This window comes from Streptomyces sp. NPDC096079 (assembly GCF_040303145.1).
Classification (GTDB): domain Bacteria; phylum Actinomycetota; class Actinomycetes; order Streptomycetales; family Streptomycetaceae; genus Streptomyces.
In genome coordinates this window covers 30,138-72,303 of sequence record NZ_JBEOST010000027.1, presented here as the reverse complement: position 1 = coordinate 72,303, position 42,166 = coordinate 30,138, and the positions used below count along the sequence as shown (strand labels likewise).

Genomic DNA, 42,166 nt, shown 5'->3' with positions numbered 1-42,166 from the left:
CAGGCCCGCCAACGGGCGGAGGCCGCCGCAGAGTCGGCACGGGCGGCGGTCGAGGAGGCACGCGCCGAGGCGGACTCGGCACGGCGTCAGGCCGAGGGCGGGCATGCCGTCGCGGTGCAGCTCGCCGAGCAGGCACAGCACGCTGCCGAGGAGGCACGCGCCGAGGCCGCCGCCTTGCGTGGGCAGCTCGTGGAGGTTCGGCGGCAGCTGGACGACGAGCACCAGGCCCGCCAACGGGCGGAGGCCGCCGCAGAGTCGGCACGGGCGGCGGTCGAGGAGGCACGCGCCGAGGCGGACTCGGCACGGCGTCAGGCCGAGGCCGAGCAAGTGGCACAGGGCGGGGCAGATTCGGCACGGGCGGCAGTCTCACAGTCGGACGATTCCACGGTAGCGGCCACCAGCACCCCTCGGCCGCGAGTCCAGCCCAAGCGGAGGAGCCGTCGAGCTCGCTAGCTAGCTCGCTAGTTCTCTTTCTAGCGTGCGCCCTCGATCGCCCATGGAGAAGGTACGCGGTACGACTGGAGCGGCTCCGTCGACGGCTCACCTAAAACGCTGAGGGCCCCGACCTTCGAGGTCGGGGCCCTCGCTTGTTGCGATCGCCTACAGCGTGCCGTTGCTCACCGCGGCCAGCACCTGGTCGAAGGCGGCGCGGGAAACGATCACCGTCGGCCCGTCCTCGCGCTTGGAGTCGCGCAGGCAGGTCCACGTGCGGAGGTCGGCCAGCTCCACGCACTCGTTACCACCCCCGCCGGAGTACGACGACTTCCGGAAGTCGGCCCCCGCGAGCTCCTCGGCGGAGGGCTTCAGTGTGCTCATGCGTCGTACTCCTTGCGGTATGCGCTCAAGATCTTCAGGGAAGCGTCGGTGTCCGCCGCCTGGCTGCGAAGGTAGTCCATTGCAGTGGTGTACCGCCTCACCTGGTCGGCGGTATCCATGTAGAGCCCGCCGCCGAGGAGTTCGGCGTAAGCCGAGGTGATGCCGCCGCTGGTGATGGTGACGAAGTGTCCGACGCCGGCGGCGGCGTGTGCTCCCGTGGCGAGTGGCAAGACCTGAATGTTGATGTGCCGCCGCTGTGTCTGCTCGATGAGGTGGTCGAGCTGGGCGGCCATTACCGCCGTGTTGCCGACCTGGCGTTTGAGCACGCCTTCGTCGAGGACGGCCCAGAGGTGAAGAGGTGCGGGCCGGTTCAGGACCTCCTGGCGCTTTATGCGGGAGTCCACCTGCCGGGTGACGCCGTCGAGCGGCTCGCGGACCTCCTGGCCCAGGTGGACGGCCATTGCGTATTCGCGGGTCTGGAGCAGGCCGGGGATGACCGAGGGTGCGAAGGCTGTCTCTTCCTCCGCTTCTTGTTCGAGGCTGACGAGCGGGTGGAGCCATTCGGGTACGGCCCCGCCCACGGCCCACCAGCCGTCGGTCAGGCTCTCCGCGAGCTTGGTGAGCGCGGCGACTTCCTCAGGCGTCCCGCCAGCGGCCTCGGCGATCAGCCGCACGGTACGGGCCTTGGGCTTGGCTTTGGCTGTCCAGTCCTCATAGCGCTGGACCGTCGATTTCCCGTAACCCGCAGCCTTGGCGACATCTTCGAGCGTGAGGCCCGAGCGGGTCCGGAGCTCTGCCAGTCCCTTAGCGATCTGTAGCCGGCGCGGCCCCTGCGCTGTCATGTGCGGCCCTCCCTTTGAGTCGTCGTCAGTCTGGCCAGCAGCGACGGCCGGGGCAAGGTCAGTGAGTGCGGTCATGGCGTGCATATGCCACCTCCACGGGAATCCCGTTATGGGATTCCCATAGCGGGTTTCCCAGTGCCACACTGCCAGAAGCCGCTACGGACAGGTAGACGAAATTCACCCAGGGTGATCGCGGTCCGGTCGGCGCGTACAGATCGGAGTACGGCATGCGGGCTCACGCGCAGCAGGACATCCGGGCTGACGACGTGGATTTGCAGGCCCTGACGAGCGAGCAACGCGCGCGGCTGCACGGTCTCCGGTGCGCCCGCTGCGGCGCAGGAAGCCCCCACATCCCCGCCGGATACGCCTACAGCAGGACCAGCGGAGGGGGACGGCTCGGGTGGCCCGTGAAGGTATGCGCCAATTGCCCATCCAACGCAGGGGGTTGAGGACATGAGACGAGATGTGCCGGACGCCGGAGCCCTGTGGCTCGCGGAGTCTTCCCGAGGGAACAAGTCGTGGGCGGTCTGGCCCCAATGGGCCCACCGGACCTACGCGGTTCTTCCCACCGGTGTGGGATGGGACGTGATCGCCATGCCACAGCACCGGCTGACCGGGGCGGCCGAGCACCGGCGGGAGGCCTGGGCGGACGTCCCGATCCTCGCCGACCTCGGCGCCGGGTACGTCTACGTGTGGGTCCCCGCCGGCACCGCCCGAAGGTGGGCCGTGCCTGGCACGACCGCCCTCGGGCCGCTGTGGTGGATCGCGGTTCCCCGCCCGGGCGGCCCGCAGGTTCCCGCACGCCAGTGGATCGCAGCCCCGGGTCGGACCCCGCGTCTGATGGACCCCGAGGCGCTGCGCGAGGCCCTGCTCGCCGCAGCGGCGCCCGGCATCCGAGGGGAGCGGTGAGTATGAGCGCGATCATCCCCCACCTGTTCCGGGTGCGGGTACCGGGCCCCGAGGACGGCCCCGACTTCCGCGAGGTCCGCACCTTACCGGCCGAGGCGGCCGACACCCCCGAAACGGCCGCTCTGCGGGCGGGGGTGATGTACGGCCTGCTGTGCCTGCCCGCTGCGGAGGTCGAGCGGCTGGCCCGCCTCGCCGGCGAGCTCGCCCGGCACGTGGCCGAGCGTGTCCTCAGTGACACCCTCCTGCTCGTCACGGACTACCACCGCGGACTGGTCACGATCAGCGTGATCGCGCCCGCCGGAGAGGTCTGGAAGCAGCTGGACCCCCGCTCGCTCACGCACGTCGAGCCGGCAGACCAGACCGGCGTCATCCAGCACGACATGGGCCCCAGCGCCTACATCCAGGTCCAGGCGGTGCGGTCATGATCCACTGTGAGACCTGGGCCGGACTGCCCGGCGAGCCCTACCTCTGGCTCCTCGCGCGTGACAACGCCCCGACACCATGGGCCGCCGTGCGACGGCTGACGGGGGCGGCCGAGCACCTCGCCGGTCGGCTCGACGCCGACCCCGACGACTCCCGTCCGTTCCCCGGCGCCACCCTGCGCCTGTGGCTCGACGACCGCATCGGATGCGAGGACGTGGCGCACCGGCTCAGCACCGGCGCGTACGTCCCGGAGGTGGTCACCATGACCGGCCCCGGTCACGTCGTCTACACGCTCGCCGCGATGCCCGCCGACGGGTGCGTCTGCCACCGGCCCCGGCCCCTCACCGCCTCCGAGGCGTCCATGGGCGCGCTGGCCGCCGTGACGGGCGGGGGGTCGGCATGATGCCCCCCACCGCGCACGACGTGCTCGCGATGGCGGGCGAGCAGGTCCTCACCGCGGCGCGGCTGCGGTGGCCGGGCGCCGAGGTGGTGCCGGGCCCGGTGATGCCGAGCGTCACCAGCTACGTGCAGCTCCTCGACGTCGACGGCCGCCTTCTCTACGCCAAGGTCTCGGTGTGCGGGGTGTCGCTGGTGTCCGTACTGCGCGGGGCGTGCGGCGACCTGGCCACCGTCCGGGCGAGGCAGGCGGCGTATCTGGTCTCGCCCGGCTCGCTCATGGCGCGCGAGGCCGCGCAGCTGCGGACCCTGGCCGGTCCCGCCGCCCTCGCCACCGTCCCGCTCCCCGAGTACAGCCGCGGCGTCCTGTTCACCGAGCCGGTGCCCGGGCCGACGCTCGCGGACCTGATGGCGGCCGAGCCCGGCCGGACCGGCGAGCTCCTCGCCCTGGTCGTGCGCGACGTCGCCGAGGGCCTGGCCCGCGACGGCGTCACGGCCGCCGTCGACCGGGGCCAGATCCGCGAGCGCGGCATCGCCGACACCTTCGCCCGCAAGTTCAACGGGATCTCCGGCCTGCTGTATCTGCGGGAGACGGGCTACGGCGACGTCCTGGACGGCGTGGTCATCCGCCTGCGCAAGGCCCGCCGGACGCGCCCGCTGCCGGGCGTGCGCGGCATCGTCTACGGCGACCTCAAGCCCGAGCACGCCGTCTTCCCCGACGGCGGCGCCGGGCGGCCGGTGTACCTGGATCCGGGGCTGATGCGCGGTCACGCGGTCGCGGACACCGCCAAACTCACCTCCCGCACGGTGCTGGGACTGATCGGCCTCCCGGCCGCCCCCGACGCCGTCCCCATGATCCTGGCCGGGCTCGACTCCTTCGTCCGGGCCACGGCCCGGCGCCTGCCCGCCGCCGAGCGGGAGGCGTGGCTGCGCGAGCTCGTGCTCCTGGCCCTCATGGACACCACCAACATCCTCACCACCTACCTCACGGCGCCGGCGGACCTGCCGCTGTCCGCCCACGCCGCCGGTGTCCGCACCCGCGCCCGCCAGGTGACCGCACTCCTGGACCACGCCACCGCGCCGCTCCTGGCGGACGCCGACGGGCCGGCGCTGTGGCGGCTGTACCTGACCTGCGCACGAAAGGCGGTATCCGCATGAAGGTCGGACTGGTCGGAGCGGGCGCGGTCGGGCAGAGCGTCGGCGCCCTCCTCGTCGGCTCCGGATGGTGCCAGGAGGTCCTCGTCGCCTCCGGCTCCGAGGTCAGCGCCCACGGGCTCGTCACCGATCTGGAGGACCTGACCCAGGTCACCGGCTCACCGGTCCGGGTGGCCGTCGCCGCCCCGCAGACCATGGGTGACTGCGACGCGGTCGTCCTCTCCCCGCGCGCCAAGTTCACCAACACCGCGGCGTCGGACGTGCGCATGGCCGGACTGGCGGCGAACGCCCCGGTCGTTGCCGCGCTCGCCCGGCACCTCACCGGCTACCCCGGTGTGGCGGTGATGGTCACCAACCCCGTCGACATCCTGGCGCGTCTGTTCGCCGAGGTGTCCGGCTGCCCGCGCGTGCTGGGAGTCGGCTCCGCCACCGACACCGCCCGCTACCGCCTCACCCTGGCCCGTCTACTGCGCGTGCCCACCGACGCCGTGCGCGGGCACGTGATCGGCGAGCACGGCGACACCGCCGTCATCTGCGCCTCCACCACCACCGTCCACGGCCGCCCCGCCCCGGTGCCCATGCAGCGGGTGCGCGACGAGCTCGCTGCCCGGCCCCGCCGGATCAGCGCCGGGATCGGCCGCACCCGCTCCGGCCCCGCCGGCGCCGTCCTGACCGCCCTGACCCACGCCCTCGGCCTCACCGACGGCGTGACCGAGGTGTCGATGCGTCAGGACGGCGGCGTCTGGCTCGGCATGCCGGTGCGCTACACCCGCGGAACAGCGGCCCTGTGCCCGCCGCCTCTCGACCCCTCCGAGGCCGCCCAGCTCGCGGCGTCCACGGAGAAGCTCCACACCGCCTACACCCAGCTCGACAAGGAGATCTGACCCGTGAGCGCTGTACGTATCGCCACCGCCGACGGCCCGGCCGTCACCGTGACCAGCACCGGTGAGGCCGTCCCGGCATGGGCCGCCCGTTACTTCGGTGCCTGGTGGACCGCGACGCCGGTCACGGACCTGGCCGGGCCCGTGGTCTCCGGCGACGTCGACGAGGAGGAGCTGCGCGCCCTGACGGCCGTGGTCGACGGCTCCTCGCCTGAGCGGATCGAGTACGCCGGCGCCGAGATGCTCTGTGTCCGCGAGGGTGCCATGGTCACGGCCGTCCAGCCGGGCGAAGGCCTGGCTTACCGGTGGGACGCGGAATGGAAGCTGCTGCGGATCGTCGGCACCGACGAGACCGCCGTGGCCACCGCCGCCGCCCGCCTGGCCCGCGAGGTCGTCCGGGCTCAGCTCCTGGCCGACGGGTGGGCGATCCTGCACGCTTCCGCCGTCACCGGCCCGGACGGGGCCACGATCCTTACCCTCGGCGACAAGGGCGCGGGCAAGACCACCACCGCCTTCACCCTCGCCCGCGCCGGATGGGCGATGCTCGCCAACGACCGGGTTTTCGCCCGCGTCGACGACACCGGCACCGTGCGGGTGCTGCCCTGGCCGTCCGCCGCCGCGATCGGCTTCGGGCTCCTGGAGGCGCTCGACCTGTTCGAGACCACCCGCGAACGTCTCGCCTCCGGCGAGCAGATGCACCCCACCCAGCACCAGAAGGTGACCGACGCCCTCCTCGCCGGCGACCGCACGCCCCTGTGGAAGAAGAACGGCAAGGGTGAGCTGAAGCCCCAGTACTTCCCCGACCAGCTCACGACCTGGCTGTCCATCCCGCTCGCCACCCAGGGCCACGCGGCCGGGATCCTCTACCCGCAGATCACCGCCGATGCCGCCCACCGGCTGATCGAGTACTCGCGCGGCGTCCAGGACGGCGACTTCTTCGACGAAACCACCGAGGACCGCTACCCCGACGCCTTCGGACTCCTGCCCCCGCCCGTCGACCACACCGCCCTGCGCGCCGCCTTGGAGGAACTGCCCCGCCAGGGCCTCGTGATGGGACACGACCCCAGCGCCAACGCCACCCTCCTGAAGGACGCCGTGGCCCGTCTGAGCGTCTGACCCCGAGACCGCCGGTCCGTACCCCCATAACGGACCGGCCTCCACCCGGTGCCCCTCCTCGCCCCAGCCGCGCGAGGAGGGGCATTCGGCCGCCCGGGAGTGGTTGAGACGCTGGTGTCAGAATCTCCGCCACCGGGCACCGTCTAGCCGCCCCACCGCACACCGATGCGACCGTTACGCGAGGACCTGACCGAGATGGTCCCGGGGGCGTCCCGTGAGCTGGCGGTGCAGGGCCTCGGCCCGTGAACGGATCAGCCCCTCGCGGTAGGGGCCGGGGAGCCGGTCGAGTACGCCGGCGGCCATCTCTGCCGCCGCCGTGGGATCGCCGTCCACATGCAGGCACGCGGCGGTGTCCATGGCCAGCAGCGCGCGGGTCATCACGGACGGGGAGAGGGTGAGGTCGAGCGCGTCCTCCTGCGCGGCGTACGCGGCCGACGTGTCGCCGAGGAGGGTGTACGCCTGCGACAGGTGCACGGCATGCTTCTGCCCCGGGTAGCCGAACCACGTGTCGGCGCTCTCCTGGCCGTCGAGCCGGTCGGCGAGATCCCGGGCGTCACGCACCGCGAGCCCGGCGCCGCCAGTGTCGCCGAGTGCGGCGAGCGCCCGGGCGGTGACCGCCGCGGACAGTGCGGCGGCGGCCGTGGGCGCGGTGCCGGCCTCGCGGCGGGCGAGCGCGGCGAGACGGGCGGCCTGTTCGGGGGCGCCGTAATTGAGCGGCACCATGGCGTGCCGGGCGAGGACCCAGGCGGTCATCCGCCGGTCCCCGGACTCGCGCGCGGCCCGCTCGGCGGTGGCGAACCAGCGGTGTGCGTCGCGCTGGTCGCCGCGGTCGTGCTGAACGATCGCGACGAGCCCGGCGATCCCGGCGGCGGTCCGCGCGAGCTCGGCCCGGTCCCTTGCGGGGTGAGCCCGGTTGAGGACCTGGCCCAGCAGGTCGAGGTCGTCGCGCATCTCGGCGAGCACCACGTGCGGGGAGCGGCCCCGGTAGCCGCCCCGGTGCCGCTCGAACGCCGAGGCCAGATAGGCCAGGTCACCGGCTCCGGAGCCGGTCAGCCCCCCGTCGATGCCCTCCCGGGCCTGCGCGATGCCGGGCAGCGCGGAGATCCCCGCCGCTGCCGCTGCCGCTCCGATGAACCGCCGCCTGTTCACGTCCGCCTTCTTTCTGCCCTGGTGCCGCCGGTACTCCCGGGATGTGGCCACGGCCCGCCGCACCTCTGCGGCCGTGAGCCCGTACGCGGCGGCGATCTGCTCGTGCCAGATGGCCACCGGCAGCCGCCGCTCCGTCTCCCACCGCTTGAGGTTCTCCGGGTCGAACCACCGGCCGCCCTGGGCGGCCTCCACCAGCCGGGCCTGCTGCTCGCGCGTGCGGCCTGCCTCCTCACGGACGCTGCGGAGTAACGCGCCGATCCCGTCCGGGCACATCATGAGCCGCCCCCTGCCGTGCGTCGGTGTAATCGCATCCTTGGCCCCCCGCTCTGGCCCCCCGCAGGGCGAAACGCACCCCCGCGCGGCCCCTCTGTGAGGGTGTGCCCGCCCCGTTCAATGGACGAACGCCCGCCGGGCACCCGGCCTCTCCCCGATGCTCCCGCCGCAGGAGAGGCCTCCCGGGGGCGCCACTCGAACGTCGATCGAGAGGAGCACGACCATGACCCTGACGGCCCCCGAACAGACCGCCAAGCCGGCGCCGCACGCCGAGTACCGCGACCCCCGCGCCTACGTGAAGCCCGAGGTCTGGGACCGCGAGATCGCCCTCATGATGCGCGACTACCCGTTCGACGAGGTGATGGCCACCCGCCTGCTGCACGCCGCCGTCTCCTACCTGATCACCGCGATGGAGAAGTGGGGCCAGGGCCTGGAGATGTGCTGTGGCCGGATCGTCGACATCGCCGTCCACACGTTCATCCTCGACACCGTGAACTACCGCGAGTTCTGCGCCGCCAACTTCGACGGCCGGTTCCTGGAGCACATCCCGGAGATCGCGTTCAAGTACGACGGCTCCGTCGAGCGCACGGCCCAGATCATCGCCGACAACGGGTTCGAGGTGGACTGGAAGCTGTGGGAAGCGGACTACGCCAAGTGCGGCCCGTGCTCCCCGGGGTCCAACTGCCACTGACCTGCGGGCCGTAAGGCCGGCGGTACCCCGTGCCCGGGGGCGCGTCCGCGCTCCCGGGCACGGCCACGGCCCCCCTCCTTCGGGCGACCTACACCGCATTGCCCTCCGCGCGGCGGGAGGCCACCGGTAGGTTGACGGTCCTCGCCGTCCGGCCCGCGTACCCCGGAGGACCCGTTCATGACCAGCGCCGCCCCCACCACCCCGGCCGAGTACTGGGACAAGTACAAGCCCTATCGCGGAGACGGAGAGCAGCCCCGGCCCCTGGCCGGGGCTTTCGACTGGACCGGGCTCGCCGACGGCGGGCCCGGCGCCGAGGTCCTGGGCACCCCGGCGACCGCCCTGGACCTCGGGCCGGCGGAGGGCGAGAACGCCGCCGTCCTCGCCCGCGCGGGAGTGGAGGTCACCGCGGTGGATTTCTCGGCCGTGCAGGTCGACCGCGCCCGACGCCTCTGGGACGGCGAGCCCCGGCTCACGTTCGTGCACGCTGAGGCGTGCGCCTTCCTCGACCAGGAGCCCCGCCGGTTTGATGCGATCTACTCGACGTGGGGAGCGGTCTGGTTCACCGACCCCGAGGAGCTGTTCCCGCGCGTCGCCGCACGGCTCACGCCGGGCGGGATCTTCGGGTTCTCGCACCGTGAGCCCGTCGTCGGGCAGTACGGCGCGCAGGAGATGGGCGGGAAGTGGCTGGAGGGCCGCGAAACCGAGCTGACCGTGTGGCGCTGGCAGTACGGGCCCGAGCAGTGGGCCGACATCCTCAAGCGCCACGGCTTCACCGCCGTCGACGCGAAGGTGCTGCCAAACCCGGACCCGGCCGCCCTCGGCACGCTCCTGATCACCGCCACGACCGCGCCCTGACTCCCCGGCCCACGACTGGGCGACAGTGAGGCCCCGGCGCTCGCCGGGGCCTCACTGTTGTGACAGGCGCCTGCCACAGGCGGCCCCGTCAGGGGGAAGGGCACGTGATGAGTAGGTCAGCCCCACTCGGGGTCGGCCATCAGGCCCCAACCGGGGTTGCCGCCGCGGAAGTCCCAGTTCGGATCGGCAGCCACCCCCCACCCGCTGTCGAGCAGGCCCCATCCGATGTCGAAACGCATGCCTCATCCCCTCCCGGTACGCGGGCCCATGGTTCGGACCCGGACCGGTGACGCTACCCCTGACCAAGGGAAACAGGTAGATCGATCGGCTGCTGTCGTCAGGTGCTGGACCGGCGCTCGCGCATGATCGTCCAGCGGCCCGGCCGCCGACGGCGGCCCGGCTTCCACTGCACCCAAAGCCCGGTTCGGCCCGCGCGCTGCCGGTCGAGCTCGCGCGACAGTTCATCGGCGGGCAGCGACAGGGACCGGGTCCCGATAGTGCGGCGCAGTACGACCCGCAGCAGCGAGCGCAGCTCTGCCGGGTCCTCCATGAGCGGCTCGACGAGCTCGTCGGGCGCGTGCCACGCGCCGTGGCTGAACGGGGCACCGGTCCCGGTCGCCCCGGCGGCCCTCGCCATCAGCGAGCGCGCGGTGTCGACGAACCGTGCCGCCAGAGGCGCGGTCAGCAGATCCATGATCTGCGAGTCGCTGGCGCCCTCAGGCACCTCGCCGCGCTCCACCAGGAGGTCCCGCAACCAGTCGCGGGAAGTCGGCGAGGAGTGACCGAGGAAGTTCCGCCACTTGGTCAGCTCCGTGAAGAACGCGTTCTCCGACTCGCTCCACGCGAACGCCTCGGCCCTGGGGTTGAGGATCGCCGCCGACGCGGTGACCTCCTTGGCCCGCTTCATGAACCTCATGCTGTCCACGGTGTTCGCGGCCCGGATGTGCGCCCAGTTGATGAACGCCTCCACGGAGGCCTGGACGAGGACCACGGTGGATATCACCGCATCGCGCTCCCGGGCCCGGCGCTCCAGACCGCTGAGGCCGCCGGCGCGTTCCTGCTCGGCCTGCTCGGCGTACATGGCAGCGCGACGGCTCTCGACGTCGGCCCTGCGGAACATCACCTGGGCCAGGTCGACGTCGTGGCGGGGGTCCGGTGCCGGCTCGGCGGCAGGCAGCGCAGTGTTGCTGATGGTCATGCCCCGATGCTGGCAGCGCGCGGCACGCCTCCGCACGAGATTTCCCGGGGCACCCGAGACCCTCGGTGTCAGGACGCTCGGCGGTAGGCGCCCGCCGGCCGCACGACCGTGTGCCCCCACTTCTGGTTGAGCCGGTCGAGCACCGGCTCGATGCGCAGCCGTGCCTCCCGCTCGGGATCGAGCGACAGCTGAGTGCCGGGCCCGTCCTCGGCGGCCGTCAGCTCCTCGGCGGTGACCGTGACCCGTCGGACGCGGGCCCGCTGGAACGCGAGCCCGTCCCACGACTGCCACACGGCTGTGCGGAGGTCCTCGGTGTGCGCGGACGGGGCCCGGAGCTTGCGTGTCCGCGCGACGGTCGAGCCGTCCGCGAGCCGTACGGACAGGGTGAGGGCGCGCGCGATTTGCCCGCGACCGCGCAGCCGCCCGGCGAGCTCGGCGACCAGGTCGAGCAGCGCGGCCCGGACGAGGACCGGGTCGAGCATGTCCCGGTCGAAGTCGTGCCGGGCCGAGGTCGACTCCGGCCGGCGCAGCGGCACCACCGCACGAGGATCGATCCCGCGAGCCCTCTGCCGCAGCGTCCGCCCGGCCTTCCCGCCGACGACGCGGCACACGACCTCCTCGGGCATGGCCGCAACTGCGCCGATCGTGTGCAGCCCGTACCGGCGCAGCGTCGCCGCCTGCGCGGCGCCGACCCCGTACAGGGCATCGACCGGCAGCGGCGCCAGGAAGTCGGACACGGCCCGCTCGTCGGGCAGGCACAGCACACCGCCCGGCCCGGTCCGGGCCGAGGCGGTCGCGGCCGTCGCGACGGTGTCCGCGACGCCGATACGGACGTCGACCCCGTGCAGCAGGGCCCGCACCCGCACCCGCCGGGCGAGCTCGCCCGGCTCCGTGCCGTGGAGCCGGAGCACGCCGCCGACCTGGCCGAGGGCCGCCGAGGGCGGCAGGGGCTGGACGAGCGGGGTGACGTCCCCGAGGACGTCCAGGACGCGCCGGTACTCCTCGGGCCCGATGTCCGGACGGCACCGCACGTGCATGATCACGCTCGCGCTCATGCCCCGCTCACCCCGTCCCCGCGTCCGGCGTGGACGAGCTCGCGCAGCGCGACCCGCGCCGCCGGCCCGCCCGCGGCCGTCGCCCAGAAGGGGTGCCACCACAGCCGCACGGACAGCCGCAGCAGCCGCCGCCGCAGCACCGTCGTGCTGCCGGTGCCCACGCTCGCGAGCTCGGCGTAGGCGTCCGTCCACGCCGTCTGCGTGCGGATGAGATCGGGAGGGTAGGCGTTGCGGTCCACCCCTCTAGTGAAACATGTGTTCGAATTCCGGGGCCAGGGGGCGGGCGCGATCTCGACCGCCGCCCGCGGGATCGGGGTCCGGGGCCCGGAGAAGCTCCTCGACAACCTGTCCCGGACACGGAAGATCGTGTCCCGGCCGTAGGCACGCCCCGGGCCCTCGCCGAGTCGATCCGGCGAGGGCCCGGGAGGCGGCGTGCGGTCTGGGACTAGTCGATCTGGGTGCAGACGGACGGCGTGAGGTACCGCTCGGAGACCCACCCGACCGTCCCGGCCCGGATGCCGGAGCGCGAGCGCTCCGAGAGGGTCACCCGGTACCAGCCGCCCGTCTTACGGTCGACGTCGACCAGGTCCCCACGGGACAGATGCCCCAGCGAGGCGTGACTGGTGCCCGGGCCCGACCTCAAGTTCACGTTCGAGCCGGCCACGTCGTACCCGCAGGAGTTGAGCCCTGCCGTCGTCCGGGCCGCGGCGGTGTCGACCGTGGCGAGCGCGGGCGCGGTGCCCGCCAGGAGCGCGGCCACAGCCGCGCCGCAGATCATGAGTCGTCGCATGGACGGACCAACACCCGCGCCCCGGTGAGGTGTCACGGCCGCACGCCCACGACCACCCCGACGAGCGATGGGCCCGGAAGTGCTCCGGGCCCATCGTGCTCACCGGAACGGCGCCGCCGAGGCCGACGGCACGTCCCGGTCGGACCGCGCGCTCTCCTCGACGCTGCCCACCGGGCTCGCGCCGAAGAAGATCACGAGCACTCCGGCGACGGCGGCGCCCACCGTGGCGGTCGCGACGAGGTCGCCCTGACCGTTCGTCCGTTCCGTCCGCTTGAAGGTGATGTACGCGGACAGGACGACCAGGACCAGGAGGAAGGCGTGGTCAGGGTTGATTACCAGCAGGGTCACCAAGACTCCGAGGTTCGGGGAGCCGTACGTACGGCTCCGCGTCAGCAGGGGAGCCCTCCGGTTGCAGGCGAAACGGCCCCTGAACTGGGGCAATGGCGGATGTCCTGCATTCCATGGTGTGACGGGGGTCACAGTGGGAGGGCTTTTTTTTGAGGGGCGGGACGCTTGGTCCCCGTGCTGCCCCTGCCGTCTGCTGCGTGATGTGACGACACGTCGAAGGACGCGGTCGGTGCTCGGCTGTCCCCCAGTGTACCGGGGAGCCTCACCGCGGCTCGAAGACTCGGAGAGCCTCTGGCCCAGGGCAAGGTGACGGGCCGTCGCCCCGCGTCCTCCACATGGCCGAGCGCGCCGAGCCGCCCCGCCCCGGCACGCCGATCCTGGCCGGGTGGAGTTCCCCGTACCCCTGGCCCTCGCCCAGGCCGTGCCCGTTCTTCCGCACGCCCGCCCGGGGGTCTGGTGGTACGAGCCGAAGTTCGACGGCCACCGCATCGCCCTCTTCCGCACCGCGGAGACGGTGCGGCTCCAGGCCCGCTCCGGCCGGGACGTCACGTCGCCGTGGATGGATATCGCGGTCGCCGGCATGGTCCTGCAGCCCGGGACGGTGCTCGACGGCGAGGCCGTCATCTGGCACGACGGAAGACTCGACTTCGCCGCCGTGCAGGCCCGTGCCGCGAGCAGCATCGACCGCTCCCGCGTCCTCGCCGCCCGCCTCCCCGCGTCCTACGCCGTCTGGGACGTCCTCGAACACCCCGACCACGGAGACGTACGCGGCCGCCGCTACACCGAACGCCGCCGTCTCCTCCTCGAACTCCTCGCCGACATCGGCCCCCCGATCCAGCCCGTCCCCGCCACCGACGACTACGACACCGCCCGCGTCTGGTACGAGACCCTGCGCGCCCAGGACATCGAGGGCATCGTCTGCAAGCGGGCCACGAGCACCTACAAGCCCGGCCGGATCTGGCAGAAGGTGAGGCACGCGGACACCACCGAGGCCGTCGTCGTCGGCTACACCGGCGCCGCCGCACGCCCCCGCGCGCTCGCAGTCCGCCTCGCCGACGGCCGCACCGTCCTCACCCAGCGGCTGTCCGCCGCGCTCGCCCGGGACGCCGCCGCGTACCTCACGACGGCCACCCCCGGCCCGCCGGCCACCACCGCCGCCGGGGACACTTTCACCACGACCGCCGTCGAGCTGGTGGTGGAGGTCCTGGAGGGCACCACCCGGCACCAGGTTGTCACCGCCACCCGCGTCCGCTGACCAGGAGCCCCGCCGTGCCGTACATCGTCACGCTGAAGTTCAAGTCCGGCGGGCCGCGCGTCACCGGCACATGGGACGACGAGGACCCTGCCGACCGCCGGTTCAGGTCCTGGGTCGGGCTCTACGGCAGCGACACCACCACCGTCATTACGCTCACCGAGCAGACCCCGGACGGCGGCGAACGGCTCATCAGGCGCTGGCCCGAGCAGGAGGCATGACCCCATCGAGCGAGGTGACCGCCCACCCGCCCTCGCGTTGATCCCCTCATGAACAAGATCATCACGACACTCGTCGCCGCCGGACTCCTCACCGCCGCGATCGCCCCCGCCGCGATCGCCGCCGTCCCCATCGACCCCGCGACCCGCGACGCACACATCACGCTCACCGTCGCCCGCACCCAGGGCGAGACCGAGAGCCTCGGAATCGTCTACCTCGACTGCCCCGGAACGCCCGGACAGAACCACCCCTACACCGCCCAGGCCTGCACGGACCTGCACACCGCCGGAGGGGACTTCGACCGCCTCCCCGGCACGGACAGGGCCATCTGCTCGAACGACTCCGCCCCCGTCACCGTGACCGCGCACGGCACCTACCGCAGCCGCACAGTCCACTGGGAGCACACGTACGAAAACGACTGCGAGCGCCAGCTCGCGACCGGGCTCCTCTTCGAATTCTGACCCCCTGACACACTGTCGGGCCCGCACCGAGACCGGACCCCACTACCCTCGCTGACAGGCGGGCCGAGCCGACTGGTCGTCGTTACGCTCCCCTGGCCCGCCTCCCCGCTCGTGCCCTCGTCCCCCCAGACGAGGGCACGGCCACATCAGCCGGAGCCGGCCCCCCGAACCGTCAGCACCAGTCCGACCGCGTCGATCCTCGGAGCCGGTCACTCGTCACGGTGGACCCGGGCCGCGCCGCCCCCAGACCCCGCACGAGATCCGGCAGCGTGATCACATGCACCCCCGCCGTACCGTGATCCTCGCCCTGGCCGTGCTCGTCACGAGCGGCTGCGTGGCCGTCCCCTCAACTCCGGGCCCCCGTCCGTCGGCCGCCCGGCCCGGCGGCCTTGCCGCAGCCGCCGACCGGCCGCCCGCCCCGATCCCCACATGGCCCGAGCCCACCCAGGCCGCACCCCGCGAAGACCTCTCCACCACCGACCCCCGCCCCGCCCCCACGCCGCCGGCGACCACCCCCGCGCCCGCAGCTCCGGCAGCCCAGCACCCGCACACCGACCAGCCGAGCCGCCGTTCGACGCCGGGGAAGGCCGCCAAGACCAAGGCGCACAAGAAGGGTTCGAAGGGGTCGACATCCGCGACCAGGAAGAACCGAAAGACCCCGCCTCCGCAGAAGCGCCAGACGGCCCCGCGGCGACAGCAGGCCGCCCACGGGCAGGCACCGGAGATGCGCCGGCTCTGCGCTCAGGCCCGGCAGATCGGCGCCCCCATGGGCGCCGCCGATCTCTGCCGCAGCATGTACGGCCGTTGACCCGGCCGGGCCGCGCGGCCGGGGGTCACTCCCCCGCGTAGGCGACGGCCAGGACCGTCAGCGTGCTGGTGGCGGCACCGACCATGATCACCGCCGTGACGTGGCCGCGGGCGACGGTACGGATGATGCCGTCGTCCTCGCCGTACGGCTCGGAGTGCCCGAGAGGATCCTCCTGCGCGTCGACGAGACAGACCGCGAGGTCCCGGCGTGCGCGATCGGGGAGCTGCTTGTACGTGTCGAAGACATCGCCGGGGAACGAGAGCCGGTAGGTCACGCAGCGCCCCGGCCCGGCTCGCGGTCACCGCGGTGACCGGCGTCGCGCAGGACATCGGCCGTGCGATCGGCGGCCGTGCCCTCCACGGCCACGGACTGCTGGGCCCGCGCGGCGGCGATCCGCCCGGCAGCGTTCTGCAGCGTCTCGGCGGCGGCCGCCCACCGGTCGAGGACCGCCGGCAGCTCGTCGACCGGGGTCAGGTGGACGTCGGCGAGGAGCTGTTGCCGGGAGGCCGAGTGGGGCAGGGCATGGTGCAGCCGGTCCACCGTCCATGTCTCACGTGCCGTCACTGCAACCTCCCCGAGCGGCCGTTCCTGTCGCCGCCAGCGTACGCGGCCCCGCACCGGCAAGGCAGCCCCTTCCCCTCTCTCCGCCATCGGTCACCCCCGCCAGGCCCCAGCGAGGCCCCCAGGATCCGTAATCCCCGCTGACCAACCCCCGGCGACTGCGGACCGTCCGGGCAAGGGAAGACGGCAGCAGCAGGAGGAGGAGAAGGGGCGGCCGGGCCTCGCAACGGCTCCCGCCCCCGCCCACGGGGCCCGGACCGTACCCCCGCCGCCACGGATACGGACCGTAAGGCGCCCACACCGCCGCCCAGGGCCGAGCTTCGGGCGCCGGAGTGCTCTGAAACCCCGCCACGGCCCTGCTCAGCTGCTTAGGGTGGGCCCATGATTCCTGATTTTGTATCAGATCTACGGAATGCGGTTGGTCCGGATTGTCTGCTGTGGCTGCCGGGAGTCGTCGCGGTGGTCCGCGACGAGCACAAGCAGGTGCTCCTGCAGCGTCGGTCTGCCGCCGGCCTGTGGACGCCGCTGAGCGGGATCGTGGAGCCGGGCGAGGACCCGGCCGCCGCCGTGGCGCGCGAGGTGGAGGAGGAGACCGGAGTACGGGTGGTGGTGGAACGGCTCGCGGCCGTCACGCACTCCCCGCCGGTCAGGCACAGCAACGGGCACCGCGCGCAGTACCTGGAAATCGTCTTCGCGTGCCGTCCGGCAGACCCGCGTCAGGTGCCCCGGGTCTGCGATGACGAGTCGGCCGCGGTCGGCTGGTTCCCGCTCGATGCCCTGCCGCCGATGAGTGAGCGGATGCGGGAGCTCATCGCGGTGGTGGAGAAGGACGAGCAGCGGGCCTGGTTCGCGCCGGCTCCGTGAGAGCGGATCACGACCAGCCCGTGGGCGACGGGTGGGGCCGTGCCGTTCAGGCGGGCACGGCCCCTGTGCGTACGGCGAATTCCCGCAGGCCGGGCAGGCGCGTAGGGCCGTAGAGCAGGTTCGACGTCAGCGCCCGCAGCGCAGGACGGCGGACCTCCTGCGCGGCTTCCTGCTCGACGTGACGCAGAGCGGCGAACGCCTCCTCGCCGTCGCCGAGCGCGTGCCACATGCGTGCCATGTCGGTCCAGGCGCGAGCCCGGCGTTCTGCGGTCGGCATGAGGCCGACGTCCAGGCCCCGCGCGACGTTCACCCCCTCGTCGGGGGTGCCGAGGGCATTGTGGACGCCGATGCGGTAGACGTCGACCTGAGCGCGTGTGGCCTCGACGGTGAAGAGCCCACCCGGGGCGTCAGGGCGCCGCTCGACGTCCTCCTCGGCAGCATCCAGCAGGGAGAGCGCCGTTGCGCGATCGCGTCCCGCCGCGGCCGAGTACGCCGCAGTGAGCAGCAGCGTGGTCCGTACGGCCCCGGTGCGTGCTTCGGAGGGGTCGAGACAGGCGGCTTCCTGGGTGAGGAGGCGGACGGCGGCGGAGGACCGGCCGGAGCGGCGCATGGTGATGGCGAGCACGCGGGAGGCCTCGCCGATGGGGACCGGCATTCCGCTGGTCCGCGCGGCGGCCAGAGCGCGGTCGGCCGCGACCCACGCGGCGTCGGAGTGGTCTTTCGCGGCCAGTTCGGCGGCCAGGACGTAGGCGCGGGCGAGGATGGCGGAGGCCTGTTGCCGGGCCCGGCCGGTGGCGGCGTCTCTGGTCGCCTCGGCGGTGGAGAGCAGGCCGGGCAGCGCGGCACCGAGCCGGTTGTAGCGGGCGGCGGTGAACGCCTCGCGCGCCGCGGTCGCCCGGGTCGCCAAGGCCTGGAGCGGCGCGGGCTCGCCGCCCGGCAGATGAAACAGCACGTCTTCCAGGCGCGCGGCCGGCACCGCAGCCGCCGTCCCCGTGCCGACGACGGCCGCCGTCCCGGCGGCGAGAGCCCCGGTCAGCACAGTCCTGCGACGCATCGCGTCCTCCTCGTCCGGCACCGGTACGCCCGCCACGGTATCGATCACCGGGCCCGCGGGGGCAGGGAACCCACTCACCCGCTCAGGGGAGATGCCCAGCGCCTGCGCCAAACGCAGCCGCGTATCGACGTCCACACGCATCCGGTTGCTCTCGATCCGCGAGATCGCCGACGCCGAGTATCCGACGAGTCGGCCGACCTGATTCTGCGTCATCCTCAGCTCGCAGCGGGCGCTGCGGAACACCGCGCCTAAGTCGCTCACGCGCTTGTTCGCGCCCATGGGCACCTCCTGCGCACCGACGGGACGCACGACAGTAATACCCGTCCCCACAAGCCGACAGGGGCGTGCGGAAGCACATCGTGTGCCGGTCCCGCACACCGTGTGCGAGTGCGCCCCAGCCGCCCCCGCACGGGCACACCAGGGCGCGAGGGTGGCGGCAGCAGACGGACGGCAGACCAAGCCGCCTCGCTGCTCGCACCTCTGCGGAGGCACCCCATGAACATCCTGATCACCGGTGGCGCCGGCTTCATCGGCTTGGCCCTCACGGACGCCCTGCGCGTCGCCGGGCACACGGTCACCCCGCTGGACAACCTGTCCGTCACCTCCCGGCGCCCGAGCCCGAAGGGCCTGGTGGTCCGCGAGGTCCGGGCACTGACCCCCCGGGACCTGGACGGCGTCGACACGGTCATCCACCTGGCCGCACTCAAGTCCGTCCCCGACAGCTTCGAGACCGGCAACCTGGAGCACAACGTCGCCGTCGACCGCCACATCCTCCACACCTTCGTCGTCTCGACCGCCCGCCGCCTGCTGATGGCTTCCTCCTGCGAGGTCTACGGCGAGCAGACCGGCCCGCTCGCCGAGAACGCGCCGTACGCGGCCCGCTCCCCGTACGCGGTGGGCAAGGTCGCCTCCGAGCAGCTGGCCGGCATCTACCGGCCCCTCCTGGGTGACGGCCGCCAGCTCGGCATCGTCCGGTTCTTCAACACTTTCGGCCCCCAGGAGGGAGCGGACGCCGTCGTGCCCGCCTTTCTCTCCGCCGTCACGGGGGACCGCCCGCTGACCATCCAGGGAGACGGCACCCAGGCCCGGGACCTGACGTACATCGACGACGCGATCGCCATGCTCACCCGCGTGCTCGACGGGCCCGAGCTGCTGCCCGTCGTCAACCTCGGCTCGGGCCGCGCAGTGCCCGTCCGCGACGTCGCGGACGCCGTCATCCGCGCCGCCGGCCGCGGCACGATCACCCACGCCGCCCCCCGCATCAACGAGATCAGCTCGTTCACCGCCGACCTGTCCCTGTTCACCCGCACCTACGGGACGGTCGACCGCACGCCCCTGGACGCCGCCCTCGCCCTCAGCCTCCAGAGCTTCGGGCGCCCCCTGACGGCAGCGGGCCCCCGCCGCTAGACCCGCCCAGTCGGGCCTTGCCCGGTCCCGGCGCCCGCGCGCCGGGCCCGGGCCCCTCCTCCTCCCCCCCCGTGCCGCCATCAGCACGCTCACACCACCCGAGAAGGTCCCCCCGCCGGGACCTTCTTTCCTGTCAGGAGCCAGCATTGGCAACCACGAACGCCAGCACCCAGCCCATCCACGTCACGGGCGGCCACCGCCTCCAAGGCGCCGCCGCAGTCCAGGGCTCGAAGAACATCGCTCTCCACCTGTACGCCGCCGCCCAGCTCGCAGACGAGCCGCTCACCCTGACCGGCATCCCGGCCATCCTGGACACCCGGGTCTGCGCGGAGATCCTCACCCTCACCGGCACCCCGACCACGATCGTCGGAGATCGCATCGAGACCACCCCGGCCGTCGCCTGGCACCCCGTCATCCCGCACCAGCTCGGCGGGCGCATCCGCACCACCGTCGTCATGGCCGCCGGGCTCCTTGCCCGGGCCGGACAGGCCCGCTTCCCCCTGCCCGGGGGCGACGCCTTCTGCCACCGCCTCATCGACCGCCACCTCGCCGCCATGGAGGCCGCCGGCGCCACGCTGGCCGTCACCGAAACCCACGTCGAGGCCCGCCTGAACGGCCCGGCCCCGGCGCCGTTCACCACCGACGCCACGACCCAGAAGTGGGGCCCGAGCCTGGGGGCGACGGTCACCGCGATGCTGCTTGCTGCCCGCGCCCACGGCACCTCCACCATCCGCAACCCCAACACGGAGCCGGAAGTGATGGTGACCGCCTCGCTCCTGGCGTCCAGCGGGGTCGGCATCACGTGGGAGGGCACCGCAGCCCTCCACATCACCGGCACCGACCGCATCACCGGCGGTACCTTCCCCGTCCCGCCGGACCGGCTGGAAGCCGCCACGCTCGCCATGGCCGCCGCCATCACCGGCGGGACCGTTCACCTCACCAACGTCCCCGCCTCCTCGTTTCCCGCCGCGCTCGCCGCCCTGCTCGGCGACGCCGGAATCGAACTGATCCCGACGCAGGGCGGCACCCTCGCACGCTGCCCCGACGGACCCCAGCCCGTGCAGACGGCCACCACCTCCGCCACCTGCACCGACGTCCAGCCCCAGCTGACCGCCCTCCTCACCCAGGCCCCCGGCACCTCCCGCATCGAGGAGCGGATCTACCCCTCAAGGGCCACCCACGTCAGCCCGCTGCGGAGCCTCGGCGCCGCCGTCACCGCCGACGGACCGACCATCACCGTGCACGGCCCGTCCCCCCTCACCGCAGCCCCCGTGACCGGTCACGACATCCGGGCCGCCGCCGCCCTCGTCATCGCAGCCCTCGCGGCCGAAGGCACCACCACCATCCACGGCACCTACCACCTGCACCGCGGCTACGGCAGCCTCCTGCCCAAGCTCACGACGCTGGGCGCCAACCTGACCGTCGCGCAGGCATAGCGCCCGCGCCGCCGCGCCGGAGCTCGCGGCGTCAACCAGCACGGGATCCCGGTGATCGTTTGCGGTGAACCTGCACGCCCCCACGGGTGACATCCCACGGATCCAGGGCACCCTCCCCCTCCGAGCCGCTACCTGTACCGACCGTGATCACCTACCTGACCCGTGCCGCAGCAGCGGCCACGCTCACCCTCGCCTCCCTCTCCGTCACCGCTCCCGCGCACGCCGGCGGCGACGCACCCGTCGACCTGCTGACGCTGCCCGCCGCCGTCGCTACCCTCCCGGTCGCCGAGGAAGCCCAGAACGACACGTACGACCGCGCTCGATTCCGTCACTGGAACAGGGGGCTGAACCTCACCGACTCATGTAATACCCGCTCCGAGGTCCTGGTCTCCGAGGCCGTCGAGGCCCCAGAGATCGGCGCGAACTGCTCGCTGACCGGAGGCGCGTGGTGGAGCTACTACGACGAGACCGAGGTCCGCTCAGCCCCCGGTCTCGACATCGACCATCTCGTCCCGCTCAAGGAGGCCTGGGGGTCCGGGGCCTGGGAATGGACGGCCGAGCGCCGGGAGGCGTACGCGAACGACCAGGGTTCGCCGGTCTCGCTGATCGCGGTCACCGCCCGCTCGAACCGGGCCAAGGCCGACAAGGACCCGGCCCAGTGGATGCCGCCGGCGGCCAGCGCCCAGTGCCGGTACGCCACGGAGTGGACCGCGACGAAGCTGCGCTGGGGCCTGAGCGTGGACCCGGCGGAGGCCGACACGCTCCAGGCGCTCGCTGCTGAGTGCCCGGGCGCGATCGTGGACTTCGAGCCTGCCGAGTAGTCCCTCCTGCCCCTCAGCATCCTGCCCCGGGCCCTCGCCATCCCCGGCGAGGGCCCGGCCCGTCCACTCGTCACGATGGAGCCGGGCCGCGCCACCCGCAGCATGTACGGCCGCTGAAACGGATCTGCCCGTCGAGAGTGCTCCACTCCGTGTCGGCGAGGACTGACGAGGTCGCGGCGGCCCTGTGCATACACAGGGCCGCCGCGACCTCTCTTGGCCCTCGCGTCGCGCCACTCCCCGCGGGCCGAGGGTTCAGCAGCGTCAGAGCAGGCTCTGAGCCACCCAGTTGATGCCGAACGTGACGACACCGGCGCCGACCGCGTACGCGGCGCCGAGGGCGGCGCGCCAGAGTAGGGTCTTGACCCTGCCGTGGGCAGGCTCTCGGCCGTCCACCCCGGAAGTTGTACTCTCGGACATGTCGCTCCTTCTGTGAGGGGAATGACGAGACGAAAGAGAGCCACCGCCCGACCTCGAAGGTGTCCAGCCGCTGAGGTCCGGCGGTGGCTTTCTGTGTTCAACGTACCTTAGATTTGCGGGGTGTTGAGCCCGGATGCAGTGAGGCCTCGCCCGATACAGGCTCATCAAGCCTTCGATTCGAAGGTTCCCTCTGGGGGTTGTCGACGGAGGGTTACATCCATTCGAAGGTTGCCTTAGAGGTATGGGCCGAGAGTGCGTCATTGCGTGTGATTGTGTGAGTGGACCTCAAGCCGTGTGGTCTACGTCACTTTTAGGGCTGCGTTGGGTCAACCACCCGCTCGCGCAGGTCGTGACCGCGCCCCTTCCGACGTCGGTCGACTACCGCGCTGTACGACGGAATCGGGCTGGAAGGGTCGGGTTCTCGTCCCACGCCACGATGTCGTCCAGGTAGCGCGCGAGCGCCTTGGAGCCGGGCACGTACCTGTTCTGCCGCTCGATGACGTGCCGCGGGACTTTGCTCCGCTGGTCGTCGCGCACCTTGCCCCGACGCATGGAGTGCCCCGAGTACCGGGGCCGCGACCGACGCAGCGCTCGCCGCGCGAGCCGTCGGCGGACCTTGAGCTCCTCCCGCCCGGCGTCGGTGAGGACCAGAGCGGTGAGCTCGCCCCGCTCGGCGGCCGTCGACATGACCGCCCGCTCCTCGGCGTCGAGCGGCCGGGTGAGTTCGGCCGCGAGCGCCGCGGCCGCGATCAGGTTCCGGATTGTCCGGTCTCCGATCCCACCCGCGCGCGTGGGGTCCTTCGGGGGTCGGCCCGCCGTCGTCAGCGCCCCGTTCTTCACCCGCCGCAGCAGCGGACCGGACGTCACCCCTGCCTCAGCGAGCACCGCCGCCCACGCCCGGTACGAGGCCACCGGACACGTGCTGTCGTCCTGCGCTGCGATGCGGATCGTGTCCACAGCCTTGCCGTACGCGTTCGTCTTCGACAGACGGAGCGTGATCACCAGCGCGGCCAGTTCGACGAGCTCGCCGGTCGCCGGGTCCTCAAGCCGGATCGATTCCTCGGCGACGTCGCGCAGGTTCAGGCTCGCCGGCTCCGAGGCCCGGCCCGCCATGTACCAGTCCAGGGACAGCACGAAGGCGTCCCGGATGCCCTCCACCGTGGTGCGGTCGAGGGTGGCCAGCATCGCGGCGAGGTCCTCGCGGGTGCACTCGGTCGCCTGGAGCGCATCGCCCTGGCCGCCGTCGTCCCGGGCCTCCTCCTGTGCCCGATGGGAGACGATCGCCCGGATCAGCGATCGCTCGGACTCCGGCACCGCGGCGCCGACGGCGGCGAGCCGGTCCGCGATGGTCGAGGTGTAGACGGCGATGGTCTCGGCCGGGTGCCGCCGACCGGCGAGCGTGGCGGCGTAGTCGGCCAGTGTGCCCGGGTCGGTGTGCAGCCGGCCACGCTCCCGGCACCACGCGACGTACGTCGCCGTCCGCGAGTCCCGCGCCCGGTGGCTGTTGGCGGGGGTGGAGGCGAGCGCCCGCCGCAGGGTGTCCGCGTCGACCGCGTAGCCGTCCGGGGTGAGGATCCGGCCGTCGGGCAGCGGGACATAGGTCCCGCCGCCCGACAGTCCGGCCGTGCCGGTCACGAGCTCCGGCATCACCGAACCCCCGCAGTCGAGTCGGCGTAGAAGCGCAACAGCCAGACGCGGGCCGTGTCCAGCTCGGCGCCCGCCACCGCCGGGACGCACTGCCCGTCGGCTCCCGCCACCCGGGCGTCAAGCCGGGCCCGTTCCTCCGCCGCGACCCGCTCGGCCGCCCGCAGCACGTCCACCGTGTGCTCCAGCCGGTTGACCAGCACAACCGGCGCCGCCGGATCGGCGGGCAGCACGCGGGGCACCGTCACCAGCGGCATGCCGCCGAGGGATTCCCCGACCCGGGCGCGCACGCTCCCGGCGGTCGTGGCCATGTGGCCGCCGGCCGCCATCACCTCATGCAGCAGACGTACCGGATCGTCGGCGGCCGCGCCCCGGGCCGACTCCCGCCGACCTCCGAGCGCGTGACGGCTCCGCAGTTCCGCGCAGGCCAGCGCGAGCCGCCGCGCCCACCGCGGATCGCGGTGGCCGTCCGCGACCGCCACGGCGTACCGGATGATCTGGTCGACCAGTTCGACCAGTTCGACCGTGTCGACCAGGCGCAGGGTACGGGCCCGCATCAGCCACGGCAGACCCTCGTCGGTCAGGTCCCCGGCCGCGTCCAGCGGGCCCAGCTCCCACCCGGTCCGCCAGCTCACCGACACGTGGTCCCGCGGGACGCCCGCGTTGGAGACGTCCACGTTCGCGTCCGCCACCGCCCAGGCCTCACCGCCCCACTCCACTCGGGCCAGGCACAGATCACCCGCCGGCAGACGGACGCCGGGGGCGGCCCAGCCGGTCAGGTAGGTGTATCCCTGGCCCGCGTTTGTGTGCCGCTCGACGCCTTCGAGCAGGACCGGCGGCATGCCGCCGACGAACACCAGCCGGGCCGTGGCGTCCGTCATCCCCGCCGAGCTCATGAGTCGCCCTCCTCGTCAGTAGACCCGCCCACCGTAGCGACGGGCGGCACGGGTTCCGCGCGTTCTTCCAGCCGTCGCAGAGCGCTGACCAGGTCGAATGGCGGGTAGACGGGGGTGAACGGCTCAGCAGCCTCCCCGTCCTGCAGGCACCACGCCGTCATCGCTCCTCCTCCGGTGCGTGCTCGGTGATGCTCAGGCCGCCGGTTTCGATGACGTACTCCCCCTCGCCGCGCCCGTTGTAGGCGCCCAACAACGCCTCGGGCGGGGCGACCGTGCGGTACAGGCGGCCGACCTTGCGCCGGAAGCCACCCGCCGCGTACTCCTCGGCCACCTTCCGGTCGGTCGTCCACGACCAGTCGCCGCGGCGCTCGGGCACGCTGCCGCGCCACAGCTCCACCGGGGCCGCGGGCCGAGCGGCCGGACGCCCGTCACGCGTGAACCCGGCTGCCCGCCACAGCTCGCGCCACCGGTCGTGACCAAGCGCGGCGTCCGGGAACTCGGTCCGGCTCCAGACCGGCCCGACATGGGCCGCCAGGGCGACCCCGTCGACCAGGCCGCCGTCATGGGCCTCCCACAGCAGGTACGGCCCGGCGATCCGGCCAGCCCAGCCCAGCACCGTGCCCAACTGCTCGGCGTCCCAGCTGTCTCCGGCCAGGAGCGCATCGGCCACCACGCCGAAGGCGTGTGCGTCCAGGTCGACCGGGCCGTCCCCGTCGGGCAGCCTCAGGAGGACGGTGTTCATCCCGCCCCCCCGTCCTCGACGTCGGCCGCGCGGACCCAACCCGCCTCCGCCAGCGCGTACAGCTCCGGGTCGTCGCACAGGCCCGCTTGCAGCTGACGGCCGACCGACTCGACGACCGGCCCCATCACCGTCTCCTCGATCCCCGGGTACGTGATGGCGAGCTGAAGGGCCATCATCACCGTCCAGGTGTCCTGTCGGCCGGCGGTCGCCGAGACCGGGGGCATGGTCTGCCACCGGGTGTAGGCGTCCATCATCAGCCGCACCGTGGCCGGGTCGCTCTCGGCACTGTTCCCCGCCGCGTCCGGGGCTCCGGGCTCTGGGCGGGCCCACCCCAGCTCGGCGACCGCGTAGACCTCGGCGTCGTCGCAGACGCCTTCCTGGAGCTGCCGCCCGAAGGCCTCCACGGCGGCGCCCATCCCGGAACCTCCCGCGAAGGCCGGATGGTTCATGACGGCCTGGAGCGCGAGCAGCACCGTCCAGGAGTGGCCCCGGTCCAGGCCCACCGTCACCGGCCCCATGCCCGCCCACCGGGCGTAGGCGTCCGTCATCAGCCGCACTCCGGCCGCCTCCCGCGCCGCCGCGGTGTCGTCGTACGCGGTCATCGGCCCTCCCCCGGCACGACGTACGGGCCAGCCGGGTACTCCCGATCGCCGGGCTTGTAGAACTCCCGCAGCGCGTCGAACTTCGCCCGCAGCGGGTCCTCGGGCAGTCCGCCCGGCACCACCGACCCGTACGGCAGTCCCTCGCGGTCGGTGTAGACGACGGCCCGGTACTCCCGCCCGCCAGGCGCGTGCGAGGAGGCCATCGTGAAGCCGATCAGCCGGTCCCCGGCGAACACCTGGAACTGGGTGCCGTCCCGGTCGATCACGCCGCCGTAGTGCACGGTCAGCCCGAGTGCGGGCCAGCCGACGGCCTCCGGCCCGAGCACGGTGCCCAGATCGATGGCGAGCACCGGGCCGCGGTTGTGCTTTGGCTGGTCCCGCCGTTCGGTGCGGACCGTCATCGGGGCACCGCGAGGGCCGGGCCGTACCTGTACCGCCGGCTGGACGGGGATGGAGCCGACGAGCGAGCCGGAGCCGGCCGGGATGGTCGGGCCGTCCGTGTTCCACTCCCGCCAGGTCCAGGTGCTCTCGGTCGGGACGACGCCGAGTTGGGCAAGCGCGTCCTGCCGGGCGGTCAAGCTCGGGACGATCCCGGGCGCCGTGGCGGCGAACAGGTCGCTGCGGACGAGCGGGGCGCCCTCAGCGGCGCCGGGCGACACCCACAGCCCCCACGATCCGTCGGAGTGTTGGGTCAGATAGGCAGGAACAGGATTCGTCATACCGCAACCGCACTTCCCGGACCGTCACATCATGTGCGCGGCCCATGACTTGGGGTGTTTACCGATTTGGGGAGCGTATCGGTAAACAGCAGTCCGGCGCGGGTGAACCGGATTCCTTGCATTCACGCCAACAACTCTCTTAGGGTTGGCGTAAACGCAAGACGACCGATTGGATATTGCGAAGATGCGTACGTTCTGCTTCACCATGCAGTTCAGCCGAGACCAGGGCGCTACTTGGCGACCGTCCGTGCTGCATAACACCGCCGGCAAGGAGTTCCTCCGGCCAGGCGCCGACGAACTCGACGCCGCCGAACTCGCCGCCGATGTCCTGGACACGGCCTATCGCGCGCACCTGGAGCACGACGACGGCACCGAGCCCATCCCGCTCATCCAGGTCATGGTCTGGGAGGGCACCGAGCCCCACGGCGTTCCCGTCGCCACGTCCGCCATCGGAACGGACAGGCAGTGGCAGGCCACCGGCGACCTCATCGAGGAGATCGCCAACGACATCCGGCACTTCGAGGAGGAGAAGAAGCGGCACGAGGCCGAGGCCGCCAGCGCCCAGACCGCCATCACCAACGCCAAGGCCCGGCTCGCCCGCGTCGTGAACAGCGCCGCCCGCATGCAGATGCCTCAGGTCACCATCGCCCACCGAGCCGGCCGCAGCCGCGAGTGGGTCCGTCAGACCGTCGGCTGACCACTGAACGCCACAGGGGAAAGCGCCCGCCCTCAAGCCCGAGGGACGGGCGCTTCCTACGAGGGAGCCTTGCTAGATCGAGGGTTCGTCGAGAATACCGCCCACGAGGGCGCTGCCCTGAGTGGCGCTGGTCTCGACCTGCTCGCCGAGAGACATGAGGGTGCGGGCGCTCGCGTCCAGGGTGGCGACGGCGGCACGGAGCGCGTTGAGACGCTTTGCGCGCTTGAGATCCCCGGCGGCGACGATTTCGCCGAATGTGTCGTCAAGCAGCTGGTCGACGTCATTGAGCCGGAACCCCTGGGTGTTCAGCTGCTCAGGGAAAAGGGTCTCGGCGATCGCCTGCCGGTACGTCATCAGCAGAATGGTCGTCACCGTTCCGAGCTCCTCGGTGGAGCGGCCAAGCCCAGCTTCGGTGTGGCGGCCGCGGATGCGGTCGAGGGCCATCTCGATGCTGCTGGTGGACACGGCCGGGACGACGTCAGTCATGGGTTCCCCCTGAGATGCGAGTGAACGGCCGTCAACGGTACCGGTGCAGCGGGCGGTTCGGGAAACGCGACCCGTTCAGCTGAACAGGCCTCGGAGGCAGCGGACCGGGACCTCAGCTACGGCTGGGCCGGCGTGCGACGGGCTCGACGGCAGCGCCGTCCTGGGCTCGCGGCCGACGAGTCCGGGCGAACGGGATCGCGGACCAGCCCTGCTCCAGGATCGCGTTGTGTTCCAGGAACTCGTACTGGGGGAACAGCTGGCGCAGGTCTGCGGCGTTGGCGTCGACGGCCGCGCAGAGGAGATTGGCCAGGCTGGTGCCGGTGATGGTGACTGCATGCTCCAGGTCGGCGATGGAAGTGACCATCACCGGGATGCTGGTCTCGGGCAGGTCCTTGCGGTGCGCGAGGGTGTTGATCTGGTGGAACGGCTCTGCGGTCACCACCATCCCGATCATCCTGCGATCGGTCGGGATGTCTGCAAGCTCCGGGTGTTTGCCGGCGCGGAGAAAGTCCACCGACCGGTTGATCTGCTTGAACCCCTTCTTGATCGGCGTGCGAGAGAGGAGGGTGGTGAAGTCCGGCCCGCCGAGCCGCAGCTGCTCGCTCGGGCGGGTCGACTTCACCTCGATCAGCAGGACCAGGTCGGGGAAGACGACGAAGAAGTCGACCGTCTTTTTGTTCTCCTTCTTGGAGATCTTGACCGAAATCTCCGGGTGAACCTCGGCGTCGGGCAACAGGTCGAGGTGGCGGCCGACGTAGCGCTCGAAGAGCCTGCCGACGTCGGTGGTGAACGACTGTCCCCACTCCGACCTGTTATCTCCCCCGGTGTAGTAGAGGCCGAGAGGGGTCGCCTTTCCCAGCACGGCGGCCGGCACCGGGACGAGGTAGCCGCCCGAGACGCCGCCGACCAGTGGGGCGGACCGGAGCGGGTTGTGGGTGTAGCGGCGCCGGAGCGGGTCGTGGTTGGCGGGGAACGCTGCGCGGAGCTTGTTCTTGGTGGTGACGAAGTGCCGGTTCAGCACCTTCTTGATCTGTGCCGGAGATCGGAGTCCGTCGAACTGGTCGTAGTCCGTGGCGGGGTACCAGTCCACGGCGAACCGGCCGCGGCGGCGCCGGTTCGGATGGGAGGTGGCGCAGCCCCAGATGAGGTTGACGATGCCGAGGTAGTCCGCCAGCGAGCAGCCGAGCAGTACGTCGTCCCAGCCCGGGACGATCACCTCCAGGGGGTCGTCGGAGTCGTCCGGGTAGGGGGTCTGAGACAGCAGGGCGATGGAGCGGCTCAGCTGCGAGTAGGCGTCTTCCTGCCACGGGCCCTGGTGGTGGATGGTCCGCTGGAGAAACCCCTCCCAGCGCTCCATGCCTTCCGGTTCCTGGGTGACCGGGTCGTCGAGAGCGAAGTACAGGTCGAGGATCTCCCCGAGGTCCCGGTTGGTCGCGTCGGGGCGGCCGTCCCAGCCCCGGGCCAGAGAGACCCAGGCCACGTCCAGCATGGCCCACGGCGCGTACTGGCCGAGGCCCTGGACGGCCAAGTCCCGGACAGGCGGGAGGCCGGCGCTGGCGGCCCCGATCAACTGGGTCAGCGAATTCGGGGCATGACGCAGGACCCGCTCGAAGTACTCGGTCTCCGAAACGGGGTAAGAGGAGAGGGATCGCCGCATACCTCAGATGTTCCACCTATCGAGCGGGTACACGATGGGTTTTCCGCACAAGCCCCTGCCCTGCCCGCCTCCGTCTACCGAGCCGGCCTTCTCTTGCCGTGCGGGTGGGCCGCTGTCAGTGCGGTCCGGGAACATTCGGGGATGGACTACGAGCAGCCGGCTGCGGTGTACCGGCTCCACGACGCGGACGGGGCCCTGCTGTACATCGGCATGACCCGCAACGAGGCGTCCCGGTGGAAGGACCACCGCAAGGAGATGCTGTGGTGGCCAGAGGTCGCCGACAAGCACCTCACCTGGTACGACACCCGGTGGCAGGCATGGGACGCCGAACGGCACGCGATCCGGACGGAGGGGCCCCGGTACAACAAGAGCTCGTGGCCGGACATGGCTCCGCAGCTGCCGCCCGGTGTGCCGCCGCAGCCGCACGGAGCGCGCATCGCCTACCAGCACCGCGAGACCCGCGTCGGCTACCGCATCCAGTGGTACCAGTGGCGGCTCACCCTTCAGGACGCGCTGGAGACGATCCGGGAACAGGAGGCGGGTGCTCGAGGAACGCCGGCCCGGTAGCCGGGCGGCCGACGGCCCGGAGGTCCGGCCGACGCTCCTCGTGCACCCTCGCGCCCGGTGGGCCCGAAAGACGGCGCCGTTCCCGCTGAGGGGGCCGTGTCCCTGTGTCCCGTTCCGTGTCCCGGCGTGTGTCCCCGCTCGTGCATATGTGATCCCGCAGGTCAACGGGCCTTTCGTGGCGAACGGGTGACGGCAGCGCAGCCCAGGGACCCGGAGTGCCCGCTCGCGTCCTCCGCCCGGTCCGCCTTCCTACGAGGCGCACGGCGCCGGTCTGGCGCCGTGCGTGCGCGTCTGCACGTCGGTGCGGAGCCGCCGTGTCCCTGCCGCAGGCCCCGGCCCGGCCCTACGCTCAGCGCCATGACTCGTGCGTCACATCGCCGGGGCGGGCGAAAGGGCGAGAGCCACGTCGCCACACCCGACCTGCCCTCCTACTCCGTCCCGCCGGCCTCCGAGGTGACCATCACCCGCCCTGACGGGACCGTGCTGACCAAACCCGCGAAGAAGGCGCAGCCCACCGTCCCCGCCCGGCGTCGCAAGGGCCCGCCGATCTGCGGCATGTGCGGCGGCCCGATCGAGGAGGACAAGCTCCTGTTCAGCTGGGAGCGCGGCCCCGCGCGGGGCAAGCCGGTGCACCGCCGATGCGACCCCAAGGCCCGTCCCCAGCGGCCCGACCGCAACAGCTCGAAGAGCGCCTCGAAGAACAAGAACGCCACCCCGCCGCCCAAGGCGCCCCGCCGCCGTACACCGGTCGGCACGTGTCCCAAGTGCGGCGCTGGCCCCGGCCAGCGGTGCACCGTCCAGTACGCCGACGGCACCACCGGCGAGGTCAAGATCGGACACTTCCAGCGCCGCACCACCCCGGCCTAGAAGCGAAACGCCGCGATCCCCCCGCCCGTACGATGAGCCGCGTGACTGCACGCCGCCGCACCCTGGGCCCCGGTCCGGACACTCCCGCCCGCATCGTCGCCGCCGAGGCCGACCTCCACGAGGCGATCCCCGGGAACCGCTTCCCCGCCCTCGACGAACTACGCGGCCGCGGCGTGTTCAGCCCCCGCCCCGCACCCGTCCCAGGCCCGCGCCGCACCCTCGGCCCCGGGACCGACGCGACCAGCGGGACCGACGACACCGACTGACCAGCGGGCCCAGCGTGAGGCGGGGAGCAGAGTCGGAGGGGTGGCTACTACCTGATCCCCCGCAGCCATGGGTACCGCTTCTCAAGACACAGCATTGTGGCCGGGTTGAAAGACCTGTACCGCGCCCACCGGTCGTGGTTGGTACCGCTCCGGGCGCCTTCTGTCCCGTTGCACGACGCGCACAGAAGTCCACGGACCAGCCCCGTGGCGTGGTCATGATCTTCAAAGAGGGGCCTGCGTTCCCCGCACACAGCGCACCGTTCGTCATGAAACGCAAGAAAGTTCGCGATCTCCTGAAACCGGGTCAGGGGTCGAGCCCACATGCCGCGGCGGTGCGGCAGACCCGATGAGTCCCATGACCAACACTCCGGTCGTACCTCCTCCTCGCCCATGCGCCAGATGCGTTCGTAGCCATCGGACTGTTCGGCCGGAGTGACAGGAGGGCCGAAGTGGTGAACCGTCGGGTGGAGCTCACGGTGCAGCTGGTGGATCTGCCCCGCCTCGCGGTGCCGGCGACAGATCAGAAGGGGGGTTCGGCACGGCTGTCCCGCATGGACCGTTGGGCGGCCACAGAGCCACTGGACCGGCTGTCGTGTGCAAGTGCTGACGGTGTTGTTGGGCACGGTGCACAAGGTAGAGCCCAGCACTGACACCAGGGATCTGCTTCACGAAGGTGATGCGCATCAGCGCCGACCCCGGCTGGCGTTCACGGCCTAGGCCATGCCATGGTGGCATTGACAACCCTGGCATGAGTCATGCTAGAGATTGGTTGAAGACAGCGCCCCCCAAGATGGTCGTCCGAGAGGGCGCTGCCTTTGTTAGCTGCGGTCGTCGGCTCCCTGGGTCACAACCAGGGGCCGCCGGCCCACAGGGAAAGCTCCCCGTAGGCCTTGAGCGTCCAATAGAGCGCCATCGCGACGGAGCCCCAAAGCAGGGCGATCCGCCGAACCCGGGCCCATCGGCCAGTCGACATCCGCTTACGACGGTGACGTCCCAAGACGTCCCCCTCTCCCTCATGCCCGAGGCGGTCGGGCGACCGGAACCCGGGCTCACAGGCCAGCTGGACCTGTAAGTGCGGTCCCGGGAAGGTCGAGGGAAAACCGCCGTCCCTGTACGTTGCCACAGATCCGGCGGTTTGCGATAACGCTGAGAAATAAGGGAGTTACTCGCTCGGCCTACGCACCGTCACCCGGCCGGGCGGTCGGGCAGCGCCGGACCCGACCGTCCCCCGCGAACCTGGGCGCAGGTTCATGATGTTCAGTCAGGTCCCCTTGCACCCGGCCGCCCGGCCGGGTAACCCCCCGTCACAGGCGAGGGTGACGGAAGTCACAGGCTGGGGAGGGTGGCGAGCCGGGCCGGCCCGGGCGGACATGCGGGAAGGGGGACCGCGGCGAAGTCACCGCGGTCCCCCTGCTCTGGCGCTGGTCGCTAGAAGTGGTCGGGCAGCCAGGGCTCAAGGTGCGTGGTACTGCGGACGAGGGTCGACAGTGCCGGAGCCGAGAGGGCCCGGACACCGGCCATCCGCGCCGCGGTGGCCGAGCGGTAGCCGCCGGCGTACCAGACCGCGAGCTGACGCCGTGTGAAGGCCACCTGTCCCTCGGCCCGGGCCGGGGAGAGCTCGGCCGCCCCGCCCTTGATCTCCAGCATCCACCGGCCCCCAGCCGCCGGTCTCGTCCTCGATCTCGACCGGCACCGAGGTGGCCAGGTCGGCGGGCCAGCCCCGGCGACGGACGGCCTCGGGGGCATCGAGGATGCGCAGCATCCACGGGTGCCAGGACTCGGCGGCGGCGCGGTGGTGCCGCAGCCCGTGCAGGAGGGTCGGATACGGCGGGAGGGCCCCGCGCCGGAACTCGACCGTGCGCGCGCGGGTGTTGTGACGGCCGAGGAAGGCCATCATCGCCGCGGCGGTGGCCGGGCTCGCAGCCCAGAAGTCGTGCACGACCACGCTCATGCCGTGCCGCTCGTGCCGAGCAGCAGCTACCGCGATGTGGCCGAGGCCGGATAGCTGATCCCAGCGCTGCGGGCCGCCCCGGGGCTGAGCGTCCGGCCACCCCGCCCACGAGGCCGAGGCACAGACACGCGGGGCTCCGCCCCACACCCCGGCCACCAGTCCCAGAGGGGCCGGGGGCCCGTGGGCCCGTGCGGGTGGGTGGGGGGATCGGCAGGGTCGCGGGGGTCCCTCCGGTCTGGACGGCACCGGAGGCCAGCACACCGGCCGCCGGGGCGTCCAGGACGCCTACGGCGCCGCTACGCGGTCGGGCAAGCCCGATCCCGGACACCCCGACGACCGGCGCGCTCAGGGGCAAGCCCTGCCGCCCAGACCGGAGGGACCCCCGCTCAGGCCCCGCCATGGCGCGCGGCGCACCAGGCCCGGACCGGCCCGCCCACCACCGGCGACCACCCGCCGCCCCTCCCCGAAGACATCACCCGTTCAGCCCACACGCCGATTCGACCCCACACCCCCATATGTGGTTAAATAAAGACATCGAGAAGGGGTAGGCAGCCCCCCGGACCGAGGCCCCGGCCGACCGGCCGGAAGAACCACCCTTCACATCACCGAGGAGAAGCGCCATGGATGCCCGCACCTTCGAACTGGCCCAGCTCACCGCCCGCGAGCTCGGCGAGCAGTGGACGGCCCACCCGAACCCCGATCTTCACTGGCAGGTGCGTCTCGTCCGCACCGACGGGGCCCTGCTCACGGTCAACAAGCAGCAGGGCGCGGACCGTGTCTCCGTCCACGGCGCCAACCCGACCCACGAGGGCCGCAGGCTCAAGCTCGACACCCACCCCCGCCTCACGTTCAGGGCGGACCGGGGCCCGGTCGCCCTCGCCCGGGACATCACGCGCAAGATCATGCCCGCCTACGCCGAGCTGTTCGAGCGGGCCGTCCGGGACGACGCCGCCCGGCAGGCCATCACCAAGCGGAGGACGGCGACGCTCGACGCCGTGGCGAAGTGCCTGCCTACCTGGGGTTTCTGCCTGAGCGATGAGCTCAACCACATCTCCCTCACCGGCGCCCTCCTCACCGCCACCGCCAGCGCCAACGGCGAGCGCGTGAGTCTCGATTTCCGGGACCTCACCCCCCGCGAGACCGCCGCCCTGCTCGACGCCTACGCCCAGGTCACCGCCAACAACTAGCCCCGCTCAGGGGTGCCGGGCAGGCAGCCCGGCACCCCCACCCGGAATCACCCGATCGGCCCACACGCCGATTCGACACCACACCCTGAGATGTGGTTAAATAAAGACATCGGGAAGGGGGTGGCAGCCCCCCGGACCGAGAGCCCGCACGGCCAGGCCGGCCGCCGGGCGGACCCTTCACACCCCAAGGAGAACCATGGGCATCCCGATCGTGACCATCGCCGACCCCGCCGACGACCTGTCCCTCGCCTGCATGTGCGGCGCAGGGCCCGGCGAGGAGTGCCCGGAGGACTGCATCGAAGGCGAGGCCTTCGAGGACTTCTACGACGCCGACGAGCTCGACCCCTACGAGGTCTACGGCATCGGCGCCGCCGCCTACGCCGAGGACCTCATGGACTGCGACTTCTGACCCAGCCCCACCACCGGCCCGGGGCGGGCGCGGGCAGCCCCCGCCCCGGGCCACCACCCCCCTTCACACCCAAGGAGAAGCCGAGCATGACCACCGCCACCACCAACGCCAAGGCCCCGCGCAAGACCAAGGCCCCCGCCCCCGTATGGGAGCGGCTGACCGTCGCCGAGCTCGCCGACCAGGCCGCCGGAGTCACCCCGGAGGCGGACCTCACCGCCAGCGTCCAGGCCGACGGGGTCAAGGACCCGCTGTACATCGTCACCGGCGACCGTGACGGAGGCCTCCGCGTCGTCGACGGCATCCGGCGTCTCGCGGCCGCCGTCGCCGCCGGATGCGACACCGTCCCCGTCACCTACCGGCCCGTCATCCCCGTGGCCGCCCTCACCGCCCACCCCGGCAACGTCCGCAAGGACCTCAAGATCACCAGGATGTGCGCCAGCCTGCGGGCGGACGGGATGCGCACGCCGGTGAGCGTCACCCGCACTGAGCACGGCAGCCTCAGGGTCACCGACGGACACCGCCGCCTGGCCGCCGCCCTCGCCGAGCGCTGGACCCACGTCCCCTACGTCTACGACGAGCGCAGCGAGGCCGACCAGTACGTCGACATGGTCACCACGTCCGTGCAGCGCGAGGCCCTCACCCTCGCCGAGGAGGCCAGCGCGCTGTTCGCCGCCTCCGAACTCGGCACCGGGGTGCGCCGTCTGGCCGCCGCGTCCGGCCGGACGCAGGCGGAGGTGAAGGACGTTCTCAGGGTCGGGAAGTCCGGCGCGGCGCTCGCCGCCGCCACGGTCAAGGAGGGCAAGAAGCAGCCCGTTTCGCTGGAGGAACTGGGCAAGCTCGCCGAGCTGGAGGAACTGGACCCGGCAGCGGCCCGCCGCGTCACCGCCTACATCGAGGCCAACCCCGACAGCTACGTTGACTACCAGATCACCCGGGAGCTGCACGCCGCGCAGGGCCGGGCACGGGCCGAGGCCCACCGCGCCGAACTGGAGGCCGCCGGAGCCCGGATCATGCTCGCCGCCGAACTCGGCCAGTCGGCACGCCCCCTGCACGACCTGAAGGGCATCAAGCCCGAGGAACACGAGGCGTGCCAGGGACACGCATGGGTCCTGGAGGAGGGCCGCACCCAGTACACGCCGTACTGCACCAGCCACACGCTTTTCGGGCACCCCGTAAAGGCCACCCTGACCGCCGGACCGCAGCGGACCCCCGCCGAGCGGAAGGCCATCATCGAGGGGGGCCGGGACTGGGACGCCGCCGAGGAGCGGCGCCGTGAGTGGCTCACGAAACTGATCTCCCGCAGGAGCCACGCCCGCGCTCTCACCGACCAGCTCACGGCCGTGACCGCGCTCGCCATGATCCAAGGCGCCTACGTCATGGCCGCGAAGCTCTCCCACAACGATCTGCCCGCTCTCGTCGCCCGGTTCACCGGCGCGCGCGACGCGTCCACGGCCACGCTCAACACGCTGGCCGAGAACGGCAAGAGGGCCGCCGTGAACACGTTCGCCGTCATCGCCGGATGCCACGAGAAGGCGATGCCCCGCACCACGTGGCGCACCGACGCCGACGGCGAGGCCATCTACACCCAGAACGCCACCCGCAAGACCGCCGCCCGCTACCTGGGGTGGCTCGTGACGCTCGGGTTCGAGCCGTCCCCGATCGAGCGGGCCGTCCTGGACGGCGAGACCTACGACCCCGCCGCCCACGCCCTCGCCGCCGACGAGCCCGCCACCGACGAGCTCAGCGCCGACGACGAGTAGGACACCCCCCGGGGCCGGACGCCCGTCCGGCCCCGGGGGGAATCACCCGAACGGCCCACGTCAGGATTCGACCCCCACCCCAAAACGTGGTTAAATAAAGACATCGGGAAGGGGTGGCAGCCCCCGGACCGAGACCCCGTGACGGCCAGCCGGCCGCCGGGTGACCCCTTCACATCCCCAAGGGACGGACCCATGCGCACCATGCACGAGAACCCCGCCACCGCCGCACTGTTCGCACTCGTCGTCAGCGGCCCCCTGCGTGAGGTCGAGGCCCTGCCCGGCGGGGGATGGATCGTCACGCCCCAGACCGGCGCCCCGCTGCTCCTTACCGGCGACGAGGAGGCCGCCGCCTACGTCCACGGCGCCACCCACGGCACCGGCCCCGCCGCCCTCGCCCCCGCCTCCCTCGCCCTCGCCCAGGCCGCGCCCGCCGCCGACGAGGACGAGGTGGCCGGGTGCGGATGCGTCCGCGCCGTCCGCGTCGACCGCCCCGAGCGCGCCGCCGACCTGATGCAGGCCCGGCAGATCTCCGCCTGCCTGGCGGATTTCGCCGTCAGCGCGGCCCGCCGGTCGGTCGTGTTCGACGAGGCGGCCGGGGCCGCCGTGGTCCGCGTCGCCAGCGGCCACGGTCTCTACGCGCTGCACATCCCCCCGGTCCACGCCCGCTTCACCGTCTACCGCAACGCGGTGCGGGACGGGCAGCTGGAGGCCCGCCGCGTCCCCGGTACCCGTGACTCGCTGGTCGCGACGCTCTTCGCCGCCTACCTGCGCGGCCGCGCCGCCCTGTAGGGCGACCCGAGCCCGCCGGACGGGCGAGGCACCCGCCCCGCCCGTCCGACCCCCCAACACCCCTTCACACACCCCAGGAGCACCCGTCATGACCGCCCGCGCCGCCGCCCCGACCTACGCCCCACTCGACATCATCCGCACGGCCCTCATGGCGATGGAGGTGCGCGGCTACTTCCAGCCGACCACCCGGCAGTGGGAGAAGGAGATTCCGACCGCATTCGACGTCCGCAACCAGCTCCAGGGCGGAGCCACGTACGAGCGCGGTGACCGCAGGCGGTTCGCCGAGGCGGCGGCGGCCGTCCCCCTGGAGCAGGCCGCTACCGCGCTCGCATGGTGCGCCACGCCGCCGAGCGGAGCGGACGACTACCGGATGAACCTTGCCCGAGCGGCCCGGCGGTCCGCCGTGACCGAGTGGGACATGGCCCTCCTCGCCAGCGGCGCGAACGCGTGGGCCAAGGAGCAGGCGAGGGCCGCCCGCAAGGAGCAGGCAGCCGCCGATGTCGCCACCTCCCGCCACGTCGGCGAGAAGGGCGAGCGCATCACGGTGACCGCCACGGTCGCAGCCGTCATCCGCCAGGGCGAGAAGGTCTACGGCTACCGCACGCAGACGGAGTATCTCGTCAAGCTCCGCACCGGCGACGGCGCCGTCATCGCGTGGAGCGCGAAGACGGACAAGCTTCCCCGCCAGGGGGACGCGGTCACCCTCAGCGGCACCGTGAAGCGGCACACGACCTACCGCGACACCGCCACCACCTACGTCACCCGGTGCCGCTGGACGCCCGCCGAGTGAGAGCCCCGCAGTTCACCCGGACGGCCTGCGGAAATCGGCACCACCACATCCCAATACGTGGTTAAATAAAGACATCGAGAAGGGGAGGCAGCCCCCGGACCGAGACCCCTCCCGGACCACCGGGAGGGGGAACCCTTCACCGACAAGGAGCCAGACATGCAGCACGCCCCGACTCTCGTCATCGGCGACGGCGGCCGGCCCGGAACCCTCGACTTCACCGACGTCGCGGAAACCTGCCTTGACTGCCTGATGACCGACGGCGCGCCGTTCGGCCCGTGCGCCCAGGAGGGCCCCGCCCTCGCCCCCGCGTCCCTGGTCCAGGTCCACCGCGCCCCCCGTTTCGCGGGCGTCCCGTTCCGCACCGCGATCGTCCTCGACGTCGTCAACGGCGGCGACGGCCGCCGCTTCCTCCTCCTGTGGTTCTGGGCCCTCGGAGGCTCCCCCAAGATCGGCGCCAACTGCTTCTCGGCCGAAGACATCGCGGTCAAGGCCATGAGCACCACCGTGGAGACCCTCCCCCGGCTCACGCGCGACGCCCTCACCCGCGCCGTCGAGGCCGCCACGGCCGAAGGCGGCGCCCCCGCCCGCACGGTCGCCCCGATCGCCGCCCGACTCGGTCTCTGACCCCCCACTCACCCGCCGTACGGGGCGGAAGGCAGCCCGCCCCGTACGGCCCCCTTCACACCGCCAAGGAGAACCCCGATGACCACCATCACCGCCCCCCAGTTCATCGACCGCGCGTACCGCGTCCCCGCCACCGGCGACACCTCCGTCACCGGCGCCCAGCAGTGGTCCCGCAACACCTTCGACCGCATCGCCCGATGGGGCCACACCCTCACCGAGGAGGCCTACATCGAGGAGGAGGCCACCGACGAGAACGGACGGCCGCTGTGGTCGACGCGCGCGATGCGCTTCGAGTGCACCGTCGACGGCCGCCACCGCGTCGTGATCCGCCACGACAGCGAGACCCACTCCCCCGACAACTGGAGCGTCACGGTCGACGGCGCGCGGCAGGACCTCCCGCCGATGTTCGGTCAGATGTGGTGGTGGAAGCTCGCCGCCCTCGCCCTCACGGTGCACCGCGCGGCCGAGCTCGCCGACCGCCGCGCCGCCTGACCGACCGCCCCAACGGCCCCGGGCGACCGCGCCCGGGGCCCCGGCCCCGAAGGACCCCCCCATGCGCCGTTACTTCGTCGTCCTCACCGCCGAATACGACCCCGCCGTCCTCCACGTCGAAGCCGCCCCCGACGCCCCCGACCTCTACGACAGCCGCCGCGAATGGCACATCGAGGCCGTCAGGGAGGAACAGGCGCCGTTGCACTTCCAGGAGGTCACCGCCGCCACCTTCGAGGCCGCCGGACAGGCCGCCCTTCTGACCGCCATGCAGCGCCGCGCCGCCGAGTACGCGGAGGCGTACGCGCAGGACCGCGCCGACGAGGACGACGAGCAGGCCGCCCCCGAGCCGGACCGCCGCCCCGGAGCCGGCCAGCTCGCGATCTGGGGAACCGGCCCGCAGCAGCCCCGCCGGAACATCACCCGGACGGCCCACACGCCGGATTTGATCAGCACCCCGTAACGTGGTTAAATAAAGACATCGGGAAGGGGTGGCAGCCCCCGGACCGAGACCCCGGCCAACCGGCCGGGGGAACCCTTCACCACCAAGGAGAAGCGCCATGGCATCCGCCACCCGCACCCGCCGCCCGAAGATGACCGACGAGGAGCGCGCCGCCTACAACGCCGAGCAGCGCGCGAAGCTGAGCAGCATCACCGACGGCGTATACACCGTCCTGCACACCCCGGACGTGTGGCGGGCCATGCTCGTCCTCACCGCACGCCTTGACCTCTCGCGGGTAGCGGCGGGGCAGCCGGAGGACCGCAGCCCGGTCAACGTGCTGGCGATCCTCGGGCAGCTGCCCACCGCCACCGACGTCCGGGGGGCGAGCGATTGGCGCAAGGTCGGCCGCTACCCGGCCAAGGGCAGCACCTCCCTGCGCGTGTGGGGCCCCGTCAAGGGCCGCCGCCGCGCCGAGGAGACCGCAGGCACGCAGGCCCAGGCCGCAGCCGAGGCATCCGCCGCGCCCGAGGCGACCACCGACCGCGTCCGCGTCCGCGCCTACGCCGCCTCGCCGACGTTCGACGTCAGCCAGACGGACGGCGACGACTACACCCCCGAGGCCCGGCCCGCCGTCGACCCCATGGCGTGCGCGCGCCGTCTGGCCGCCGCCCTTGCCGCACCCGTCACCTTCGAGGACACGTGGACCGGCCCCGGTGCACTGCGCGTGATGCTCGACGCCCACGCCGCCGCCCGCTTCCAGGGACTGGAGACGGTGGCCGGGCAGAACGCGGCCGAGGCCGCCTCAGCCGCGCACCTTGCCGCGCTCATCCTCGGCTTCGACCCCCGCATGGCGCCCGCGCCGCAGCTCGGCGGGATGGTCACCGGCGCGCGCATGACGCCCGCCATCAAGGACTCCGCCGTACGCGTCATCGAGACCGGCCGCGCCCTCGCGGCCCTCGCCACCGGCTGACAGCCCTGCCCCCGGTCCCCGCGCTCGCGGGGACCGGCCCCCGGCGGAAGGCAGCCCGCCGGGCCCCCTTCACACCCCAAGGAGCCACCGTGTCCAGCTTCGCCCAGCTCACCGACCCTCAGATCGGCCCCTACCCCGCCCGATGGGTCGACGGAGTCCCCCACTTCCCCCTGTACGTCGTCGAGCATCTCGCCGCAGTCCTCGCCACGTGGGACCCGGAGTACAACGAGTCCATCCGCGTCCACGGGTCGATCGTCGTGGTGGTGACGCCGCCGCTGGCCACCGGCGATGAGCGGGGAGCCGTCGAGTTCCTCCGCCCCACCCCCCACGGTTACCCGATCCTCGCCAACGCCTGGCCGTGGACCGCCGCAGACGCCCAGGCCGCCTACACCCACCACATCGCCCGATCCGTGAGCCCGACCAAGTCCGCCGAAGCCCGCCGGTTTCACCGGGGCATCGCGGCGCACGCCGCCCACGCGATCCGCACCGGTCGGCACTAGACGCCCAGACTCCCGCCCCGCCCCCGGGGCGGCCCCGGCGGAGGCAGCCCGCCGGACCCCCTTCACACACCGAGGAGACCCCCCCATGACCGATACCGCCGCGCCCGGACTCCGCGCCGTCCTCGACGCGCTTGGAGCCGTAGGCCCCGGACTCCACACCATCCACGTCCGCCGCGTCCGTGCACTGCTGTGCGTCGAGCAGCGCTCCGAGTTCCTCTGGTTCGGCGGTAAGACGGTCTCGTTCGGCCACGGCCAGCGCGAAGCGTTCGAGGAACTGGCAACCCTGGTCGACGACGCGATGTCCAGCGGAATCGCCACGGTGACCATCGTCTCCAACGTGCCCGGCATGGACGCCGGAGAACTGGCCGTCAGCCTGTACCGCGTCGAGGACGGCCGATGCGTCACGGTCGAGCAGCACAACCGCGAGCGCTACGGCCCGCACCCCGAGGCTTTCGCCGCCGCCGAGCAGCACCGCCACGACCGCGAGACCCAGGCCCGCGCCCGCTACGCCCCGCGCGCACTGCGGGTCACCCCCGACGCCTGACGGCCCCCCCATACTCCGGTCCCCGCGCTCGCGGGGACCGGGCCCCACCGGCGGAAGGCAGCCCGCCGGACCCCCCTTCACACACCAAGGAGCACAGCCATGGACCAGCAGCCCCACGACGACCAGGCCGCCGACCGCGAGCAGTTCACCGAGCGAGCCATCCCCCGCCCGCCCCGCCCCCGCCAGGCCCAGCCCGGCGAGAACTGGAACACCGCCCTCGCCCGCACCCCGCGCCAGCGCGGACACGAGAACGGCTGACCCGCTCCCCGGTCGCCGGTCGGTTCGTATGACCGGCGGCCGGGGGCCCTGATCGGACGCCCCGTTGGGGCGGCACCTCTGAGCCGGCGCGTTCACCACCGCCGGTCGGCCCG

Annotated in this window: 55 protein-coding genes and 1 pseudogene; 32 read left to right on the top strand and 24 right to left on the bottom strand. The window is 72.5% G+C overall.

Annotated elements, in window-relative coordinates:
* The 3 genes from ABTY59_RS33925 to ABTY59_RS33915 all read right to left on the bottom strand — a co-directional run.
* Nucleotides 1–234: hypothetical protein (locus ABTY59_RS33925; RefSeq protein ID WP_352022968.1), on the bottom strand; the 234-nt coding region annotated here is incomplete at its 3' end.
* Nucleotides 235–600: 366 nt separating this feature from the next.
* Complete coding sequence (locus ABTY59_RS33920; protein ID WP_352022967.1) at nucleotides 601–816, bottom strand: DUF397 domain-containing protein; 216 nt, start codon at nucleotides 814–816, stop codon at nucleotides 601–603.
* Entirely contained in the window at nucleotides 813–1,658 is an 846-nt protein-coding gene (locus ABTY59_RS33915) for a helix-turn-helix domain-containing protein (RefSeq protein ID WP_352022966.1), read from the bottom strand. The genes ABTY59_RS33920 and ABTY59_RS33915 overlap by 4 nt, the downstream gene beginning before the upstream one ends.
* A 585-nt stretch (nucleotides 1,659–2,243) precedes the next feature.
* On the opposite strand from ABTY59_RS33915, the gene ABTY59_RS33910 reads away from it, so the two are divergent.
* Genes ABTY59_RS33910 through ABTY59_RS33885 form a run of 6 tightly spaced genes read left to right on the top strand, consistent with a single transcriptional unit; the run spans nucleotide 2,244 to nucleotide 6,538 of the window.
* Entirely contained in the window at nucleotides 2,244–2,567 is a 324-nt protein-coding gene (locus tag ABTY59_RS33910; protein WP_352022965.1) for a hypothetical protein, read from the top strand.
* 2 nt (nucleotides 2,568–2,569) lie between these two features.
* Nucleotides 2,570–2,992, top strand: a complete 423-nt coding sequence (locus tag ABTY59_RS33905) for a hypothetical protein (RefSeq protein ID WP_352022964.1) — start codon at nucleotides 2,570–2,572, stop codon at nucleotides 2,990–2,992.
* A complete protein-coding gene (locus ABTY59_RS33900) occupies nucleotides 2,989–3,393 on the top strand; it encodes a hypothetical protein (RefSeq protein ID WP_352022963.1) in 405 nt (134 codons plus the stop codon). Before ABTY59_RS33905 ends, ABTY59_RS33900 begins: the two co-directional genes overlap by 4 nt.
* Nucleotides 3,390–4,544 carry a hypothetical protein gene (locus ABTY59_RS33895; RefSeq protein ID WP_352022962.1) on the top strand — a complete coding sequence of 385 codons (1,155 nt, stop codon included), beginning with the start codon at nucleotides 3,390–3,392 and terminating at the stop codon, nucleotides 4,542–4,544. Before ABTY59_RS33900 ends, ABTY59_RS33895 begins: the two co-directional genes overlap by 4 nt.
* Nucleotides 4,541–5,425: a lactate/malate family dehydrogenase gene (locus ABTY59_RS33890; RefSeq protein WP_352022961.1), complete on the top strand. Its 885-nt coding sequence runs from the start codon at nucleotides 4,541–4,543 to the stop codon at nucleotides 5,423–5,425. Before ABTY59_RS33895 ends, ABTY59_RS33890 begins: the two co-directional genes overlap by 4 nt.
* Before the next feature lie 3 nt (nucleotides 5,426–5,428).
* Complete coding sequence (locus ABTY59_RS33885; RefSeq protein ID WP_352022960.1) at nucleotides 5,429–6,538, top strand: hypothetical protein; 1,110 nt, start codon at nucleotides 5,429–5,431, stop codon at nucleotides 6,536–6,538.
* Nucleotides 6,539–6,712: 174 nt separating this feature from the next.
* Here ABTY59_RS33885 and ABTY59_RS33880 read toward each other — a convergent pair whose 3' ends face one another.
* Complete coding sequence (locus ABTY59_RS33880; protein ID WP_352022959.1) at nucleotides 6,713–7,963, bottom strand: NsdA family TPR-like regulatory protein; 1,251 nt, start codon at nucleotides 7,961–7,963, stop codon at nucleotides 6,713–6,715.
* Between the two features lie 220 nt (nucleotides 7,964–8,183).
* Here ABTY59_RS33880 and ABTY59_RS33875 point away from each other — a divergent pair, with 220 nt between their 5' ends.
* A complete protein-coding gene (locus tag ABTY59_RS33875) occupies nucleotides 8,184–8,651 on the top strand; it encodes a UCP032817 domain-containing protein (RefSeq protein WP_352022958.1) in 468 nt (155 codons plus the stop codon).
* 177 nt (nucleotides 8,652–8,828) lie between these two features.
* The gene (locus tag ABTY59_RS33870; RefSeq protein WP_352022957.1) at nucleotides 8,829–9,506 is read left to right on the top strand and encodes a class I SAM-dependent methyltransferase; all 678 of its coding nucleotides are present in this window, start codon (nucleotides 8,829–8,831) and stop codon (nucleotides 9,504–9,506) included.
* A 116-nt stretch (nucleotides 9,507–9,622) separates the two neighbouring features.
* On the opposite strand, the gene ABTY59_RS33865 is transcribed toward ABTY59_RS33870, so the two are convergent.
* The 6 genes from ABTY59_RS33865 to ABTY59_RS33840 all read right to left on the bottom strand — a co-directional run bounded on the left by ABTY59_RS33865 (nucleotide 9,623) and on the right by ABTY59_RS33840 (nucleotide 12,897).
* Complete coding sequence (locus ABTY59_RS33865; protein WP_352022956.1) at nucleotides 9,623–9,745, bottom strand: hypothetical protein; 123 nt, start codon at nucleotides 9,743–9,745, stop codon at nucleotides 9,623–9,625.
* A gap of 98 nt (nucleotides 9,746–9,843) precedes the next feature.
* Complete coding sequence (locus ABTY59_RS33860; RefSeq protein ID WP_352022955.1) at nucleotides 9,844–10,704, bottom strand: hypothetical protein; 861 nt, start codon at nucleotides 10,702–10,704, stop codon at nucleotides 9,844–9,846.
* A gap of 68 nt (nucleotides 10,705–10,772) precedes the next feature.
* Nucleotides 10,773–11,759 (bottom strand): DNA polymerase Y family protein, encoded by a 987-nt coding sequence (locus ABTY59_RS33855; RefSeq protein ID WP_352022954.1) that lies wholly within the window; start codon nucleotides 11,757–11,759, stop codon nucleotides 10,773–10,775.
* Entirely contained in the window at nucleotides 11,756–11,998 is a 243-nt protein-coding gene (locus tag ABTY59_RS33850; RefSeq protein ID WP_352022953.1) for a DUF8825 domain-containing protein, read from the bottom strand. Before ABTY59_RS33850 ends, ABTY59_RS33855 begins: the two co-directional genes overlap by 4 nt.
* 206 nt (nucleotides 11,999–12,204) lie before the next feature.
* Nucleotides 12,205–12,549 carry an SH3 domain-containing protein gene (locus tag ABTY59_RS33845; RefSeq protein WP_352022952.1) on the bottom strand — a complete coding sequence of 115 codons (345 nt, stop codon included), beginning with the start codon at nucleotides 12,547–12,549 and terminating at the stop codon, nucleotides 12,205–12,207.
* Nucleotides 12,550–12,648: 99 nt separating this feature from the next.
* Entirely contained in the window at nucleotides 12,649–12,897 is a 249-nt protein-coding gene (locus ABTY59_RS33840) for a hypothetical protein (protein WP_352022951.1), read from the bottom strand.
* Between the two features lie 385 nt (nucleotides 12,898–13,282).
* On the opposite strand from ABTY59_RS33840, the gene ABTY59_RS33835 reads away from it, so the two are divergent.
* The 4 genes from ABTY59_RS33835 to ABTY59_RS33820 all read left to right on the top strand — a co-directional run bounded on the left by ABTY59_RS33835 (nucleotide 13,283) and on the right by ABTY59_RS33820 (nucleotide 15,637).
* Entirely contained in the window at nucleotides 13,283–14,152 is an 870-nt protein-coding gene (locus ABTY59_RS33835; RefSeq protein WP_352022950.1) for an ATP-dependent DNA ligase, read from the top strand.
* 14 nt (nucleotides 14,153–14,166) lie between these two features.
* Complete coding sequence (locus tag ABTY59_RS33830; protein ID WP_352022949.1) at nucleotides 14,167–14,370, top strand: hypothetical protein; 204 nt, start codon at nucleotides 14,167–14,169, stop codon at nucleotides 14,368–14,370.
* Nucleotides 14,371–14,418: 48 nt separating this feature from the next.
* A complete protein-coding gene (locus tag ABTY59_RS33825) occupies nucleotides 14,419–14,829 on the top strand; it encodes an SSI family serine proteinase inhibitor (RefSeq protein ID WP_352022948.1) in 411 nt (136 codons plus the stop codon).
* Between the two features lie 277 nt (nucleotides 14,830–15,106).
* Nucleotides 15,107–15,637 carry a hypothetical protein gene (locus ABTY59_RS33820; RefSeq protein WP_352022947.1) on the top strand — a complete coding sequence of 177 codons (531 nt, stop codon included), beginning with the start codon at nucleotides 15,107–15,109 and terminating at the stop codon, nucleotides 15,635–15,637.
* A gap of 25 nt (nucleotides 15,638–15,662) precedes the next feature.
* On the opposite strand, the gene ABTY59_RS33815 is transcribed toward ABTY59_RS33820, so the two are convergent.
* Both ABTY59_RS33815 and ABTY59_RS33810 read right to left on the bottom strand, forming a co-directional pair.
* Entirely contained in the window at nucleotides 15,663–15,911 is a 249-nt protein-coding gene (locus tag ABTY59_RS33815) for a hypothetical protein (RefSeq protein WP_352022946.1), read from the bottom strand.
* Nucleotides 15,908–16,201, bottom strand: coding sequence for a hypothetical protein (locus ABTY59_RS33810; protein ID WP_352022945.1), 294 nt, complete (start codon nucleotides 16,199–16,201; stop codon nucleotides 15,908–15,910). Before ABTY59_RS33810 ends, ABTY59_RS33815 begins: the two co-directional genes overlap by 4 nt.
* Before the next feature lie 378 nt (nucleotides 16,202–16,579).
* Here ABTY59_RS33810 and ABTY59_RS33805 point away from each other — a divergent pair, with 378 nt between their 5' ends.
* Nucleotides 16,580–17,062, top strand: coding sequence for an NUDIX hydrolase (locus ABTY59_RS33805; protein WP_352022944.1), 483 nt, complete (start codon nucleotides 16,580–16,582; stop codon nucleotides 17,060–17,062).
* A 46-nt stretch (nucleotides 17,063–17,108) separates the two neighbouring features.
* Here ABTY59_RS33805 and ABTY59_RS33800 read toward each other — a convergent pair whose 3' ends face one another.
* Nucleotides 17,109–18,395, bottom strand: a complete 1,287-nt coding sequence (locus ABTY59_RS33800) for a helix-turn-helix domain-containing protein (protein WP_352022943.1) — start codon at nucleotides 18,393–18,395, stop codon at nucleotides 17,109–17,111.
* A gap of 216 nt (nucleotides 18,396–18,611) precedes the next feature.
* Between ABTY59_RS33800 and ABTY59_RS33795 the strand changes: the two genes are divergently transcribed.
* The 3 genes from ABTY59_RS33795 to ABTY59_RS33785 all read left to right on the top strand — a co-directional run bounded on the left by ABTY59_RS33795 (nucleotide 18,612) and on the right by ABTY59_RS33785 (nucleotide 21,780).
* Nucleotides 18,612–19,523, top strand: a complete 912-nt coding sequence (locus ABTY59_RS33795) for an NAD-dependent epimerase/dehydratase family protein (RefSeq protein ID WP_352022942.1) — start codon at nucleotides 18,612–18,614, stop codon at nucleotides 19,521–19,523.
* Nucleotides 19,524–19,669: 146 nt separating this feature from the next.
* Nucleotides 19,670–20,959 carry a UDP-N-acetylglucosamine 1-carboxyvinyltransferase gene (locus ABTY59_RS33790; protein ID WP_352022941.1) on the top strand — a complete coding sequence of 430 codons (1,290 nt, stop codon included), beginning with the start codon at nucleotides 19,670–19,672 and terminating at the stop codon, nucleotides 20,957–20,959.
* Nucleotides 20,960–21,102: 143 nt separating this feature from the next.
* Nucleotides 21,103–21,780, top strand: coding sequence for an HNH endonuclease family protein (locus tag ABTY59_RS33785; protein WP_352022940.1), 678 nt, complete (start codon nucleotides 21,103–21,105; stop codon nucleotides 21,778–21,780).
* A gap of 261 nt (nucleotides 21,781–22,041) precedes the next feature.
* Here the strand turns inward: ABTY59_RS33785 and ABTY59_RS33780 are convergent, their stop codons facing one another.
* From ABTY59_RS33780 to ABTY59_RS33755, 6 genes are all read right to left on the bottom strand, one after another.
* Complete coding sequence (locus ABTY59_RS33780) at nucleotides 22,042–22,197, bottom strand: hypothetical protein (RefSeq protein WP_352022939.1); 156 nt, start codon at nucleotides 22,195–22,197, stop codon at nucleotides 22,042–22,044.
* Nucleotides 22,198–22,575: 378 nt separating this feature from the next.
* Nucleotides 22,576–23,844 (bottom strand): hypothetical protein, encoded by a 1,269-nt coding sequence (locus ABTY59_RS33775; RefSeq protein WP_352022938.1) that lies wholly within the window; start codon nucleotides 23,842–23,844, stop codon nucleotides 22,576–22,578.
* Nucleotides 23,844–24,737, bottom strand: coding sequence for a hypothetical protein (locus ABTY59_RS33770; RefSeq protein ID WP_352022937.1), 894 nt, complete (start codon nucleotides 24,735–24,737; stop codon nucleotides 23,844–23,846). Before ABTY59_RS33770 ends, ABTY59_RS33775 begins: the two co-directional genes overlap by 1 nt.
* Before the next feature lie 157 nt (nucleotides 24,738–24,894).
* Nucleotides 24,895–25,479: a hypothetical protein gene (locus ABTY59_RS33765; RefSeq protein WP_352022936.1), complete on the bottom strand. Its 585-nt coding sequence runs from the start codon at nucleotides 25,477–25,479 to the stop codon at nucleotides 24,895–24,897.
* Entirely contained in the window at nucleotides 25,476–26,081 is a 606-nt protein-coding gene (locus ABTY59_RS33760; protein ID WP_352022935.1) for a hypothetical protein, read from the bottom strand. The genes ABTY59_RS33765 and ABTY59_RS33760 overlap by 4 nt, the downstream gene beginning before the upstream one ends.
* Nucleotides 26,078–26,800 (bottom strand): DUF6303 family protein, encoded by a 723-nt coding sequence (locus ABTY59_RS33755; protein ID WP_352022934.1) that lies wholly within the window; start codon nucleotides 26,798–26,800, stop codon nucleotides 26,078–26,080. The genes ABTY59_RS33760 and ABTY59_RS33755 overlap by 4 nt, the downstream gene beginning before the upstream one ends.
* Nucleotides 26,801–27,047: 247 nt before the next feature.
* Between ABTY59_RS33755 and ABTY59_RS33750 the strand changes: the two genes are divergently transcribed.
* Nucleotides 27,048–27,497, top strand: coding sequence for a hypothetical protein (locus ABTY59_RS33750; RefSeq protein WP_352022933.1), 450 nt, complete (start codon nucleotides 27,048–27,050; stop codon nucleotides 27,495–27,497).
* A 72-nt stretch (nucleotides 27,498–27,569) separates the two neighbouring features.
* Here the strand turns inward: ABTY59_RS33750 and ABTY59_RS33745 are convergent, their stop codons facing one another.
* Nucleotides 27,570–27,983, bottom strand: coding sequence for a hypothetical protein (locus ABTY59_RS33745; RefSeq protein ID WP_352022932.1), 414 nt, complete (start codon nucleotides 27,981–27,983; stop codon nucleotides 27,570–27,572).
* Between the two features lie 112 nt (nucleotides 27,984–28,095).
* Entirely contained in the window at nucleotides 28,096–29,640 is a 1,545-nt protein-coding gene (locus ABTY59_RS33740) for a hypothetical protein (protein WP_352022931.1), read from the bottom strand.
* Between the two features lie 141 nt (nucleotides 29,641–29,781).
* Here ABTY59_RS33740 and ABTY59_RS33735 point away from each other — a divergent pair, with 141 nt between their 5' ends.
* The 3 genes from ABTY59_RS33735 (at nucleotide 29,782) to ABTY59_RS33725 (ending at nucleotide 31,340) form a co-directional block, all read left to right on the top strand.
* A complete protein-coding gene (locus ABTY59_RS33735) occupies nucleotides 29,782–30,207 on the top strand; it encodes a GIY-YIG nuclease family protein (protein ID WP_352022930.1) in 426 nt (141 codons plus the stop codon).
* A 357-nt stretch (nucleotides 30,208–30,564) separates the two neighbouring features.
* Nucleotides 30,565–31,074: a hypothetical protein gene (locus tag ABTY59_RS33730; RefSeq protein ID WP_352022929.1), complete on the top strand. Its 510-nt coding sequence runs from the start codon at nucleotides 30,565–30,567 to the stop codon at nucleotides 31,072–31,074.
* Between the two features lie 41 nt (nucleotides 31,075–31,115).
* A complete protein-coding gene (locus ABTY59_RS33725) occupies nucleotides 31,116–31,340 on the top strand; it encodes a hypothetical protein (protein ID WP_352022928.1) in 225 nt (74 codons plus the stop codon).
* 47 nt (nucleotides 31,341–31,387) lie between these two features.
* On the opposite strand, the gene ABTY59_RS33720 is transcribed toward ABTY59_RS33725, so the two are convergent.
* The 3 genes and pseudogenes from ABTY59_RS33720 to ABTY59_RS33710 all read right to left on the bottom strand — a co-directional run.
* Complete coding sequence (locus tag ABTY59_RS33720) at nucleotides 31,388–31,663, bottom strand: endonuclease domain-containing protein (protein WP_352022927.1); 276 nt, start codon at nucleotides 31,661–31,663, stop codon at nucleotides 31,388–31,390.
* A 1,105-nt stretch (nucleotides 31,664–32,768) separates the two neighbouring features.
* Nucleotides 32,769–33,086, bottom strand: coding sequence for a sterol carrier protein domain-containing protein (locus tag ABTY59_RS33715; protein WP_502995458.1), 318 nt, complete (start codon nucleotides 33,084–33,086; stop codon nucleotides 32,769–32,771).
* Between the two features lie 16 nt (nucleotides 33,087–33,102).
* A pseudogene (locus ABTY59_RS33710) lies at nucleotides 33,103–33,291 on the bottom strand (GNAT family N-acetyltransferase); the annotation flags it as partial.
* 620 nt (nucleotides 33,292–33,911) lie between these two features.
* Here ABTY59_RS33710 and ABTY59_RS33705 point away from each other — a divergent pair.
* The 12 genes from ABTY59_RS33705 to ABTY59_RS33650 all read left to right on the top strand — a co-directional run bounded on the left by ABTY59_RS33705 (nucleotide 33,912) and on the right by ABTY59_RS33650 (nucleotide 42,053).
* Nucleotides 33,912–34,478: a hypothetical protein gene (locus ABTY59_RS33705; RefSeq protein ID WP_352022925.1), complete on the top strand. Its 567-nt coding sequence runs from the start codon at nucleotides 33,912–33,914 to the stop codon at nucleotides 34,476–34,478.
* A 196-nt stretch (nucleotides 34,479–34,674) separates the two neighbouring features.
* On the top strand, nucleotides 34,675–34,887 hold the full coding sequence (locus ABTY59_RS33700; RefSeq protein ID WP_352022924.1) for a hypothetical protein: 213 nt from the start codon (nucleotides 34,675–34,677) through the stop codon (nucleotides 34,885–34,887).
* Between the two features lie 86 nt (nucleotides 34,888–34,973).
* Nucleotides 34,974–36,647, top strand: coding sequence for a ParB N-terminal domain-containing protein (locus tag ABTY59_RS33695; RefSeq protein ID WP_352022923.1), 1,674 nt, complete (start codon nucleotides 34,974–34,976; stop codon nucleotides 36,645–36,647).
* Between the two features lie 192 nt (nucleotides 36,648–36,839).
* The gene (locus tag ABTY59_RS33690; RefSeq protein WP_352022922.1) at nucleotides 36,840–37,436 is read left to right on the top strand and encodes a hypothetical protein; all 597 of its coding nucleotides are present in this window, start codon (nucleotides 36,840–36,842) and stop codon (nucleotides 37,434–37,436) included.
* Between the two features lie 88 nt (nucleotides 37,437–37,524).
* Nucleotides 37,525–38,226 carry a hypothetical protein gene (locus ABTY59_RS33685; protein ID WP_352022921.1) on the top strand — a complete coding sequence of 234 codons (702 nt, stop codon included), beginning with the start codon at nucleotides 37,525–37,527 and terminating at the stop codon, nucleotides 38,224–38,226.
* A 156-nt stretch (nucleotides 38,227–38,382) separates the two neighbouring features.
* Nucleotides 38,383–38,850, top strand: a complete 468-nt coding sequence (locus tag ABTY59_RS33680) for a hypothetical protein (protein ID WP_352022920.1) — start codon at nucleotides 38,383–38,385, stop codon at nucleotides 38,848–38,850.
* Between the two features lie 78 nt (nucleotides 38,851–38,928).
* The gene (locus ABTY59_RS33675) at nucleotides 38,929–39,342 is read left to right on the top strand and encodes a hypothetical protein (RefSeq protein ID WP_352022919.1); all 414 of its coding nucleotides are present in this window, start codon (nucleotides 38,929–38,931) and stop codon (nucleotides 39,340–39,342) included.
* A 61-nt stretch (nucleotides 39,343–39,403) separates the two neighbouring features.
* The gene (locus ABTY59_RS33670) at nucleotides 39,404–39,802 is read left to right on the top strand and encodes a hypothetical protein (RefSeq protein WP_352022918.1); all 399 of its coding nucleotides are present in this window, start codon (nucleotides 39,404–39,406) and stop codon (nucleotides 39,800–39,802) included.
* Nucleotides 39,803–39,899: 97 nt separating this feature from the next.
* Nucleotides 39,900–40,751 carry a hypothetical protein gene (locus ABTY59_RS33665; protein ID WP_352022917.1) on the top strand — a complete coding sequence of 284 codons (852 nt, stop codon included), beginning with the start codon at nucleotides 39,900–39,902 and terminating at the stop codon, nucleotides 40,749–40,751.
* A gap of 89 nt (nucleotides 40,752–40,840) precedes the next feature.
* On the top strand, nucleotides 40,841–41,251 hold the full coding sequence (locus ABTY59_RS33660; RefSeq protein WP_352022916.1) for a hypothetical protein: 411 nt from the start codon (nucleotides 40,841–40,843) through the stop codon (nucleotides 41,249–41,251).
* An 85-nt stretch (nucleotides 41,252–41,336) separates the two neighbouring features.
* Complete coding sequence (locus ABTY59_RS33655) at nucleotides 41,337–41,795, top strand: hypothetical protein (protein ID WP_352022915.1); 459 nt, start codon at nucleotides 41,337–41,339, stop codon at nucleotides 41,793–41,795.
* Nucleotides 41,796–41,894: 99 nt separating this feature from the next.
* Nucleotides 41,895–42,053 carry a hypothetical protein gene (locus tag ABTY59_RS33650; RefSeq protein ID WP_352022914.1) on the top strand — a complete coding sequence of 53 codons (159 nt, stop codon included), beginning with the start codon at nucleotides 41,895–41,897 and terminating at the stop codon, nucleotides 42,051–42,053.
* The last annotated feature ends 113 nt before the right edge of the window (nucleotides 42,054–42,166 follow it).

Coding starts and splice junctions, on each gene's coding strand:
- ABTY59_RS33920 (WP_352022967.1), bottom strand. CDS start 816: ATGAGCACACTGAAGCCCTCCGCCGAGGAGCTCGCGGGGGCCGACTTC.
- ABTY59_RS33915 (WP_352022966.1), bottom strand. CDS start 1,658: ATGACAGCGCAGGGGCCGCGCCGGCTACAGATCGCTAAGGGACTGGCA.
- ABTY59_RS33905 (WP_352022964.1), top strand. CDS start 2,570: ATGAGCGCGATCATCCCCCACCTGTTCCGGGTGCGGGTACCGGGCCCC.
- ABTY59_RS33900 (WP_352022963.1), top strand. CDS start 2,989: ATGATCCACTGTGAGACCTGGGCCGGACTGCCCGGCGAGCCCTACCTC.
- ABTY59_RS33895 (WP_352022962.1), top strand. CDS start 3,390: ATGATGCCCCCCACCGCGCACGACGTGCTCGCGATGGCGGGCGAGCAG.
- ABTY59_RS33890 (WP_352022961.1), top strand. CDS start 4,541: ATGAAGGTCGGACTGGTCGGAGCGGGCGCGGTCGGGCAGAGCGTCGGC.
- ABTY59_RS33880 (WP_352022959.1), bottom strand. CDS start 7,963: ATGATGTGCCCGGACGGGATCGGCGCGTTACTCCGCAGCGTCCGTGAG.
- ABTY59_RS33875 (WP_352022958.1), top strand. CDS start 8,184: ATGACCCTGACGGCCCCCGAACAGACCGCCAAGCCGGCGCCGCACGCC.
- ABTY59_RS33870 (WP_352022957.1), top strand. CDS start 8,829: ATGACCAGCGCCGCCCCCACCACCCCGGCCGAGTACTGGGACAAGTAC.
- ABTY59_RS33865 (WP_352022956.1), bottom strand. CDS start 9,745: ATGCGTTTCGACATCGGATGGGGCCTGCTCGACAGCGGGTGGGGGGTG.
- ABTY59_RS33860 (WP_352022955.1), bottom strand. CDS start 10,704: ATGACCATCAGCAACACTGCGCTGCCTGCCGCCGAGCCGGCACCGGAC.
- ABTY59_RS33855 (WP_352022954.1), bottom strand. CDS start 11,759: ATGAGCGCGAGCGTGATCATGCACGTGCGGTGCCGTCCGGACATCGGG.
- ABTY59_RS33845 (WP_352022952.1), bottom strand. CDS start 12,549: ATGCGACGACTCATGATCTGCGGCGCGGCTGTGGCCGCGCTCCTGGCG.
- ABTY59_RS33825 (WP_352022948.1), top strand. CDS start 14,419: ATGAACAAGATCATCACGACACTCGTCGCCGCCGGACTCCTCACCGCC.
- ABTY59_RS33820 (WP_352022947.1), top strand. CDS start 15,107: ATGCACCCCCGCCGTACCGTGATCCTCGCCCTGGCCGTGCTCGTCACG.
- ABTY59_RS33805 (WP_352022944.1), top strand. CDS start 16,580: ATGATTCCTGATTTTGTATCAGATCTACGGAATGCGGTTGGTCCGGAT.
- ABTY59_RS33800 (WP_352022943.1), bottom strand. CDS start 18,395: ATGGGCGCGAACAAGCGCGTGAGCGACTTAGGCGCGGTGTTCCGCAGC.
- ABTY59_RS33795 (WP_352022942.1), top strand. CDS start 18,612: ATGAACATCCTGATCACCGGTGGCGCCGGCTTCATCGGCTTGGCCCTC.
- ABTY59_RS33780 (WP_352022939.1), bottom strand. CDS start 22,197: ATGTCCGAGAGTACAACTTCCGGGGTGGACGGCCGAGAGCCTGCCCAC.
- ABTY59_RS33775 (WP_352022938.1), bottom strand. CDS start 23,844: ATGCCGGAGCTCGTGACCGGCACGGCCGGACTGTCGGGCGGCGGGACC.
- ABTY59_RS33770 (WP_352022937.1), bottom strand. CDS start 24,737: ATGAGCTCGGCGGGGATGACGGACGCCACGGCCCGGCTGGTGTTCGTC.
- ABTY59_RS33765 (WP_352022936.1), bottom strand. CDS start 25,479: ATGAACACCGTCCTCCTGAGGCTGCCCGACGGGGACGGCCCGGTCGAC.
- ABTY59_RS33760 (WP_352022935.1), bottom strand. CDS start 26,081: ATGACCGCGTACGACGACACCGCGGCGGCGCGGGAGGCGGCCGGAGTG.
- ABTY59_RS33755 (WP_352022934.1), bottom strand. CDS start 26,800: ATGACGAATCCTGTTCCTGCCTATCTGACCCAACACTCCGACGGATCG.
- ABTY59_RS33745 (WP_352022932.1), bottom strand. CDS start 27,983: ATGACTGACGTCGTCCCGGCCGTGTCCACCAGCAGCATCGAGATGGCC.
- ABTY59_RS33740 (WP_352022931.1), bottom strand. CDS start 29,640: ATGCGGCGATCCCTCTCCTCTTACCCCGTTTCGGAGACCGAGTACTTC.
- ABTY59_RS33735 (WP_352022930.1), top strand. CDS start 29,782: ATGGACTACGAGCAGCCGGCTGCGGTGTACCGGCTCCACGACGCGGAC.
- ABTY59_RS33730 (WP_352022929.1), top strand. CDS start 30,565: ATGACTCGTGCGTCACATCGCCGGGGCGGGCGAAAGGGCGAGAGCCAC.
- ABTY59_RS33720 (WP_352022927.1), bottom strand. CDS start 31,663: ATGTGGGCTCGACCCCTGACCCGGTTTCAGGAGATCGCGAACTTTCTT.
- ABTY59_RS33715 (WP_502995458.1), bottom strand. CDS start 33,086: ATGCCCCCGAGGCCGTCCGTCGCCGGGGCTGGCCCGCCGACCTGGCCA.
- ABTY59_RS33705 (WP_352022925.1), top strand. CDS start 33,912: ATGGATGCCCGCACCTTCGAACTGGCCCAGCTCACCGCCCGCGAGCTC.
- ABTY59_RS33700 (WP_352022924.1), top strand. CDS start 34,675: ATGGGCATCCCGATCGTGACCATCGCCGACCCCGCCGACGACCTGTCC.
- ABTY59_RS33695 (WP_352022923.1), top strand. CDS start 34,974: ATGACCACCGCCACCACCAACGCCAAGGCCCCGCGCAAGACCAAGGCC.
- ABTY59_RS33690 (WP_352022922.1), top strand. CDS start 36,840: ATGCGCACCATGCACGAGAACCCCGCCACCGCCGCACTGTTCGCACTC.
- ABTY59_RS33685 (WP_352022921.1), top strand. CDS start 37,525: ATGACCGCCCGCGCCGCCGCCCCGACCTACGCCCCACTCGACATCATC.
- ABTY59_RS33680 (WP_352022920.1), top strand. CDS start 38,383: ATGCAGCACGCCCCGACTCTCGTCATCGGCGACGGCGGCCGGCCCGGA.
- ABTY59_RS33675 (WP_352022919.1), top strand. CDS start 38,929: ATGACCACCATCACCGCCCCCCAGTTCATCGACCGCGCGTACCGCGTC.
- ABTY59_RS33670 (WP_352022918.1), top strand. CDS start 39,404: ATGCGCCGTTACTTCGTCGTCCTCACCGCCGAATACGACCCCGCCGTC.
- ABTY59_RS33665 (WP_352022917.1), top strand. CDS start 39,900: ATGGCATCCGCCACCCGCACCCGCCGCCCGAAGATGACCGACGAGGAG.
- ABTY59_RS33655 (WP_352022915.1), top strand. CDS start 41,337: ATGACCGATACCGCCGCGCCCGGACTCCGCGCCGTCCTCGACGCGCTT.
- ABTY59_RS33650 (WP_352022914.1), top strand. CDS start 41,895: ATGGACCAGCAGCCCCACGACGACCAGGCCGCCGACCGCGAGCAGTTC.